This is a genomic window from Lacisediminimonas sp., assembly GCF_030645335.1.
In the GTDB taxonomy this organism is placed as follows: Bacteria; Pseudomonadota; Gammaproteobacteria; order Burkholderiales; family Burkholderiaceae_D; genus Lacisediminimonas.
The window spans coordinates 1-40,968 of record NZ_JAUSNH010000084.1 but is presented as its reverse complement, the minus strand read 5'-3'; the positions used below and the strand labels follow the sequence as shown (position 1 = coordinate 40,968).

The 40,968-nt window shown below is 61.8% G+C and carries 39 protein-coding genes and 1 pseudogene; 26 read left to right on the top strand and 14 right to left on the bottom strand.

Features of this window, described 5'->3' with window-relative positions; all coding sequences use genetic code 11:
* The 8 genes from Q7T64_RS06170 to Q7T64_RS06135 all read left to right on the top strand — a co-directional run.
* The coding region (locus Q7T64_RS06170; protein WP_304792881.1) for a BamA/TamA family outer membrane protein at positions 1 to 385 on the top strand (385 nt) is incomplete at its 5' end.
* 120 nt (positions 386 to 505) lie between these two features.
* The gene (locus Q7T64_RS06165; protein ID WP_304792893.1) at positions 506 to 967 is read left to right on the top strand and encodes an OmpH family outer membrane protein; all 462 of its coding nucleotides are present in this window, start codon (positions 506 to 508) and stop codon (positions 965 to 967) included.
* Between the two features lie 24 nt (positions 968 to 991).
* A complete protein-coding gene (gene lpxD / locus Q7T64_RS06160; protein ID WP_304792878.1) occupies positions 992 to 2,050 on the top strand; it encodes a UDP-3-O-(3-hydroxymyristoyl)glucosamine N-acyltransferase in 1,059 nt (352 codons plus the stop codon).
* Between the two features lie 16 nt (positions 2,051 to 2,066).
* Positions 2,067 to 2,534 carry a 3-hydroxyacyl-ACP dehydratase FabZ gene (gene fabZ, locus Q7T64_RS06155; RefSeq protein WP_304792891.1) on the top strand — a complete coding sequence of 156 codons (468 nt, stop codon included), beginning with the start codon at positions 2,067 to 2,069 and terminating at the stop codon, positions 2,532 to 2,534.
* 133 nt (positions 2,535 to 2,667) lie between these two features.
* The gene (lpxA, locus tag Q7T64_RS06150) at positions 2,668 to 3,456 is read left to right on the top strand and encodes an acyl-ACP--UDP-N-acetylglucosamine O-acyltransferase (RefSeq protein ID WP_304792875.1); all 789 of its coding nucleotides are present in this window, start codon (positions 2,668 to 2,670) and stop codon (positions 3,454 to 3,456) included.
* Positions 3,457 to 3,484: 28 nt separating this feature from the next.
* Positions 3,485 to 4,666 carry a lipid-A-disaccharide synthase gene (gene lpxB, locus Q7T64_RS06145; RefSeq protein WP_304792888.1) on the top strand — a complete coding sequence of 394 codons (1,182 nt, stop codon included), beginning with the start codon at positions 3,485 to 3,487 and terminating at the stop codon, positions 4,664 to 4,666.
* A 26-nt stretch (positions 4,667 to 4,692) separates the two neighbouring features.
* Entirely contained in the window at positions 4,693 to 5,349 is a 657-nt protein-coding gene (rnhB, locus tag Q7T64_RS06140) for a ribonuclease HII (protein ID WP_304792872.1), read from the top strand.
* Positions 5,346 to 6,179 carry an RNA methyltransferase gene (locus Q7T64_RS06135; protein WP_304792868.1) on the top strand — a complete coding sequence of 278 codons (834 nt, stop codon included), beginning with the start codon at positions 5,346 to 5,348 and terminating at the stop codon, positions 6,177 to 6,179. The genes rnhB and Q7T64_RS06135 overlap by 4 nt, the downstream gene beginning before the upstream one ends.
* A 147-nt stretch (positions 6,180 to 6,326) precedes the next feature.
* Here the strand turns inward: Q7T64_RS06135 and Q7T64_RS06130 are convergent, their stop codons facing one another.
* The 9 genes from Q7T64_RS06130 to Q7T64_RS06090 form a co-directional block, all read right to left on the bottom strand.
* Positions 6,327 to 7,367 (bottom strand): hypothetical protein, encoded by a 1,041-nt coding sequence (locus Q7T64_RS06130; RefSeq protein WP_304792866.1) that lies wholly within the window; start codon positions 7,365 to 7,367, stop codon positions 6,327 to 6,329.
* A gap of 89 nt (positions 7,368 to 7,456) precedes the next feature.
* A complete protein-coding gene (locus tag Q7T64_RS06125; RefSeq protein WP_304792863.1) occupies positions 7,457 to 8,161 on the bottom strand; it encodes an ABC transporter ATP-binding protein in 705 nt (234 codons plus the stop codon).
* Between the two features lie 8 nt (positions 8,162 to 8,169).
* Positions 8,170 to 8,913, bottom strand: a complete 744-nt coding sequence (locus Q7T64_RS06120) for an ABC transporter ATP-binding protein (protein WP_304792860.1) — start codon at positions 8,911 to 8,913, stop codon at positions 8,170 to 8,172.
* Entirely contained in the window at positions 8,910 to 9,941 is a 1,032-nt protein-coding gene (locus Q7T64_RS06115) for a branched-chain amino acid ABC transporter permease (RefSeq protein WP_304792857.1), read from the bottom strand. The genes Q7T64_RS06120 and Q7T64_RS06115 overlap by 4 nt, the downstream gene beginning before the upstream one ends.
* A 3-nt stretch (positions 9,942 to 9,944) precedes the next feature.
* Complete coding sequence (locus tag Q7T64_RS06110) at positions 9,945 to 10,829, bottom strand: branched-chain amino acid ABC transporter permease (protein ID WP_304792852.1); 885 nt, start codon at positions 10,827 to 10,829, stop codon at positions 9,945 to 9,947.
* Positions 10,830 to 10,855: 26 nt separating this feature from the next.
* Complete coding sequence (locus Q7T64_RS06105; RefSeq protein ID WP_304792849.1) at positions 10,856 to 12,097, bottom strand: ABC transporter substrate-binding protein; 1,242 nt, start codon at positions 12,095 to 12,097, stop codon at positions 10,856 to 10,858.
* Between the two features lie 222 nt (positions 12,098 to 12,319).
* A complete protein-coding gene (locus Q7T64_RS06100; RefSeq protein WP_304792846.1) occupies positions 12,320 to 13,522 on the bottom strand; it encodes an FAD-dependent monooxygenase in 1,203 nt (400 codons plus the stop codon).
* Between the two features lies 1 nt (position 13,523).
* The gene (locus tag Q7T64_RS06095) at positions 13,524 to 13,988 is read right to left on the bottom strand and encodes a VOC family protein (RefSeq protein ID WP_304792843.1); all 465 of its coding nucleotides are present in this window, start codon (positions 13,986 to 13,988) and stop codon (positions 13,524 to 13,526) included.
* Between the two features lies 1 nt (position 13,989).
* Entirely contained in the window at positions 13,990 to 14,727 is a 738-nt protein-coding gene (locus Q7T64_RS06090) for a TetR/AcrR family transcriptional regulator (RefSeq protein WP_304792840.1), read from the bottom strand.
* Between the two features lie 324 nt (positions 14,728 to 15,051).
* On the opposite strand from Q7T64_RS06090, the gene Q7T64_RS06085 reads away from it, so the two are divergent.
* Genes Q7T64_RS06085 through Q7T64_RS06075 form a run of 3 tightly spaced genes read left to right on the top strand, consistent with a single transcriptional unit; the run spans position 15,052 to position 18,830 of the window.
* Positions 15,052 to 15,918 (top strand): xanthine dehydrogenase family protein subunit M, encoded by an 867-nt coding sequence (locus tag Q7T64_RS06085; protein ID WP_304792837.1) that lies wholly within the window; start codon positions 15,052 to 15,054, stop codon positions 15,916 to 15,918.
* Positions 15,919 to 15,933: 15 nt separating this feature from the next.
* Complete coding sequence (locus Q7T64_RS06080) at positions 15,934 to 16,440, top strand: (2Fe-2S)-binding protein (protein WP_304792835.1); 507 nt, start codon at positions 15,934 to 15,936, stop codon at positions 16,438 to 16,440.
* Positions 16,437 to 18,830, top strand: a complete 2,394-nt coding sequence (locus Q7T64_RS06075; protein ID WP_304792832.1) for a xanthine dehydrogenase family protein molybdopterin-binding subunit — start codon at positions 16,437 to 16,439, stop codon at positions 18,828 to 18,830. The genes Q7T64_RS06080 and Q7T64_RS06075 overlap by 4 nt, the downstream gene beginning before the upstream one ends.
* 71 nt (positions 18,831 to 18,901) lie before the next feature.
* On the opposite strand, the gene Q7T64_RS06070 is transcribed toward Q7T64_RS06075, so the two are convergent.
* Positions 18,902 to 19,282, bottom strand: coding sequence for a hypothetical protein (locus tag Q7T64_RS06070; protein ID WP_304792828.1), 381 nt, complete (start codon positions 19,280 to 19,282; stop codon positions 18,902 to 18,904).
* Positions 19,283 to 19,425: 143 nt separating this feature from the next.
* On the opposite strand from Q7T64_RS06070, the gene Q7T64_RS06065 reads away from it, so the two are divergent.
* From Q7T64_RS06065 to Q7T64_RS06045, 5 genes are read left to right on the top strand one after another with little or no spacing between them, the layout of a single operon-like run.
* Positions 19,426 to 20,643 (top strand): TolC family protein, encoded by a 1,218-nt coding sequence (locus tag Q7T64_RS06065; RefSeq protein ID WP_304792824.1) that lies wholly within the window; start codon positions 19,426 to 19,428, stop codon positions 20,641 to 20,643.
* A complete protein-coding gene (locus tag Q7T64_RS06060; RefSeq protein WP_304792821.1) occupies positions 20,640 to 21,194 on the top strand; it encodes a hypothetical protein in 555 nt (184 codons plus the stop codon). The genes Q7T64_RS06065 and Q7T64_RS06060 overlap by 4 nt, the downstream gene beginning before the upstream one ends.
* Positions 21,194 to 22,315 (top strand): efflux RND transporter periplasmic adaptor subunit, encoded by a 1,122-nt coding sequence (locus Q7T64_RS06055; protein ID WP_370653263.1) that lies wholly within the window; start codon positions 21,194 to 21,196, stop codon positions 22,313 to 22,315. Before Q7T64_RS06060 ends, Q7T64_RS06055 begins: the two co-directional genes overlap by 1 nt.
* A gap of 10 nt (positions 22,316 to 22,325) precedes the next feature.
* Entirely contained in the window at positions 22,326 to 25,430 is a 3,105-nt protein-coding gene (locus Q7T64_RS06050; protein WP_304792818.1) for an efflux RND transporter permease subunit, read from the top strand.
* A gap of 55 nt (positions 25,431 to 25,485) precedes the next feature.
* Positions 25,486 to 25,860 carry a hypothetical protein gene (locus Q7T64_RS06045; protein WP_304792813.1) on the top strand — a complete coding sequence of 125 codons (375 nt, stop codon included), beginning with the start codon at positions 25,486 to 25,488 and terminating at the stop codon, positions 25,858 to 25,860.
* A 95-nt stretch (positions 25,861 to 25,955) separates the two neighbouring features.
* Here Q7T64_RS06045 and Q7T64_RS06040 read toward each other — a convergent pair whose 3' ends face one another.
* Positions 25,956 to 26,861: a DMT family transporter gene (locus Q7T64_RS06040; RefSeq protein ID WP_304792810.1), complete on the bottom strand. Its 906-nt coding sequence runs from the start codon at positions 26,859 to 26,861 to the stop codon at positions 25,956 to 25,958.
* A 537-nt stretch (positions 26,862 to 27,398) separates the two neighbouring features.
* Between Q7T64_RS06040 and Q7T64_RS06035 the strand changes: the two genes are divergently transcribed.
* From Q7T64_RS06035 to Q7T64_RS05995, 9 genes and pseudogenes are all read left to right on the top strand, one after another.
* Complete coding sequence (locus Q7T64_RS06035) at positions 27,399 to 27,875, top strand: (2Fe-2S)-binding protein (protein ID WP_304792807.1); 477 nt, start codon at positions 27,399 to 27,401, stop codon at positions 27,873 to 27,875.
* 1 nt (position 27,876) lies between these two features.
* A complete protein-coding gene (locus tag Q7T64_RS06030) occupies positions 27,877 to 30,285 on the top strand; it encodes a xanthine dehydrogenase family protein molybdopterin-binding subunit (RefSeq protein ID WP_304792804.1) in 2,409 nt (802 codons plus the stop codon).
* Between the two features lie 10 nt (positions 30,286 to 30,295).
* Positions 30,296 to 31,090: a xanthine dehydrogenase family protein subunit M gene (locus Q7T64_RS06025; protein WP_304792799.1), complete on the top strand. Its 795-nt coding sequence runs from the start codon at positions 30,296 to 30,298 to the stop codon at positions 31,088 to 31,090.
* Between the two features lie 82 nt (positions 31,091 to 31,172).
* Positions 31,173 to 32,102, top strand: a complete 930-nt coding sequence (locus Q7T64_RS06020) for a MoxR family ATPase (RefSeq protein WP_304792796.1) — start codon at positions 31,173 to 31,175, stop codon at positions 32,100 to 32,102.
* Positions 32,102 to 33,346, top strand: a complete 1,245-nt coding sequence (locus Q7T64_RS06015) for a VWA domain-containing protein (RefSeq protein ID WP_304792793.1) — start codon at positions 32,102 to 32,104, stop codon at positions 33,344 to 33,346. The genes Q7T64_RS06020 and Q7T64_RS06015 overlap by 1 nt, the downstream gene beginning before the upstream one ends.
* Before the next feature lie 330 nt (positions 33,347 to 33,676).
* Positions 33,677 to 34,751: pseudogene (locus Q7T64_RS06010) on the top strand (sigma-54 interaction domain-containing protein); the annotation flags it as partial.
* Between the two features lie 405 nt (positions 34,752 to 35,156).
* Positions 35,157 to 36,041 carry an MBL fold metallo-hydrolase gene (locus tag Q7T64_RS06005; protein ID WP_304792787.1) on the top strand — a complete coding sequence of 295 codons (885 nt, stop codon included), beginning with the start codon at positions 35,157 to 35,159 and terminating at the stop codon, positions 36,039 to 36,041.
* Positions 36,042 to 36,082: 41 nt separating this feature from the next.
* Positions 36,083 to 37,753, top strand: coding sequence for a bifunctional protein tyrosine phosphatase family protein/NAD(P)/FAD-dependent oxidoreductase (locus Q7T64_RS06000; RefSeq protein ID WP_304792784.1), 1,671 nt, complete (start codon positions 36,083 to 36,085; stop codon positions 37,751 to 37,753).
* Positions 37,750 to 39,507, top strand: coding sequence for a SulP family inorganic anion transporter (locus Q7T64_RS05995; protein WP_304792781.1), 1,758 nt, complete (start codon positions 37,750 to 37,752; stop codon positions 39,505 to 39,507). Before Q7T64_RS06000 ends, Q7T64_RS05995 begins: the two co-directional genes overlap by 4 nt.
* A gap of 69 nt (positions 39,508 to 39,576) precedes the next feature.
* Here the strand turns inward: Q7T64_RS05995 and Q7T64_RS05990 are convergent, their stop codons facing one another.
* On the bottom strand, positions 39,577 to 39,930 hold the full coding sequence (locus Q7T64_RS05990; RefSeq protein ID WP_304792777.1) for a carboxymuconolactone decarboxylase family protein: 354 nt from the start codon (positions 39,928 to 39,930) through the stop codon (positions 39,577 to 39,579).
* A gap of 28 nt (positions 39,931 to 39,958) precedes the next feature.
* Positions 39,959 to 40,150: a DUF2892 domain-containing protein gene (locus tag Q7T64_RS05985; RefSeq protein ID WP_304792774.1), complete on the bottom strand. Its 192-nt coding sequence runs from the start codon at positions 40,148 to 40,150 to the stop codon at positions 39,959 to 39,961.
* Between Q7T64_RS05985 and Q7T64_RS05980 the strand changes: the two genes are divergently transcribed.
* A complete protein-coding gene (locus tag Q7T64_RS05980; RefSeq protein ID WP_304792771.1) occupies positions 40,137 to 40,346 on the top strand; it encodes a hypothetical protein in 210 nt (69 codons plus the stop codon). The genes Q7T64_RS05985 and Q7T64_RS05980 overlap by 14 nt on opposite strands.
* 72 nt (positions 40,347 to 40,418) lie before the next feature.
* On the opposite strand, the gene Q7T64_RS05975 is transcribed toward Q7T64_RS05980, so the two are convergent.
* Positions 40,419 to 40,968 (bottom strand): Hsp70 family protein (locus Q7T64_RS05975; protein ID WP_304792769.1); only part of this gene is annotated, 550 nt, incomplete at its 5' end.

Genomic DNA, 40,968 nt, shown 5'->3' with positions numbered 1-40,968 from the left:
GATCTATCCGGTGTTCAAGACTTACTATGCCGGCGGCAGCGGCTCGGTGCGCGGATGCTCCGGCTCGACGCTGCAAGGGCGCCCGGTCGCCGGCGTCGACCCGACCGGTGGCCAGGCACGCCTGATCGCCAATGCGGAATTGCAGTTCCCGATGCCTGGCGCAGACCGGACCCTGCGCTGGTTTACGTTCTTCGACGCCGGCCAGGTATTCAACCTCGATGCAGGCGAAAAGATCAATGTCAGCAACCTGCGCTATTCTGTCGGATTGGGCATCAGCTGGATTTCGCCGGTCGGACCGCTGAAGCTGAGCTTCGGCAAGCCGCTGAACTCGAAAACCAACGATCGGACCCAGGCCTTCCAGTTCCAGCTAGGCACCGGTTTCTGACCTGGACCCCAAGCTGAAACCAACTCATCGAACACAGCAATTGAAATTGATACGGAGAAAATCTTGAAGTCATCGCATAGCATCCTGAAGTTGTTCGCGGTTTTCGCTGCAACTGCCTTTCTGTGGACTGAGGCAGTGGCTCAGGACGCGGGGCGGATCGGCTTCGTCAGCACAGAGCGGATTTTCCGCGATGCCACACCCGCCAAAATCGCCACCGCCAAGATCGAGCAAGAGTTTTCCAAGCGCGACAAGGAATTGCAGGACCTGGCTACGCGCATCAAGAGCCTGTCGGACAAGCTCGACAAGGATGCGCCGGTACTGTCGGAGTCCGATCGTGTTCGACGCCAACGCGAACTGTCCGACCTGGACAAGGATTTCCAGCGCAAGCAACGTGAATTCCGCGAAGACCTGAACCAGCGCCGCAACGAAGAGTTGTCCGCCGTGCTCGAGCGCGCCAATCGGGTGATCAAGCAGATTGCCGAAGCCGAAAAGTTCGATATCGTGTTCCAGGAAGCAGTCTACGCAAGTCCGCGTATCGACATCACTGACAAAGTGATCAAGGCGCTGAACAACGCCAAATAAGGGCTTGGCCCGTTACAGGCGACGATGAGCACAAGTATCGGAGAACTGGTTGGGCGCCTGGGCGGAGAGCTGGTCGGCAGCCCCGCGCTGCCGGTGGCCGGCATCGCGCCAATCGACATTGCTGACGCCTCGCAGGTCGCTTTCCTTTCCAATCGCAAGTTCCGCGAGCAGGCGCGTTCCTGCCGGGCGTCGGTGCTGGTCATGACCGCCGCCGACAGTGAAGCGGTCGGCGCCGCCTACACCGGCGCGCGCGTGTTGACGCCCAACCCCTACGCCTGGTTCGCCCGCGCCGCGCAATATTTTGCTGCATGCAATGCCGTGCCGATTGTCCCCGGCATCCATCCCACTGCCGCAGTCGATCCTGCCGCCCGCGTCGCCGCCACCGCTTGTATCGGGCCGCATGTGACGATCGAGGCAGGCGCCGAGGTCGCCGACGATTGCGTGCTGGACAGTGGCTGCTTTATCGGCCGTGATGCGCGCATTGGCCGCGGCACGCATTTTTTTGCCCGCGTCACCTTCCATGCCCGCTGCCAGATCGGTGAGCGCGGCATTGTCCATTCCGGCGCGGTGATCGGTGGCGATGGTTTCGGTTTCGCCAGCGATGCCGGCGCCTGGATCAAGATTCCGCAAACTGGCCGGGTGGTGCTGGGCGACGATGTACAGGTCGGGTCCAACACCACGATCGACCGCGGAGCGCTGGCCGATACCGTGATCGAAGACGGCGTCAAGCTCGACAACCAGATTCAGATCGCCCACAACTGCCATATTGGCGCGCATACTGCCATGGCCGGTTGCGTCGGCGTGGCCGGCAGCGCGACCATCGGCAAGCACTGTACGTTTGGCGGTGCCGCCATGGTGCTGGGCCACCTGACGATAGCCGACAACGTGCACGTCTCGTCCGGTAGCCTGGTGTCGCGTTCGCTGCACGAGGCAGGGCAGTACACCGGGTTCTATCCGCTGGCGAAAAACGCGGATTGGGAAAAGAGCGCAGCCATCGTACGCAATCTCGAATCGATGCGGGACAAGGTACGGGAGCTGGAAAAGGCGGTGAAGGAAATCAAAGCAAAGAAAGAAGAAACCTGACATGCAAGCGCAAGAAATGAAGACCCTGGACATCAACCAGATCAAGGAATACCTCCCGCACCGCTATCCGCTGCTGCTGGTTGACCGTGTGCTGGACTGGGAGTCGGGCAAGACCATCGTCGCCATCAAGAACGTGACGATCAACGAAGAATTCTTCAACGGCCATTTCCCGCACAAGCCGGTGATGCCGGGCGTGATGATGATCGAAGCCCTGGCGCAGACCGCCGCGCTCCTGTCATTCCTGTCCATGGGCCACAAGCCGGACGAGAATTCTGTCGTGTACTTTGCCGGCATCGACAATGCCCGCTTCAAGCGGCCGGTGCAGCCGGGCGACCAGTTGCGCATGGAAGTGGCGCTGGTGCGCGCATCGCGCGGCATCTACAAATATACGGCGCGCGGCACGGTCGACGGCCACACCGCAGTCGAAGCCGACCTGATGTGCACGATGCGCAGCGCGCGCGACGCCAGCCAACCTGCGGCATGATCGCGTAATCACGTAATAAATCACGTAATAATCACGCTATCACTTAATCGCGTGATCCCTGGTGTGCAAGGGCATATTCGCGGCATGCCGCTGACGCTTTGCGGCAACGAAGTATTCGAGTAATGGAACAGCAATGAGCGGCATTCACCCGACAGCAATTGTCGACCCCGATGCAAACCTGGACCCCACTGTGCAAGTCGGGCCCTACAGCATCATCGGTCCCCATGTCACGATCGGCGCCGGCACCCGCGTCGGCCCGCATGTGGTGATAGAAGGGCACACCACGATCGGCCGCGACAACGTGATCTATCAATTCTGTTCGCTGGGCGCAGCGCCGCAGGACAAGAAATACGCCGGCGAAGATACCCGGCTCGAAATCGGCGACCGCAACACCATCCGCGAATTCTGCTCGTTCAATACCGGCACCGTGCAGGACGCCAGTGTTACCCGGCTGGGCAACGACAACTGGATACTCGCCTATGTACACCTGGCGCATGATTGCCAGGTCGGCAGCCACACGATTTTCTCCAACAACGCCACACTCGCAGGCCATGTGCATGTGGGCGACCACGCTATCCTGTCCGGTTTCGCGGCGGTGCATCAGTTCTGCAAGATCGGTGCGCACGCTTTCGTGGGCATGAACGCCAGCCTGAGCCAGGACGTGCCGCCGTTCGTGCTTGCCGGCGGCAGTCCGGTCGCGCCGCGCGGCATCAATGTCGAGGGCCTGCGCCGGCGCGGCTTTTCGCCGGATGAAATACAAGGCATACGAACTGCTTATCGTCTGCTGTACAAATCGAGCCTGACGCTGGAAGAGGCCAAGACGGCACTCGATGCCGAGGCCGCCGCCAACCTCGCGGCAGCGCCGCATATTCTTGCGTTGCGCCAGTTCCTGGACAGTGCAAGCCGTGGCATTGTCCGCTGACCGGGCGGGGCGTCCCTTTTCCACGCGGATGACGCCGCATCCGCCCGTGTCGATTGCGATGGTTGCCGGTGAAACATCGGGCGACCTGCTGGCGGGACGGATGTTGTCAGGCCTGCGGCCGCTGCTGCCCGATGCCCGGCTGCATGGCATTGGCGGCCCCGAGATGGCGCGCTGGGGCTTCCACAGCGACGTGCCCATGGACAAGCTGGCAGTGCGCGGTCTGTTCGAAGTCCTGGCGCATTATCGCGAAATCAAAAGCATACAGGTCCGCTTGCGCGACAGCTTGCTGCAAGAACGGCCGGCCGTATTCGTTGGCGTGGACGCGCCGGATTTCAACCTCGGGCTGGAAACGCAACTGCGCGCGGCCGGCATACCGACCGTGCACTTCATCAGCCCGTCGATCTGGGCCTGGCGCGGCGGACGGATAAAGAAAATCGCCCGTGCCGTGTCGCACATGCTGGTGGTCTTTCCATTCGAAGAAGAGATTTACCGCAAGGCCGGCGTGCCGGTCACCTATGTCGGCCATCCGTTGGCGGAAGTCATCCCGATGGAGCCCGACTGCGCCGCCGCCCGTGCGCAACTGGGACTGGCTGCCGATGCCAGCGTGCTGGCGATCCTGCCCGGCAGCCGCATGTCCGAGCTGCGCTACAACGCCGTGACTTTCGTGCAGGCAGCAGCCTTGCTGTTGCAGCGCGACCAGAAGTTGCAAGTGATCGCACCGATGGCGGGCGCAGTACAGGCCAGCTATTTCCGCCAGTTGCTGCAACAGGCGGGACTGTCGGATGTGCCGCTCACCATCCTCGATGGCCAGTCCCATCGCGCAATTGCCGCCGCCGACGCCGTGCTGGTTGCTTCCGGCACGGCAACGCTGGAAGTGGCCTTGTTCAAGAAGCCGATGGTGATCGCCTACAAGATGATGGCGGCGTCGTGGCAGGTATTGCGTCACATGGGCTACCAGCCGTGGGTCGGCTTGCCCAACATATTGGCGCGTGAATTCGTTGTGCCGGAACTGCTGCAGCATGCCGCCACGCCGCTGGCGATTGCCAACGCGCTGTCACGCCAGCTTGACGACCAAAGCCTGCGCACCCGCCTGCAGGACCGCTTCACGATGATGCATCATGATTTGTTGCGCAATACGGCAAGCCTGAGTGCGCAAGCGGTGCTGGACGTGATGGCTGCGCATCCGGTCGCGCCAGCTGGCAAGCGATAAGCGATCAACCACCAGGTGCCAACACCATGAAGAGCCGCTCCGCTACGTTGGGATTATCCTTGTTCGACCGCGGCGACCGCCTGGTCTGCGGCGTCGATGAGGCCGGCCGCGGGCCATTGGCGGGGCCGGTCTATGCGGCTGCCGTCATCCTCGATCCCGAGCGCCCCATCGACGGGCTGCGTGACTCCAAGAAGCTCAGCGCCGAGCGCCGCGAAGAACTGGCCCTGCAGATACGGGCCTGCGCGATAGCCTGGTGCGTGGCTGAATGTTCCGAAGCCGAAATCGATCGTTTTAATATCCTGCAAGCCAGCATGCTGGCCATGCGCCGTGCGATCGAGGGCCTCTGCGTGACACCGTCACTGGCGCTGATCGATGGCAACCGCTGTCCTGTGCTCAGTGTGCCGAGCGAGGCGATCGTGGGTGGTGACGACCTGATTCCCGCCATTTCCGCCGCATCGATCCTGGCCAAGACCTCGCGCGATGCTGCGCTTCAAGCGTTGCATCTGGAATACCCGCTCTACGGTTTCGACCAGCACAAGGGCTATCCGACCGCGCTGCACCTGGCGCGCCTGGCGCAGCATGGCGCGTCTCCGGTGCACCGCAAGTCGTATGCGCCGGTCAGGGCGGTGCTGGAAGCCGCCATGCGCGCGCGGGCCGACATCAAGCAGGAGCCTGGACAATGAGCGCCAAAACAATCAGCTCGCGCGACAATGCGCAATACAAGGCCTTGCGGCTACTCGCGTCGAGCACGCAGGCGCGCAGGAAGGCCGGCCAATGCCTGCTCGACGGCATCCACCTGTGCCAGGCTTACCTGGAGCAGGTCGGCTTGCCTGAAGTGTGCGTGGTGGGGGCGGCGGCGCGCGCCAATCCGGAAGTCGACGCCATCGTCACGCGCTGCCTCGATGCGGGGGCGAGCTGCATGGTGCTGGCCGATGGACTGTTCGGGCAACTGAGCCAGGTCGAACACGGCATTGAGCTGCTATTCGTGATCGCCACGCCGATGCCAGGCCCGGCGCCGGTGCTGACCAGGTCAGCCGTGTTGCTTGACAATGTGCAGGACCCCGGCAACGTCGGGTCGATCCTGCGCAGTGCGGCGGCAGCGGGCATCGACATCGTCTGTTGCGGACCCGGTACGGCATTCGCCTGGTCGAGCAAGGTCTTGCGGGCGGGCATGGGCGCACACTTTGCGCTGACGATCCACGAGAACGTGGACCTGGCGGCAAGCCTGCGCTCTGCAAAGATTCCCGCGTTTGCCACCAGTTCGCACGCCAGCGCTGGCCTTTATGAACTTCAACTAGACGGTGAAGTCGCCTGGTTGTTCGGTCACGAGGGGCGCGGCGTGTCGGATGAATTGATGGGGCTGACAACAGCATCGATCGCGATTCCGCACTTGGGTCCGGTCGAGTCACTCAACGTTGCGGCCAGCGCCGCAGTCTGCTTTTTCGAGCAAGTGCGGCAAAAGTTGGCGCACCAGACCGATCAAAATATCGAATACAGGTTACCGCGCCTTTGAGTCCAGACGGGACCTGAGCCACTACGCCAATTCCTGCTCGCTGATGGTTCCGGCTAGACCCACCAACCCTCCATACCGCGCCAGCTGCATGTCATGCACCGCGTAGGCGCAAGCCACACGCCGTTCAATGGGCTGCAGCACACGCAGTCAATCTTCAGGGGGGCGACCGGACACGCGCGGATTTTCCCAGATCGGATCATTGCGATCGATGAGGTTGCCGTCGAGCACCAGCCGCATGCTGGTTCGGCGAGACAGGAACGCTTCCAGCAGCCGGGCATCGGCGGTGACCAGGTTGCAGCGCCCCAAGTTGAGCTTGTTTACGGAATCATTCTGTTCGAGGGCGGCGAGCAAGGGCGGGAGTTGTCCTGAAATTGGCATCTTGCGCAGGGAAAGCGAACGCAACTTGGTGCTCCTGGCCAGATACCGCAGCATCCCGTCCGAAAATACCAGCGGCGCATTGTCCAGCACCACGAGCCTGAGCCCATCCAGGGAAACCAGACGGAACCGGTCTGCAAGGTGCTGGTCATCGGCTAGCTGATCCAGGAGACCGAAAATTGGCCCTTCGATATCAGCGCGATGCCAGTGCAGAGCCATGACGGGTGCTGCGCTTGTGCCGCGAGCCGCTGTTTGACGCAGTTGCGCCAGGCAGGCGTTGACCACGCTGTCGCCGGCCTGGATGTCTGAAAAGTTGAGCACCAGGTTGCGCAGGTTCGTTTGGGAAAAAAACTTGCCGAGCGCATCAAAATGCGAGACCCCGGCGTGCCACCAGCGCGAGGCCTCGCCGATGTCCAGATGCAGGGAAGAATAGTCGGTCGCCAGCTGCTTCAACTGATGCTCGACCGTTAGTCGAGAATTCCAGGGCAGCGCCGTAAAGTCCACCGAGCGCGAAAGCGCCCTGTAGGTCGCGTGAATGCTCACGAGCATCTGGTCCGGCTCGTTCAGCAAGCCGATCACTTCAGCGCGATGCGCGCGGGTGATGCGGGCCCATCCGCGCAGCTTTATCGCGACTTCCTTGTCACCGCCGCAAGCCAGATACTTGAGCAGGAAGGCGCGCCGCAAATCGAGGTTAAGCGCCTGCAATACATGCGGTGGCTCCGGCGACGGATTAGCGCGGCCATGCGACGAAAAAACCAGGCTGTTGCGGCTCGAATCGGCGCTTGGGAAAGAAGGGGATGGGCGATTGAACAAGGCAGTCTCCAGATCGGGAAAGCGGCCTTGGTAACGGCTGGACCGGCCCGGTTCTGGTTCGCAACAGAGGTGACTGCCCTTTCAGGAGGTTAGACCGCGCAATACTTCTCCTGGATTTCCTGATTCGCCAACAGCTCGTGCGCATCGCCGGAATGCACAATCTGCCCCTGGTCGAGGATATACGCCCGATCCGATACCGATAGCGCACGTTCGACATTCTGCTCGACCAGCAGGATCGTCGTTCCTTGCTGCTTCATGCGTCGGAAAAGTCCGAACATTTCATCCACCAGGATCGGCATGATGCCTTCCGACGGTTCATCCAGCAGGATCATCTTTGGCCTGGCCATCATGGCGCGGGCAATCGCCAGCATTTGCTGTTCACCGCCCGACATCGATGTGCCGTCCTGGTCGAGCCGTTCTTTCAGGCGCGGAAATATCTCGGCAATTTCGTCGATCATTTCCGCCACCTGGTTGCGTCCGGCTTTGGCGATCAGGCCAAGCTGCAAGTTCTCGCGCACCGTCAACCCGGGCACGATCTTGCGGTCTTCCGGCACATAAGCCAGGCCGAGATGAAAGCGCGTGTGCGCCGGTTGCGCCAGGCATTCATGGCCGTCGAACACGACACTGCCGCTGCGTTTGGCAACCAGTCCCATGATCGTGCGCAGGGTGGTGGTCTTGCCGGCGCCATTGCGGCCCATCAGCGTGACGATCTCGCCGGGACGCACTTCAAACGAAATGTCCTGGACCACATGGCTGCGGTCGTACCAGGCGTTGAGTTGATTGACCTTGAGCATGGGTTTCCTTAGTTCTGTCCCAGGTACACGCGCTTGACTTCGCTATTGGCGCGGATTTCATCCGGCGTGCCCTCCGCCAGAAATTCGCCATGATGCAACACGATCAGGCGTTCGCAGATGCCCATCACCAGCTTCATCTTGTGCTCCACCAGGATCACGGTGCGCTCTTGCGCCAGCGACGTGATCAGCGACATCATCACCGTGGTTTCCTGCGGCGACATGCCAGCGGTAGGTTCGTCCATCAGCAATAGCGTCGGATCGCAAGCCAGCGCCATCGCGATTTCCAGCGCCCTTTGCTGGCCGTGCGCCAGGTCGGCGGCGGGCCGGTTGCGCACCGAGGCCAGGCCGACCCGTTCCAGCAGGCTGTCGGCCTTGTCGATCAAGTCCTGCAGCGAAGAGCGCGAGCGCCACAGCGAGAAGCGGGCGCTGCGCATCTGCGCGGCTACGCGGACATTTTCATGCGCGGACAATTGCTTGAAGACGTTCGTGATCTGGAAGCTCTTGGCAATGCCGATGCGCGCGAATTCATGTTGCGGCAGGCCGGTAATGTCGCGCCCCTGGTAACGGATGCGTCCTGCTGTCGGTGCAAACGCGCCGCTGACGACATTGAAGAAGGTACTCTTGCCAGCGCCATTGGGACCGATGATGGCGGTCAGTTTGCCGGGCTGGAAGCTGACGTTGATATCGTTTAGCGCGCAAAAGCCGCCGAAACGCTGCGTGATGCCTTCCACTTCAAGGATAGGCGCGCTCATTTCGCCGCTCCTGTTGCATCGGCTGCATGTCCGGTAGCGGCATGCTGGCCTGGCGTACCCTCCAGCTTCGCGTCAGGCCCGGCGTAGCGCAGCGCCCAGCCGACGATGCTGCCCCAGATCCCTTTCGGGAAGAACAGCACGAACAGCATGAAAATCAGGCCGACCACGGCCATCCAGTGTCGCGTCATGGTGGTCACCACATCTTCCAGGTACAGGAACACCGCTGCGCCAACGAAGGGGCCGAAGAAGGAGCCCATGCCGCCCAACAGGCTCATCATGATGCCCTGGCCGGACTGGATATAGTGCAGCGAATCGATTGGCACGATCGACAAGTGCAGGGCGCGCAGCGTGCCGGCCAGCCCGCAGATGCCGGCCGAAATCACGAACACCAGCAATTTGCTGCGGGCGACGTCAAAGCCGCAGGCGGCGGTGCGCTTTTCGTTTTCGCGGATCGCTTCAATGACGGCGCCAAACGGCGAATTCAATAGCCGCGACACGAACCACAGCGCCAGTGCGACAAAAACGAACAGCACGTAGTACTTGGTCAGCGGATGCAGGAAGTCGAGCTCTATCCCGCCCAGGTGTATTTTTTCCAGCGTGATGCCGCGCAGGCCATTTTCGCCGCCGGTCCAGCGCTCGGCCTTGTAGAACGCGTAATACACGATCTGTCCCAGCGCCAGCGTCACCATCGAAAAATAAATGCCGCGAGTGCGGATCGCCAGGAAGCCGACGATGGCGCCCACGATCAGCGAACCGAGCACGCCCACGCCGATGGCCAGTATCCAGTTCATCTGGAAGTGGACCATCGCAATGCCGGTCAGGTAGCTGCCCACGCCAAAGAACGCGGCGTGGCCGAAGGACAGCATGCCGGTATAGCCGAACAGCAGGTTCAGGCCGACCGCGAACAGGCCGAAGATCATGATGTTGATCGCCAGCGCCTCGTACGGCATGATCAAGGGGAATACCAGCAGGAACAGCAGCACGGCTGCCACACGGTGACGGGCGATCAGGTGAATGAAGGAGCGCATCGGTTAACTCATCAGTCCGGCTTTGCCGAAAAATCCTTGCGGGCGGATCAGCAGCACCACCGCCATCAGGACGAAGATCGAGAGCTCGGCCAAGTCCGGCGCAAACAGCGAGGTCATGCTGAACACCACGCCCACCAGCAAGCCGGCGATGACGGCGCCCGGCAGCGAACCCATGCCGCCGACCACGGTCACGACGAATGACTCGGCCAGGATCGGTATCCCCATCTCAGGATTGACCGCCCGTGTCGGCGCCGCCAGGATGCCCGACAGCCCGGCGATGGCGGTGCCGATGCCGAACACGATCAACCACACGCGCGCGACGTCGATGCCCAGCACCCGCACGATTTCCGGATCGCGCGAACCGGCCCGCACGATCAGCCCGAAGCGGGTTTTTTCGATGAACAGGTACAAGCCCAGGATCACCACGGCCGTGGCGCCGATCAGGAACAGGCGGTACAGCGGAAAATGGCCAAAGCCCAGGTTGACCGCGCCGCGCAGCGCCGCCGGCGTCGAAGTGGGCACACCTTCAATGCCGAACAGCACGCGCATCGCTTCGATCATCACCCACGACAGGCCGAAGGTCAGCAGCAAGGGGTAGTCGATGCCGCGCCCATACAGCGGGCGCACCAGGAAGCGCTCGGTCAGCAGGCCGATTGCGCCGACCGCCAATGGCGTGAGCACCAGGCTGAACCAGAAACTGCCGGTCAGCCCCAGGAAATAGACGCCGAGGAAGGCGCCCACCATGAAAAACGCGCCATGGGCAAAATTGACGACGGTCAGCATGCCGAATATCAATGACAGGCCGATCGCCAGCAAAGCATAGACCGCGCCCAGCGCGATGCCGGTCATCAGTTGCGCCGCCAGCAGCGAGAGCGTGATTTCACCCATTGTGGTTTCCTCCCCGGCTATGTGGATCAGGTGGTGACTTTGTGGCCGAGCTCTTCGCAGCTGCGCAGGTTCTTCTCGTCAGGCTTTTCGATCGACAGGACATTGAACACGTCGTACTTGTCCTTCATGTTCTTGGACTTGGACTCGACGATGATCACCGACTGCACCGACTGATGGTCGCACTTGCGGTAGAACTGCTCACCCTTGTACCAGTCATAGCGCAACTGGCGCAGCGCAATGCTGACCCGTTGCGAGTCGGTTGCCTTGGCGTTCTGCACGGCCTGCAGCACGCTGCGGATGCCGGCATAACCCAATGCGCCATAGTCGGATGGCACGGCGCCACCGTAGGCTTTGCGGAACTTGTCGTTGAAGGCCTTGGCGCTCGGGATCGTGCTTTCCATGCCCCAGTAGTAGGAAGTGCCGCCGAGAATGCCTTCAAATGCATCCGCGCCGCCGGCCTGGCGTGCCGTGTACAGCAGCACTGGCGTAATGACCTTCGCCTTGGCTTTGAGGCCGAAGTCGGTGATCTGCTTGGCCGAGTTGACCAGGTCGCGTCCGAAGTTGCACAGCACGATGATGTCCGGATTCAGTGCCTGGATGCGCGGCAGGAAGGCAGAGTAGTCCGCTGTGCCGATCGGATGGCGGATATCGGCCAGTGTCTTGGCGCCGAATGCCTGGCCGGCACGCTGGAAGCCGCGCACCATTTCATGGCCATAGGCATAGTCGGCAGTCAGGTAGACTACGTTCTTGCCGAATTTGGGGAATGCATAGCGGGCCACGGCGCCGGCCGTCATGTGCGGGTTGAGCGCCTCATGGAAGGTGTACAGGCTCCAGTCCTTGGCTTCATTGATGGCGTCGGACTGGCTGATCGAATTGAACAGCACCTTGCGCGCCCGCGTGACGGCATTGATCGACAACTGGGTCGCTGCCGACAGCGAGCCGACGATGAAGTCGGCTTTGTCTTTTTCAATCAGTTCCAGCGTACGGGTGGCGGCTTCGCCCGGGTTCAGCTTGTCGTCGCGCACCAGCAGTTCCGCCTTGCGGCCGTTATAGCCGCCAGCGGCATTCCATTCCTTGACCGCGAGTTCGGCGGCACGCACCTGGTCCTGTGCCTCAGCCGAAAAAGCGCCGGTCAGCGGTACCGGAAAACCGATACGGATCGGGGCCGCCTGCGCCCGTGCAATATTGAACCAGAGTGGCGAAGTGGCGGCGGCAAGGCCCGCGCCTACCACCATGCGGCGATTCTTGTTGGGTGTGGATTGCGTCATGTTTGTCTCCTCGATTGGTCGATGATGTTTTAGTGCGCTGGGTTGCTGTACTGGTGCTGGCTCATTGCTTGCACTGCGCTTTATTGCTGTTTGCTGTCTGCTGCTTCCATGCCATTGCTTGCTGATTTTGTTGCCCCGTCATTTACGTCTGCCTTGCATTGCCACTTTTCCTCATTGACTGGTCCTGTCGATGCACCCGGATTGGCTACGGATTTTCCGGGCTCATACCGTCGCCTCGCTGGGATCGACTGCGGTTTCACGCACCACTTTTTCGTCGCTGCGCGCGACGCTTCCCTTGCGGCTGCCGGTCTGCGACTGCATGTAGGCGCCCAAGCCGCGCGCCAGCCGGATCACATCCTGGCAAGGCTGCAGCCGCGCCGCCTGGTAAGCCTGGCCGGCCGCCGGTGTTGCGCCATGACGGGCGATGGCGTCGGCAATCGCGCCGCCGTCCTGCGCAGCTTTTGTCACGCCCATGCCGCAATGCGGCCGGGCAACAAATGCGGCGTCGCCCATCAACATCACGCGACCGAAGGCGATCTGTTCCGAGTACACATCGTAAATGGGCTGCAGGAAGGGCAGGGCGGTCTTTTCCAGAATTTCAGCGAACTGCGGCGCCAGCAGCCGGCGCCCGGCTTCCCGCATTGCCGCCACGTTGCGCCATGCCACCTTGTTGGGCGGTATACCCAGCGGATAGAGCTTGCCGTCGGCATCGGTCAGCAAGGCATTGAGCCCATCGGGCGCGACGGCCGGCCGATACCAGACGAAGTTATAGCGACGCTTGCCGCGCTGGGTGGAGTTGCCGGCGCCAGCGACCGGATAACCAATCAACTGTTCGCCCGGCGGCAGGCCGAAGCCGAAGCGCTCGAACACCGAATCGAGCGTGAACTTGGACAGCAGCGACTCGTCGCAGACGCCGCGCCAGGCGACATAGCCGGCATATTCCGGCTGCACCTGCGGCGCATACTGCGCGCGCACGGCAGAGCGAATGCCGTCCGACGCCACCAGTAGCTCGCCGCTGAAACTGCGGCCGTCTTCGCACTGCACCATCACACTGTGCTCGTCCTGGGTGACGGATTTCACGCTGGCGCCCTGCACATAGTTCGCCGGCGGCAGCACTTCATGCAACAGGTGATACAGGCGGCTCCAGGACGTCAGCACCTGCGGCAAGGCCAGGGTCACGTCCGGTGTGCCATCGGTTTGCAGCGACACCCGGCCCTGGATGCGCACGCCCAGCGTGTCGTCGACACGGGCGCCGGCGCGCAGCAAGCCGCGTTCCAGGGCCTTGTGGGTGACAATGCCCGCGCCACGGCCGTCCAGCGATTCGGTCGCCTTCTCCAGCACGAGGACATCATGCCCCTCCCGCAACAGGATATTGGCGGCGAACAGCCCGCCCAGCGATCCGCCGGCAACCAGGATGCGCGCCATGTCAGGCTACCTGCGAGCGCTGGGCGTCGAGGGCCGTTTTTTCGGCGGCAGGATAGTTCAGTTCGATCACGACGCCATTCGGGTCGTCCAGGAATACCTGGTGCAGGCCGATGCTGGGCACCGTGCGCTCGCGGGCGGCAATGCCGAGCTTGCGCAGATGCTCGAGCATGGCGGACAGCCCTTCGGCAAAAAACGCGATGTGATCGATGGTGCCGGTTCCGCTCAACTGCGAGGGATCACGGTCGCCCAGGTATTTCTTCAGACCCTCCGGGTCGTTGGGGTCGATGCCGATGATGTGGACCACGGCATTGTAGTAATCCGCATGGTCGCCGCGGTACAGCCAGATTCCGGGGAACGGAAAGGGCGGGCGCGGGCCGACGGTCAGTCCCAGCACGTCCACGTAGAACGCGCGGCAAGACTCCAGGTCCATGCTGCGGATCGAGAAATGGTTCAGTGTCAGTGCCATGTCATTTTCCTTTCAGGATTCGGTTGCCGGCGCTTGCCGCCGGTTTCTTCCTGGCCGCGCGGCCAGTTTCTTTCAGCACTTGCGCCGCCGACCACAGGTAGGCGTGGACCCGATCGGCAATATAAATTTCATCATGCTCGGTCGCTTCTGCGCCGTGCACCGGCTGGCCATAGATCCAGCGCCGCACGGCGGTATAAAAAATGCCGCCATGCAGGCCCATCAGCAGTTCCAGCTCCCTTGCGCTCGGCTTCGACCGGGACGTGCTGCCGCAGTAGCGGCGGGTCTCGCGCACCAGGCGCGGGAACAGACGCTCGCGCAGCAGCGCAAAAAAACGATCCGTGATGTAGTGGTCCGACAGCCCGGAAAAAATGAAGATGCGCACGAAATCGCGGTTGAGTATCGTTCCGGCGTAGTCCGAGTAGAAGCGGACCATTTTGTCCTGCGGATCGAGACGGCGGTCGTCGAGCAGTTTTTCCCACTCGGGCTTCCAGCGGCCTTCGAACAATTCGTAGTAGACGCGCTCCAGCAAGGCTTGCTTGGTCGGAAAGTAGTGGTACAGCAAGGCGTGGGTAATGCCGATTTCCTTGGCCAGTACCCGCATCTGGCCGTCCAGGCCGTGTACCGAGAAAAAAGCGATTGCCCCTTGCAGGATCTGCTTCTCGCGCTCTTCGACGGACAGCCGCCGACGGGCAGGCGCCGTCTGTGCAGCAGCCGATGCGAGTGCGCGACCTTGAGGCATGTCTCCTTGAACCTTTTTTAGTTATTTACCAAGCGTTCAACATTGTGGCATATTATTTATCAGCTGGTAAATAGCGAAAACAGTGCAGGCTGAAAACAGCACCCGGAGCGGGGCGGCGGCCAGACAGCCGGTGTCCAGCGGCTTGTGTCGCCCCGGAAATTCACGCTGACAAAAAGATTTCATCAATCAGGCATTCCAGCCCGCGGCAAGGGCAGTATCACCAGACAACAGCGCAAATAACGGCTTTCCAGCAAGGCCCGGAGGAGAAAAAATGACAATGAGCAGAAAATTGATCGCGGGCGAGCCGGCGATCGGGACGGCAGCATGAAAGCCCCCGCCTTCGATTACATCCGGCCATCGGGCCTGGCCGAGGTGTTCAAACTGCTGGCCACCCACGGCGACGATGCGCGCCTCCTGGCCGGCGGCCAGACCTTGCTGGCGACGCTCAACATGCGCTTGTCGGAACCGGCGGTCTTAATCGACATCAATGGCATCGCGGCGCTGTCGGGTATCAGCGTCCAGGGCGGCAAGCTGCGTATCGGCGCACTGAGCCGCCATACCGAGATCGAAGATTCGGCGCTGGTCGCGCAGCACGCCCCCTTGCTGGCGATGGCGGTACCGCATATCGCGCACCGCGCCATTCGCAACCTGGGCACCTTTGGCGGCTCGCTCGCCTATGCCGATCCGGCGGCAGAGTGGCCCGCCTGCGCGATGGCGCTGGAGGCAGACATCATCGTGCAGGGCGCCAGCGGCGAGCGGCGGATAGCCGCAGCCGATTTCTTTGTCGACATCCTGACCACCTCGCTACAGCCCGGCGAAGTGCTGGTCGCCTGTGAAATCCCGATGCACCAGGCCGGTTGGCAGTACGCCTTCGATGAGCTGGCCCGGCGCCACGGCGACTACGCCATCGTCGGCCTGGCGGTGGCTGCCCGGCTGGACGGCGCATTGCTGGCCGATACGCGCCTGTCTTTCCTTGGGGTGGGCAACACGCCGCTGCGGGCACGCCGCACCGAGGCGGTGCTCAACGGCCGTGCGCTTGATGCGACAAGCATCGATGACGCCGCCGCCATGCTGGCGACCGAGCTGACCGGCGAGCACGAACCGATGGCCGACCTGACCAATTCATCTGCGACCAAGCGCCACATGGCGACGGTATTGCTGCGCCGTCAGTTGGCAAAAATCAGCGCCTGATCGAGGACCGAGAAAATGACTATATCCACACCCACTTGCAGTATCGACGTCACCATCAACGGCCAGCGCGCCAGCTATGACGTGGAACCGCGCCAGCATCTGGTCGACTTCCTGCGCACGGAACTTGAACTGACCGGATCGCACCTGGGCTGCGAACATGGCGTTTGCGGCGCCTGCACGGTAAAACTGGACGGCGTAATCGTGCGCGGTTGCCTGGTGCTGGCGGTGCAGGCCGACGGCAAGACAGTGCAGACCATCGAAGGCCTGACCGAAGCCGGCACCATGCGCGACCTGCAGGATGCTTTCGTGCGGCACAACGCGCTGCAATGCGGGTTTTGCACCTCCGGCATGCTGATGGCGGCCTCTGAACTGATCGAAAAACAACCTGACGCGGAGCGTGAGGAAGTGCGCTCCTGGATCGCCGGCAATTTTTGCCGCTGCACCGGCTACCAGGCGATTGTCGATGCCATTTGCGACGTGATGCAGTCACGCCGCCTGGCAGCACAGGGAGAAGGCGCATGAACGCACCGGAAAAAATCAGCCTGCCGCTACCCAGCGTCACCGAGGATCCGCGCTATATCGGCGCCAGCGTACCGCGCAGCGGCGCGCGCCGCCTGACTGAAGGACGCGGCCAGTACCTGGACGACATGTCTTTGCCGCGCATGGGCCATGTGGTGTTCTGGCGCAGTCCGCTGGCGCATGCGCGGATCATTTCGATCGACCGTGCAGCCGCATCGCAAATGCCCGGCGTGCTGGCGATTGTCGATGGCCAGGAAATGGCGAAGGTGTGCAAGCCCTGGGTCGCCGTGCTCGGGCATTTGCCTGGCATGAAATCGGCGCCGCAATATCCGTTGGCGCCGGAGCGTGTCTGCTGGCAGGGCGAGCCGGTGGTGGCGGTGGTTGCAAAGACCCGCGCCCAGGCCGAGGATGCGCTGCAGTTGCTGCAAGTCGAACTGGAAGAGTTGACGCCGGTGGTCGACATGGAGAGCGCCTTGTCGCCCGCCACGCCGGTGATCCATCCGGAACTGGGCGACAACCTGTGCTTTACGCGCGACCTCGACACCGGCGGCGTTGATGACGCCTTTGCCAACGCCGATATTGTCGAAGAAGCGACCTTTCATTTCGGCCGCCATACCGGCGTCACGCTGGAGCCACGCGCCCAGATCGCCGACTGGGATGCGGGCCAGCAGCGGCTGACCGTCTACCATTCGCAGCAGGCGCCGCACATGATGCAGGATCTGTACTCGCGCCAGTTCGATTTGCCGGAGTCCGCGGTGCGGGTGATTTGCCGCGACGTCGGCGGCTCGTTCGGCATCAAGGTACATGCGTATCCGGACGACTTCGCCACGGTGGCGCTGTCGATCATGTTGAAGCGCCCGATCAAGTTCGTGGCCGACCGGCTGGAGTCGTTTGCCACTGATATCCATGCCCGTGAACATCGGGTCTGGGGGCGCATTGCCGCGACCGCCAGCGGTGAAATCCTGGCGTTCGAGATAGATGACCTGACCGCCATCGGGCCCTATTCAATGTTCCCGCGCACCAGCGCCATTGAAGGCAACCAGGTGGTCAACCTGGTCGGTGGTCCGTACAAACACAAGTTTTACCGCGCCCATCTCGATGTCGTATTCCAGAACAAGACGCCGACTTGCCAGTATCGCGGTGTCGGGCATCCGATCGCCTGCGCCGTGACTGAAGGCCTGGTCGACCTGGCTGCGCGCAAGCTCGGCATCGACGCGCTGGAGCTGCGCCGGCGCAATGTGATACCGGACGACGCCTATCCCTGCACAGCAGCGGCCGGCATCAAGCTGGAAGTGTTGTCGCACCAGGCTTGCCTGGCCAAGCTGGAAAGCATGATCGACTATGGCGCGCTACTCAAGGAGCAGGCCGAACTGCGCAGCAAGGGCGTCTATCGCGGAATCGGCTTTGCCACCGTGATCGAACTGACCAATCCGAGCGCGGCATTCTATGGCGTTGGCGGCGCGCGCATTTCAGCGCAGGACGGCGCGACGGCGCGGCTGGAGCCCAGTGGCGCAGTCACGGTGATGGTCGGTGTGGGCGAGCAGGGGCAGGGTACTGAAGGCATTTATGCGCAAATTAGCGCCGATGCGGTCGGTGTGGGTATAGAAAAAGTGCGCATCGTCACCGGCGACACCGATGTGACGCCCTACGGCGGCGGCACCTGGGCCTCGCGTGGCGCCGGTATTGGCGGCGAGGCAGTGCTGCTGGCCTGCCAGGCGCTGCGTGAAAATATCCTGAAAGTCGCGGCGGCGATCCTGCAGCGGGAGATGGCTTCCCTGACGTTGCGGCGCGATGCGATTGTCGACGCCGATTCGCACGAGCCGGTCCTGCCGCTGGCCGAATTGGGCCGGATTGCCTACTTCCGGCCCGACACCTTGCCGGCCGGCTTCCAGTCCGAATTGATGGTGACGCGGCATTATGCGCAGCGCGACTATCCATTCATTTTTACCAATGGCATACAGGCGTCCTACGTCGAGGTTGACGTCGACACCGGCTTCGTCAAGCTGCTCAAGCATTGGGTAGTGGAGGATTGCGGCCGCGTGTTGAATCCAATGCTGGTGGACGAACAGATGCGTGGCGCAATCGTGCAAGGCATCGGCGGCGCACTGTATGAAGAGTGCTTGTACGACGGCAATGGCATCATGCAAAACGGCAGCATGGCGGATTACCTGGTGCCGATGGCGGCTGAAATGCCGGACATCGAAGTGGCCCACGTGGAAACGCCGACGGCCAGTTCCAAGCTCGGCGCCAAAGGCGCTGGCGAGGCCGGCACTGCCGGCGCCCCGGCGGCGGTGGTGAATGCGATCAATGATGCGTTGGCCCCGTTCAAGGCGGCATGCTGGTCGCAGCCGGTGACGCCGGAGAAGATATTACGCGCCCTGGGGCGGGTGTAACGGGTAAGCCATTTCAGCAAAATTCAGACATCCGTCACCGACATGAATATGGGGGACCCCACGCGCGCTGCTCAACAACTGGGCCTATAATAGGCTTTGTTATCACTGCAAAAAAGTTCTTCGTGCGTCGATTGATTTGCATCTTCCTGCTGTTTTTGCTGCCCTTGCACGCGTTCGCTGCGCAAGGCGGGGGGCCGGCTGCCGGAAGCAACTGGAATGTTGCGCACGAAATCGAGCACACCCAGGGAACCGACCATCATCACGGGGACGACGGATCCATTCACTACGATGATTCGGAAGAGTCGTCGCAGCACGCGTTCGAACACTCCTCCTGTCAGCAAACGGCAGCCTTGCCTTCCGTCGTTCCCCCTCCACTGAATATAGTTCAGTGCTCCGTTTTGGTGGCCCATGTCGGGTCCGACCTTCCGGATGGGTTTCTTGAACAGCCCCAACGACCTCCGTCCTCCCTCGGCTAGTTCGCCGAGGGTATTCGCGCATTTTTCAATTCGATTGATGTAGTCCGCTGACCGGCTTGGAGCCGTCGCAGCATGCGTTTGCCTTCGGCCAGTCTTTCTGGATACCGAATGGAGATTGCATGCGCGCTATTAACCTGTTTCACCGTATTTGTACGTTCGCCGCCTTGGCGCTGGTGTGGCCATTGGCGTTTTCCCAGTCCGGATCTCCCGTTCTGAAGACGGCAGTCGATGCCGCTTGGCAGCGCTCGCCACAAGGTCGGATGCTGGAAGCGCGGCGCAACGAAGTCCTCGCAGGGCAAGACGCCGCGCGAACCTGGATTGCTGGTTCACCCGTTCTTGGGCTGTCACAGCGTAGTGATCGTTGGACTGACCAGGCCGGCGGGCTGGAAAACGAGGTTTCCCTCTCCACGCCGATCTGGCTGCCCGGCCAAAAGACGGCCAGACAGGCATTGGCGCAAAGTGGTGCGGACGACCTGGAGGCCCAGATCGCCCAAGCGCGACTTGCGCTTGCCGGGGAAGTGCGCGAACGAATGTGGGCAGCTGCTGCGGCCGGCGAGGCCTTGGCTGTGGCCCAGGACCATCAAACGCATTTGGCGGCCATTGCCGACGAGGTGATGCAACGAGTCAAGGCGGGCGACCTGGCCCGAACCGATGGCATCCTCGCGCGGCAAGAGGTCCTTGCAGCGCAAGGTGCGATAGCGCTGGCGCAGGGGCGTAGAAATGAAGCGCATGCGCGCTACAGCACGCTCACCGGTCAGCCGGCTGTCGTGAAGCCAGCGCCGGAACTCATCGCAGGATCGATGCGCGAACCGCATCCGCGCAGGCTTGCAGCAAGCACCACGCTCACCCATGCGCAGAGAGCGCTCAACGTGGTGAACCGCAATCGCAGCGCCCCACCGACGCTTGGAATGTCCGTGCGGCGTGACCGCGACAACGCCACTCGCGCTTACGGCAGCAGCGTCGGCATCGCCGTGCAAATTCCTTTTGGCACGAATGCCCGCCATCGCCCGCTGGAAACGGCCGCACTCACGCAGATTGAGGCCGCTACCGCGCAAGCAGCGCAGGTCGAGGTAGAACTGCATGCCGCAATCCGCCTGGCACGACAGCAACTATCAGCGGCGCAACACGCGCTGGAAACGGCATCTTCACGTGCGGTGCTGACACGGGAGCACACGGCACTTGTCTTGAAGGCATTTCGCCTCGGCGAACGTGGCTTGGCAGACCTGTTGCGCTCGCAAGCCTTGTCCCACGAAGCCGAAAATGCCGAGAGCCAGCAGAAAGTGGCCGTGGGCCTGGCCCACGCTCGATTGAATCAAGCCCTAGGAATAATTCCATGAACCTCTTCAATATCGTCCTCTTCTATATCGTGGCGATGTCTGCCGCATTCGCTGCGCCGGGAGCGCATGGCCCCAACGGCGAACACCTTGACGCCCCCGCTGAGCAGGCAAGCAGCACTGCCCGTCCCCGCCTAGAGACTTTCACGGAATCGTTCGAGTTGGTCGGACATTTGACGGGTGATGAGCTAACGGTCGTGATTGACCGCTATGAGACCAATGAGCCGGTCGTCAACGGCAGATTGGAAGTCGAGTTCAACGGATTGAAGGCGCCTGCCAAGTTTCACGCCGACCATGGCGACTATGCCTTCGACGATAAGCAACTGCTCGCCGCGCTTGCCAAACCAGGCAATCACGCATTGATCTTCACGCTGACTGCAGGAAACGACAGCGATCTTTTGGAAGCGACGCTCGTGGTGAAGGCAGGAAATGCCCCGCACGGCGCCCCCCACTTTCCATGGGCTTGGGCCGCTGCAGCGGCGATTGCTGCATTGTTGGTCGGACTGGCAACAGTCCAACTGCGCCGCCGCAAAACCTCAACCGGGAAACAATGATGTCCACGAAGAATTCCTCCTTATTTATTGCCGCAATCGCTACGGCAATTTTCTCTCATGCTGCCATGGCGGCTCCGGGCGCGCACGGTCCGAACGGTGAACACCTGGCTGGCGTTGGAACGGGCAACGCGACCGGCTTGGTCCGGTTGCCAGACGGTAGCGTCAACGTGCCAAAACAGGCACAGCGGCGAATGGCTTTGCGTACCACGATGGCGCGACAAGTCCAGCACCCGGTGACCGTTGAGCTCAATGGGAAGGTCGGTATTGACCCTAACGCCGGCGGCAGGATCCAGGCCCCGTTCGCTGCCCGCGTAGAACCCGGCCCGCGCGGGTTGCCCGTGGCCGGACAGCGCGTTCAAAAAGGCCAGGTGCTGCTGCATTTGAAACCCGTGTCCAGCGCCATCGAGCGTGGCAACCAGCAGGCACAGTTGGCGGATATACGGGCCAATCACAAGTTGGCCGAGCAGCGAGTGAAACGCCTGGAGTCGCTGGAGGGCGCCGTCCCGCAAAAGGAAATCGATGCCGCGCGGGCGGAATTGGCCAGCTTGTCAGGACGTCAACGGGCCGTGTCGGACAGCATTGGCGGAACTGAAGTCGTCAGCGCGCCGGCATCGGGGGTGATTGCGTCGGCGCACGTGATGACCGGACAGATAGTCGAGGCGCGCGAGCTGCTGCTCGAAATCGTTGACCCGAATCGGTTGGTGGTGGAGGCGACAACGACCGATGTGGCGCTCGCCGGTCGTATCGGCGGTGCGCGACTTGCAGGAGAGTCCAGTGTCGAGCTGCAGTTTTTGGGCGCTGCGCGCAGTTTGCGGGATGGCGCACTGCCGCTCACATTCAGGGCGCAGGCAAAAGATAGCCCCCTTGCGATTGGCCAGCCGGTAACGGTGATTGCGCAGTTGACCGATAAGGTGAATGGCCTTGCCTTGCCCGCAGAAGCAGTGGTCCGCAACCCGTCCAATGAATTTATTGTGTGGATCAAGTCCGGCGCTGAACGGTTTATCGCCCTACCGGTTGAGTTCGCGAATCTGGACGCCAAAACGATCGTGGTGACCAAGGGCCTGGCTGCCGATAACCGTGTGGTGGTGTCTGGCGCCGCACTGATCAACCAGATCAGGTAGGGGCGAACACATGTTCAATTGGATTGTTCGTTTCAGCCTGCTTAATCGGCTTTTTATTTTGGCGGCTGCGTTGCTACTGGTGGCGGTTGGCACGCTGTCGGCGCTACGCACGCCGGTCGACGTTTTTCCAGATCTGAACAAGCCACTGGTGACGGTGCTGACCGAGGCCGGCGGTATGGCGCCGGAAGAGGTTGAGCAGTTGGTGTCGTTCCCTATCGAGACGTCGTTGAACGGCATGCCAGGCGTCACTCGCGTGCGCTCGGTATCCGGTGTCGGCTTATCGATTGTGTATGCGGAATTTGACTGGGGTATGGACATTTACCGCAACCGGCAATTGGTGTCGGAACGCCTTACGCTGGTCAAGGAACAACTGCCGGGCGACATTACTCCCGTGATGGGCCCGGTCTCCTCCATCATGGGCGAGGTCATGTTGATCGCATTGCCGATCGATTCCTCCAAAGCCGACCCGATGCAGGCGCGGGAATATGCCGATTTCGTGCTACGTCCCAGGCTGCTATCCATATCGGGTGTCTCCCAAGTGATTCCAATTGGCGGGGAAGTTCGGCAATTGAGAATCGAGCCAGACACGGCCCGCATGGCGCAATTCAATGTCACGCTCGATCAGATCGAGGCTGCGGCACGTGGCTTTGCCGCCAATACCAGCGGCGGATTCATTGACTTGAACGGTCGCGAATACCTGATCCGTAATCTCGGGCGCACCAATCGACTGGGCGATATAAAGGGTCTGGCGGTGGCCTATCGCAACGGCACACCGGTATTGCTGGAGCAGGTCGCATCAGTGCGCTATGCGGCGGCGTTCAAGCGAGGTGACGCGGGACTTAACGGCAATCCTGCCGTGATAGTGAGCGTGCAAAAGCAACCGTCTGCTGACACAGTAAAACTGACGAGGGAAATCGAAAAAGCGCTGGGCGAGTTAAAGCAAGGCCTTCCGGCTGGTCTGTCCGCGCCCGAAGTACTGTTTCGCCAGGCCGACTTCATTGAAGCATCGATCAGTAATGTCGTCGAAGCGCTGCGAGATGGCGCCATTCTCGTCGCCATCATTTTGTTCGCGTTCCTGTTGAATGTACGAACTACCGCCATCTCACTGATAGCCATCCCGCTGTCCCTTGCGGTCACTGCGGTCGCATTTCATCTGTTGGGACAGTCAATCAACGTCATGACCCTGGGCGGCCTGGCGATTGCGATCGGTGAACTGGTCGATGACGCCGTCGTCGATGTGGAAAATATCCTGCGGCGATTAAAGCAGCGTAGTACGGAAGTCAATCCTCCCTCGGTCCTTGAGGTGATCTGGCGAGCATCGGTAGAAGTGCGCTCGGGCATTGTTTATGCGACCGTCATTGTGGTGCTGGTGTTTGTGCCGCTTTTCGCCTTGCCAGGTATTGAAGGTCGGCTATTCGCGCCAATGGGCATCGCTTACATCGTTTCGATCCTGGCATCGATGCTGGTGTCGATGACGGTTACTCCGGTACTTGCGTATTGCCTGCTGCCGAAGATGAAGCAGCTCAAGCATGGTGACAGTCCAGTGGTCCGCTATCTGAAGGCGCGGGATGCAAGAGTCCTTGAATGGTCATTTCCCCGTGCAAAGCCGATTTTAATGGCTGCGGCGATAGCGGTCATGCTTGCCGCGGCTACCGTGCCATTTTTTCCGCGCGCATTTCTTCCGCCGTTCAACGAAGGGTCCTTGGTGATGGGCATGACTTTCACACCCGGCACCTCGCTGGCTGAATCCAACCGCATGGGGGCGCTGGCGGAAACGCTGATCGGTCAGGTCCCGGAGGTCACGAAAGTTGGCCGTCGAACCGGGCGTGCCGAGCTGGACGAACATGCGGAAGGCGTCCATTCCTCGGAAATTGACGTGGACCTGAAGCGTTCGGAACGAACGCGCGAGGAGGTAATGGCCGACATTCGGGCGCGGCTTGCCGTTATCCCGGCCGCGGTTGCAATCGGGCAGCCCATCTCGCACCGGCTCGATCATCTGCTCTCGGGAGTACGGGCGCAAATCGCCTTGAAAATCTATGGGGATGACATCGACACGCTGCGTGGACTGGCGGAAAACCTGCGCGGGCGACTGGCGAGCATTCCTGGCTTAGTGGACCTGTCAGTAGAGCGTCAGGTGCTCATCCCGCAAATCAAGGTGCGCGTCGATTACCGCAAGGCTTCCCAATATGGCGTGACACCGGCGCAGGTACTCAAAGCATTGGAAACGCTGTCTGCGGGGGAACGGGTCACCCAGGTGGTAGATGGGTCACGACGGTTTGACCTGGTGGTTCGCTTGCCGGATGAAAACCGTTCGCCGCAGGATCTGGGTCGCGTCATGCTCGATAGCCCGGCCGGCCGCATACCATTGTCCTCAATTGCCACGGTAGAGGAGGGGGACGGGCCTAACCAGATCGGACGGGAGAGCGGCAGACGTCGAATTGTCGTGTACGCCAATACCGATGGCTCGGACATGTCCAAGGTGATTGCCGATGTGCGCAAGGCGATATCCGTCACACCGCTGCCCGGCAGCTACTTCGTCAGCATAGAAGGTCAGTTCCAGGCGCAGGAACAGGCGACGAAACTGATCGTCAGTTTGTCGATGGTCTCGCTGACGATGATCTTTCTGGTGCTGTATTCACGCTACAGGTCAGGTGTACTGGCCCTGGTAATCATGGGGAATATTCCTTTTGCCCTGATCGGCAGTGTCATTGCGATGTGGATCGCTGGCGTTTCCCTGTCAGTGGCTTCCTTGGTCGGCTTTATCACCCTTGCGGGCATTGCAACCCGCAATGGAATCTTGAAGGTCAGTCACTACATCAATCTCTGCAAATTTGAAGGCGAAACATTCGGAATACCCATGATTGTGCGGGGCTCACTGGAACGCCTGACACCGGTATTGATGACCGCACTCGTTGCGGCATTTGCGCTGGTCCCGCTGCTCCTGGCAGCGGACGCACCCGGGAAAGAAATCCTGCACCCGGTTGCGGTCGTCATTTTTGGCGGATTGGTCAGCTCGACGATATTGGATTCGCTGCTGACGCCTTTACTGTTCTGGATGGTCGGCCGCCAGCCGCTGGAAGCATTGGTCGCCAATCACGAGCGCGAAGCGTATTAGGAAGGGGCATTTGCAGCGGCGCCCATTCAAGCCGCTGCGCAGTTTGGAGAAAGTAATGAAAAAACTAATGGCCCTCGTGGCGGTGGCATTGACAGTATCGTTACCGGCCAGCGCGTTCGCACACGGCGACAAACCGAAACATGGTGGCGTCGTGCAATCTGCAAGCGACCTGAGCTTTGAACTGGTCAATCGGGACGGAAAGGCGATGATCTATGTTGAGGACCACGGAAACTCGATGCCGACTGCCGGTGCATCCGGCAAATTGACTGTGCTGACAGGTGGAGAGAAAAGCGAGCTGGCTCTTGAACCGTCCGCCCCCAATGCGATGTCGACCAAGGAGAATGCAAAGCTCGTAAAAGGAAGCAAGGCCATTGCTTCGATAAGCTTCGCGGACAAGAAGGTCGTCAACGTTCGATTTTCCATCAATTAAGCCTGCGGGGCGATACCGCCGCTGATGTGGTACCAGTAACATCTCAGCTGGGGCGGGCAGGCCGATCGGTCAGTATCGGCCCTGCCCGCCGTTCACTACCGGCGCGACGACAGCACGATGCCGACCATGACCAGCACGAACGCCAGTATGTGGAACCACTGAGGCGCTTCGCCAAGGAAGATCAACGAGAACAACGCCGTAAACACCGGCGTCAGGTTGGAGAAAAATCCGCCTATCGCCGGCCCGACCCGTTGCACGCCGGCGCCCCAGCAACGGAACGCCACGATCGCCGGCCCGGTGGACACAAAGGCAATCGCCGCAATCAGCGGCCAGCCCCAGACAATGCGCGGCGCCGTGAAAATCCATTCGCCCGCCGCAAACAGCCCGGTCCAGGCGACGCCAAAACTGACCTGCGCCACCAGGAACGCGGCCCAGTGATCGCGGATTTCGGGTGGGTCTTTTGGCTGCATCAACAGCCAGCTGTAAAACGCCCAGGCAATGGTGCTGATGATGACGAAGATATCGCCCGGCACCAGACGCAATGCCAGCAATTGGTCGATATCGCCGCGACACAGCACCAGCAGCACGCCGGCAATCGACACCACCGAACCGGCAATTTGCAGGCGAGTGACCCGGCTCTTGAAGAACAGTACCCCCACCAGCAGTATCCAGACCGGCATGCCGGCGCCCACCAGCGCGACATTGATCGGCGTGGAGGTTTGCAGCGCCAGGTACTGCAACCCGTTGTACATGCCCACGCCCAGCAAGCCGATCAGTGCATATCGGCGCCAGTGTTGCCACAGCACGCTGCTGCGGCGCAGCACATGGCCGCCAAACGGCAACAAGATCATCAGCGCGATGGTCCAGCGGAAAAAATTCAGGGTCATCGGCGGCACCAGGTCGTGCACCAGGCGACCAGTCACCGTATTGCCGGCCCACAGCAGCGGCGCCAGCGTGAGCAGGGCGATGGAGGAGGTCGTCAGCGTACGGTTTGATTGCATGGAATGCCGTGAGTTGATGGACAAGGGCAGGGGTGGCGGTGCGCGTGCCCGTGCGGGGCGTCGGCAACGAGCTTGCACCCGCAGAGGATAACCGGATCAGGCTTGGCTTGCTGTGAAGCAAGACGGCAGAGTAGGGATTACGCGGCGCAGCCGCCTTCGCGAGGTGGCCGCAGTTTGCGACGACCTCGGCTTACTTTTGTCGGCGGGAAGCGTTGAATCAAGGTGGCGCGACTGCGCGGGAACCCCCATGCGCAAACGCATCGCTTGCTGCTATGATTGATTTTCCGCAAACAAGGGATTGTCGCCGGCAGTACCCTGTGGCCTGGCAGCAAGAGGCCGTGGTAACTGTTGTGCTCCCTTTTCTGCTGAACGCGCTGAAGAAAATAAAAACGGTAACGAGGCGACCTGCCTGGTGATCGGATAACGAGGGGACGACAGCTTCGGCTCCGGCATTTGCTTGCCGGGGCTGCTTGCGAACCAGCGTTCATCTTCCTGCCATTGCATCGCCCTGACCAAATCCCACAAGGAGTCGAGGCAATGGCTATTCATGTATCCCTGAGCGTCAACGGCAATCCGGTCAGCGCGGACATCGATCCGCGCACGCTACTGGTCCAGTTGCTGCGCGAAAACCTGCATCTCACCGGAACCCACGTCGGTTGCGATACCAGCCAGTGTGGCGCCTGTACCGTCATGGTCAATGGCCGCGCGGTGAAATCCTGTTCGGCGCTGGCAGCCCAGTTCCAGGGGGCCGAGGTGACCACCATCGAGGGCGTGGCGGCAGCCAACGGCGACATGCATCCGATGCAGGCCGCATTCAAGGAGTGCCATGGTTTGCAATGCGGCTTTTGCACGCCCGGCATGATCATGTGCGCCATCGACATTGCGCAGCGCAATTTGGATGTCACGGAAGCGCTGGTGCGTGAGCAGATCCGCGGCAACATGTGTCGTTGCACCGGCTACCACAACATCGTCAAGGCGATCCAGCTTGGTGCCGCCAATATGGGAGGTGCCTGAGATGAATGCTCCAGCTGAACTCCACAGCGGCATCGGCGCGTCGGTCCGGCGCAAGGAAGATTACCGTTTCGTGACCGGCAGCGGCCGCTACACCGATGACATCGAGCTGCAAGGGCAGACCCACGCCTATTTCCTGCGCTCGCCCCATGCCCATGCTCATATCGTCGCCATCGACAAGAGCGCGGCGCTGGCCGCGCCCGGCGTGCTGGCCATCTTCACCGGCGAGGACCTGGCCACTGACAAGATCGGCGGCGTGCCATGCGGCTGGCTGATCACGGACGTTGCCGGCCAGCCGATGAAAGAGCCGGCCCATCCGGCGCTGGCGCAGGGCAAGGTGCGCTATGTCGGCGACCAGGTGGCCGTCATCATTGCCGCGACCTACATGCAGGCCAAAGAGGCGGCCGAACTGGTCGATGTGCGCTACGACGTGCTGCCGGCCATCGTCGATGCCAGCGACGCCATCAAGCCAGGCGCAGCCGTGGTGCATGACATTGCCCCCGACAATCGCTGCTACAAATGGTCCCTGGGCGACAAGGCCGCAGTCGATGCGGCGTTTGCCAGCGCTGCACACATTACCCGGCTGCCCCTGACCAACAACCGGCTGGTGCCAAACGCCATGGAACCGCGCGCCGCCATCGGCCATTACAGCCGCGCCGACGACAGTTACACCTTGTATGTCGCCAACCAGAATCCGCACGTCGAACGCTTGCTGCTGACCGCCTTCGTGATGGGCCTGCCGGAACACAAGATGCGCGTCATCGCACCGGATGTCGGTGGCGGCTTCGGCTCGAAAATTTTCCTGTACGCCGAGGATGTGGTGGTTACCTGGGCCTCGAAAAAAGTGAACCGTCCGGTGAAATGGACCGCCGAGCGTTCCGAGTCATTCCTGACCGATGCCCATGGCCGCGACCATGCCAGCCTGGCCGAAATGGCGGTTGACGCCGACGGCAAGTTCCTGGCAATGCGGGTGCATACGGTGGCCAACCTGGGCGCCTACCTGTCGACCTTTGCCACCTCGGTGCCGACCATTTTGTATGCGACCTTGCTGGCCGGGCAGTACACCACGCCGCAGATCTATTGCGAAGTGGACGGCGTGTTCACCAATACCGCGCCGGTAGATGCCTACCGCGGCGCCGGACGGCCGGAAGCCGCCTATGTGGTGGAACGGCTGGTGTCGGCCGTGGCGCGCGAGATGAAGATCGACGATGTTGCCTTGCGCCGCCGCAATTTCATCACCAGCTTTCCTTACCAGACCCCGGTTGCGCTGCAGTACGACACCGGCGACTTCAACGCTTGCCTCGACGGCGCCATCGCGTTGGCGGATGTGGCCGGTTTTGCGGCGCGCCGTGATGAAGCCAAAAAGCGCGGCAAGCTGCGTGGCCTAGGTTACTCGACCTATATCGAGGCGTGTGGCCTGGCGCCGTCGAACATTGCCGGCGCGCTCGGCGCCCGGGCCGGCCTGTATGAGGTCGGCGAGGTGCGCGTCAACCCGACTGGCAGCATCACCGTATTTACCGGCTCCCATAGCCACGGCCAGGGGCATGAAACGACGTTCGCGCAGATCGTCAGCGACCGGCTCGGTGTGCCCTTCGACCAGATCGATATTGTCCATGGCGACACCGGGCGGGTGCCGTTCGGCATGGGCACCTATGGGTCGCGTTCACTGTCCGTGGGCGGCACCGCCATCATGAAGGCGATCGACAAGATCGTCGACAAGGGCAAGAAAATTGCCGCCCACTTGCTGGAAGCATCGGCCGGCGACATCGAATTCAAGGACGGCAAGTTCAGCATTGCGGGCACGGACCGCAATGTGCCGTTCGGCCAGGTGGCGTTTTCCGCCTACGTGCCGCATAACTATCCGCTCACCGAGCTGGAGCCGGGGCTGGATGAAACCGCGTTCTACGACCCGACCAATTTCACCTATCCCGCCGGCGCCCACATTTGCGAGGTCGAGGTCGATCCGGAAACCGGCGTGGTGGAGATCGTGGCGATGACTGCCGTCGACGATTTCGGCAATATCGTCAATCCGATGATTGTGGAGGGCCAGGTGCATGGCGGCCTGGCGCAAGGCATCGGCCAGGCGCTGATGGAAAACTGCGTCTACGACAAACAGAGCGGACAGCTGCTGTCGGGCAGCTACCTCGACTACAGCATGCCGCGCGCAGAAGACCTGCCCAACTTCAAGGTCGGGAACCGGGTCACGCCGTGCACCCATAATCCGCTCGGCGTGAAGGGCTGCGGCGAGGCTGGCGCGATCGGTTCGCCGCCGGCGGTAATCAATGCCGTGATCGACGCACTGGCGCCGCTGGGGGTAACCGACATCGCGATGCCGGCCACACCGCACCGGGTCTGGATGGCGATCACATCGGCCCGTACAGCGGCCCCATCCCCTGCCACCACGGCCGCATAAGGAGACCAACATGCATCCATTCGAACTGCACCAGCCGACCAGCATCAACGCTGCGGTGGCCTTGCTCGGCCAGGCACAGGGGACTGCGCTGGCCGGCGGCCAGAGCTTGGTCGCCGCAATGAAGCTGCGGCTGGCTGCGCCCGGCGCGCTGGTCGATCTCGGCCAGATTAAAGACTTGTCCGGCATCCGGCGCGAAGGCAACACGATCGTGATCGGCGCGGGCACCTGCCACGCCGACGTGGCGGCATCGGCCGAGGTGCGACAGGCCATACCGGCGCTGGCTTACCTGGCCGGCGAAATCGGCGATGCCCAGGTGCGCAACATGGGCACCATCGGCGGATCGCTGGCCAACAACGATCCCTCTGCGTGCTATCCGGCGGCCATACTGGCGCTCAATGCCACGATACAGACCGATCGTCGCCGCATCGCGGCCGACGACTTCATCACCGGCCCGTTCGAGACCGCGCTGGCGAGTGACGAACTGATCACGGCAGTCCACTTTCCGATACCTGAAAGGGCCGCCTATATCAAGTTCGTCAACGCGGCATCGCGCTTTGCGCTGGTGGGCGTGTTCGTCGGCAAGAGCGCGGGCGGAGTGCGGGTGGCCGTTACCGGATCGGCCAGCCAGGCATTTCGCGCCACGCCGATTGAAAATGCACTGGACCGTGATTTCAGCGAAGCCGCGGCAAAGGCGGTGACGATGCCGGCGGCGGACCTGAATTCCGACTTGCACGCCAGTGCGGCATACCGGGCCCACCTGATACCGGTGCTGGCCGGGCGCGCCGTGAGCAAAGCGCTGGGTTGATGGAAAGTTGGTCCGGCCTGCGATGACAGGCCGGACCAATCCTTGCAGCCTTGCACCGTCGCGTTCACCAAACAAAGCCCTGATGCCATCCCAAGCACTCCCCGGAACTGTTGACCAAGTCCTGGCCTTACTCGCCAGCCAGGACTATGTGGCCGATCGCAAGCTGGCGACCACCATCTTGCTGGCGCTGAAAATGGGCCGGCCGCTATTCCTCGAAGGCGAAGCCGGCACCGGCAAGACCGAAGTCGCCAAGGTCTTGTCAGCCGCGCTCGGACGGCGGCTGCTGCGGCTCCAGTGTTATGAAGGGCTGGACACCGCCAGCGCGGTTTACGAATGGAACTACCCGCGCCAGATGATCGAAATCCGGCTGGCCGAAGCGGCGGGAACAGTCGGCCCGGACACGCGCGACAAGCTGGCGGCAGATATTTTCACTGAGCGTTTCCTGATCCGGCGGCCCTTGCTGCAAGCACTGCAAAGCGACGACAGCGGCCCGGCAGTGTTGCTGATCGACGAACTCGACCGCAGCGACGAACCGTTCGAAGCCTACCTGCTCGAAGTACTGGCCGAATACCAGGTCACCATTCCCGAACTGGGCACGATCAAGGCTGCGCAGCCGCCGCTGGTCATCATCACCTCCAACCGCACGCGCGAGATTCATGACGCCGTCAAGCGCCGCTGCTTTTATCACTGGGTCGATTATCCGGACCAGGCGCGCGAACTGGAGATCGTCCGGCGCAAGGTGCCGCAGGCGGCGGACATCCTGAGCCGCGAAGTGGTGGCCTTCATTGCCCGGCTGCGGCAGATGCCCTTGTACAAGCTGCCGGGCGTGGCCGAAACCATCGACTGGGCGGCCTGCCTGACCGCACTCGACAAGATCCGGCTCGATCCGGAAACGGTGGAAGACACCCTGGGTGTGGTGCTGAAATACCAGGACGACCTGGCCAGTGTCAGCAGCCAACAGATCAGTGGCATGGTGGAGTCGATCCGTCACGACGAAGAAGCGGGGCGCTGATGCCTGCCGCAGGCGACCAGGGGCCCGGGCCGGCACCGGCAGCGACCGCGCCCGGTACGCTGGCCGAGAATGTGGTGCGCTTTGTGCGCGTACTGCGCCACGCCGGCTTGCCGCTGGGGCCGGACAAGGTCATTGACGCCTTGCGCGCCGTGGAAGTGGTTGGCCTAGATCGGCGCGATGACTTTCGCGCCACGCTCAATACGGTGCTGGTCAACCGGCATGAGCACCAGTTCATCTTCGAGCAGGCGTTCCAGCTTTTCTGGCGCGATCCGGCGCGGGGCGCGCAGCAGTTGCAGGCGCTGCTGGCGCAACTCGGCGGCGGACTGCGCAAGCCGGATTCCACCCAGGTGCCGGTGTCGCCACGGCTGGCCCATGCGCTCTGGCCTGGCGCGCTGCGCCCACCGCAAGACAGCCCCGACTTGCCGCCGGAAATGGAGCTTGATGCATCGCTGACCTTGTCCGCGCAGGAGCTGCTGCAAACGCGCGATTTCGCTGCCATGACGCCGGCAGAGCTCGCGCAAGCCAAAAAACTGCTGGCCGGCATGCGCCTGCAATTCCCCGGCATCGTCACGCGACGTTACCGCGCGCGTTCGCATGGCGGGCGCATCGACCTGCGCAATACCCTGCGACAAATGATGAAGTCGGGCGCTGGCCTGCTTGATCTGCGCTATCGGGCCATCCGCAAGCGGCCGCCCGCAATCGTCATCCTGTGCGATATCTCCGGCTCGATGGAAAGCTACACACGCATGCTGCTGCACTTCATCCATGCGGTGAGCAATGACCGCAGCCGGGTCCAGAGTTTCCTGTTCGGCACCCGCTTGTCCAACATCACGCGCGCCTTGCGCGGGCGCGACGTGGACGTGGCGCTCGACAAGGTGGCGGGCGCGGTGCAGGATTGGGCAGGCGGTACCCGCATCGCCGCCTGCCTGCACGACTTCAACCAGCGCTGGGGCCGCCGCTTGCTGGGGCAGGGCGCGGTGGTGCTGCTGATTACCGACGGGCTAGACAGCGACAACGCCGTGCAACTCGGACTGGAAATGGCCCGGCTCAGGCGCTCCTGCAACAGTCTGGTCTGGCTCAATCCTTTATTGCGCTACCCGGGCTTTGAAGCCAGGCCGGCCGGGATCCGCGCCATGTTGCCGCACGTCGACCGGTTCGTGCCGGTTCACAATTTGCAAAGCCTGATGCAACTGGGTGCGGTGATGGATCAGTCGGGAAGCAGGAGTGATTTGCGCAGCCGCTAGCCCAGCCAAGCCGAATGATGACGCGAGGAAAAATGCACTCGCGGCTTATTTGAAATCGTCCTCGTAGGCGACGCACGACGGATCAGACTTTTTTTGGTGTCTGCTATTCTTACTGCCATAACCACTGCCATTGCTGGCAGCATGGCAGTAGTCGAAGCATGCCAGCCCTGTCCTGCGCCATCTTACCCATCGAGTTGCCCGTCCATGCCACCCTCGCAAACCGACTCTGACACAGCAAGCCCCGACGCAGGCGCACCGCGCCTGGCCGTGGCGACCACGCCCGCCCAGGTGCAAGCCCTGATTTCCTACCTGGAACAAGAGCCGCATCCGATGATCGTACTCGATACCGGCTACAACATCCTGGCCGCCAACCTGGCGTACCGCCGCCAGTTTGCGACGGACGACAAGCCTTATATCGGTCAAAAGTGCTATCGGATCTCGCACCATTACGATGTGCCCTGTGACCAGGCTGGCGAGCATTGTCCGATGAAGCGGGCGATCGAGACCCGTGGGCGGGACCGGGTGCTGCATATCCACCATACGCCGCGCGGGCCAGAGCATGTGGATGTCGAATTGCGGCCGATCCTCGATGGGCAGCAGGAAATCGTGGCCTACGTGGAGCGGCTGGCGGTCGTTCGCAGCGCATCGGCGCGACCCAGTACGGAGGGACTGGTCGGCAGTTCTGCCGCTTTCAATACTGCAATTGCGGCGCTGGAGCGGGTGTCGCCGTCGATGCTGCCGGTGCTGCTGCTGGGCGAATCCGGTACCGGCAAGGAATTGTTTGCGCGGGCGGTGCATGAGGCCAGCGAGCGCGCTGGCAAGCCTTTTGTTGTCGTTGATTGTTCCGGGCTGACGGAAACATTGTTCGAAAGCGAGCTGTTCGGTTATGAAAAGGGCGCTTTTACCGGCGCCATCAACCGCAAGCAGGGATTGGTGGAAACCGCCCGCGGCGGCACGCTGTTCCTGGACGAAATCGGCGATGTGCCGCTGGCCATGCAAGTCAAGCTGCTGCGCCTGATCGAATCCGGCACCTTTCGGCGGGTTGGCGGCACCGATACGCTGCATGCCGATTTCCGTCTGGTGGCGGCCACCCACAAGCCGCTGCGCGAGATGGTGGCGGATGGTCGTTTCCGGCAGGACCTGTACTACCGCATCAGCGCGTTTCCGATCCACTTGCCGGCACTGCGTGAGCGATTGTCGGATATTCCCTTGCTGGTCAATACGATGTTGCAGCGCCAAAGTGGCGGCCCGGGCCGGCTGGGCGTCGATCCGGGGGCAATGGCGCTGTTGCGCAGCTATTCGTGGCCGGGGAATATTCGCGAACTGCGCAATGCGCTGGAGCGGGCCCGGCTTTTTGCCGACCAGGGTGTCATCCTGGCGGAGCATCTGCCGCCGGAAATCGTGCATCCGGAGCAGGGGAGAGCATCTTCCTTGCACCAAGCCAACGATGGCGATGAAGAGCAGCGTCGGATGATTGCCGGTTTCACCGGTACCCGGCGCGAACTGGCCACTGCACTGGGCATCAGTGAGCGGTCCTTGTACCGGCGGCTGAAAACCCTGGGCCTGGATTGACGTGATGGATTGCTGATTCGGACTGCACGGAAGTGTCCGCGCAACGACTGCCATTAGCACTGCCAACTACTGCCATTGGCAGTGCCAGCGTGCTGGCAGCACCTCATGTAAAATCTAGCTTAATAATATAAATGTGTTTATATTCAATAGCTTGACGATACAGATTGTATGCGGGCAAGCATCTTGCAATAGCTAGGTCAATGCGCTGATTTTCAGCGCTGCAATGGAGACCAGTCACATGAATCCGCAAAGCAAGATGCAAGTTGAAGGCTTCTTCGACGCCGCCACCTCGACCGTCAGCTATATCGTGCTGGACACGGAAACCCGGCAGGCAGCGGTAATCGACAGCGTGCTCGATTACGATCCGAAATCCGGACGCACCCGTACCGCTTCGGCCGATCTCTTGATCGCCCGCGTGCAGGAACTCGGCGCTAGCCTGGCGTGGATCCTGGAAACCCATGTGCATGCGGACCATCTGTCGGCCGCGCCGTACATCAAGGAGAAACTCGGCGGAAAAGTCGGTATCGGCGAAAACATCAAGGTCGTGCAGCAGGTTTTTGGCGATCTGTTCAATACGGACAGCCGGTTTGCCCGAGATGGCAGCCAGTTCGACCGGCTGTTTGCCGACAATGAAGAGGTCAAGATCGGCTCCCTGACCTGCCGCGCCATGCATACGCCGGGCCATACGCCGGCCTGCATGACGTACGTGATCAGCGACGCCACGCAAACAGTCGCCTTTGTCGGCGACACGCTGTTCATGCCCGACTACGGTACGGCGCGCTGCGATTTCCCCGGCGGCGATGCCCGCACGCTGTTCAAGTCGATCAACAAGGTGCTGAGCCTGCCCGGTCATACCCGTCTGTACATGTGCCATGACTACCAGCCCGGCGGGCGCGACGTGCAGTTCGTGACCACGGTCGACGAAGAGCGTGAACGCAACATCCACGTCCGCAACGGCATTACCGAGGAAGAATTCGTCGCCATGCGGACCCGGCGCGACGCCACGCTGGAAATGCCGGTGCTGATCCTGCCGTCAGTGCAGGTCAATATGCGCGCCGGCCATTTGCCGGAACCGGAATCGAACGGCCAGCGTTACTTGAAAATACCGCTGAACGCGCTTTAACCGATACACTCTCGGCACCATAAATATCAGAGGAGACAGGGATGGACATTCGCAAACTCAATGACGAGCTGTCTGTTGCGCCGCAAATCAGCGCAGCAGACCTGGACGGCCTGAAGGCTGCCGGCTTTCGGGCGGTCATCTGCAACCGGCCGGACGGCGAGGGAGCGGACCAGCCTTTGTACAGCGAGATCGAGCGCGCCGCGCACGCCGCCGGCCTGGAGGTGCATTACATGCCGGCCGAACCCGGCAAGGTCTCCGATGAGCAGGGCGTGCAGTTCGGCGAATTGATGGCGTCGATGCCCAAACCGGTGCTGGCGTACTGCCGTACCGGCATGCGTTCCACCACGATGTGGGCGCTGTCGCAGTCGGGCAAGCTGAACCTGCCCCAAATCCTGGAAACCGCCAACCGGGCCGGCTATGACCTGAAGGCGTTGGTGCGCCGGATCGTCAATCAAGGCCGGACGCCTTCGGATGTCGCCGAAGCGCAGCATACGGTGGTGATCGTCGGCGGCGGTGCTGCCGGTATCGCGGTGGCTGCCAGCCTGCTGGCGCGCTCACCCAAGCTCGACATTGCAATCGTGGATCCGGCCGACGTGCATTACTACCAGCCGGGTTGGACCATGGTTGGCGCCGGCGTCTTCAAGCAGCAGGAAACTGCCCGCGCCATGGCCTCGCTGATTCCGCGCGGCGTGCATTGGATCAAGGCCGCCGTAGCGGCGTTCGAACCGGAGCGCAATTCCCTGGTCCTGGATGGCTGCCGGGTGGTGAAGTACGAGCAGTTGATCGTATGCCCCGGCCTGAAGCTGAACTGGGCCGGTGTACCCGGGCTGGCCGAGACGCTCGGCCAGAATGGCGTGACGTCCAATTACCTGTATCACCTGGCGCCCTATACTTGGGAGCTGGTCCAGAAACTGAAGGGGGGCAGGGCGCTGTTTACCCAGCCGCCGATGCCGATCAAGTGTGCCGGCGCACCGCAGAAAGCCATGTATCTGTCCGCCGATCACTGGCGGCGCAGCGGTGTGCTGGACAAGATTGACATCGAGTTCTACAACGCCGGCGCCGTGCTGTTCGGGGTGCCGGAGTACGTGCCGGCCCTGAACGAGTATGTAAAAAGCTATGGCATCGACCTCAAATTCAGCCACAACCTGACTGCGATCGACGGTCCGGCACGCATTGCCACCTTTACCCGCACCAATGCCGATGGCAGCAAGGAATCGGTCCAGCAGTCGTTCGACATGATCCATGTGGTGCCGCCCCAGGTGGCGCCCGATTTCATCCGTGTCAGCCCGCTGGCCGACGCTGCCGGCTGGGTCGATGTCGATCCGGCGACCCTGCGCCACAAGACTTTTGCCAATGTGCATGGCCTGGGTGACGCCACCAACACCCCCAACGCCAAGACCGCAGCCGCCGCCCGCAAGCAGGCGCCGGTGGTGGCGCACAACGTGCTGGCCGCATTGGGTGGCGCCGCCACCCTGGCGCGCTACGACGGCTATGGCTCATGCCCGCTGACCGTGGAACGCGGCAAAATCGTGCTGGCCGAGTTTTTGTATGGCGGCAAGCTCGCGCCGAGTTTCCCGACATGGCTGATCGACGGCACCCGTCCGTCACGCCTGGCCTGGCTGCTGAAGGAACGGATCTTGCCGCCGCTGTATTGGCAAGGGATGCTGAAAGGGCGGGAATGGCTGGCCCAGCCGGAAATGACGGATAAATGAACGGCAGGCAATCTTCGCAATCCGCATTCAGGCGCTGGTTGCCGTCATTGCCGATACTGGAATGGGGCGCCCGCTATGACCGGGGCGCGCTGACGGGTGACTTGCTGGCGGCGGTGATCGTCACCATCATGCTGATCCCGCAAAGCCTGGCCTACGCCATGCTGGCCGGGTTACCGCCGGAAGTCGGCATCTACGCCAGCATTGCGCCGTTGGTCGCCTACGCCGTGTTCGGCAGCAGCCGTGTGCTGGCGGTCGGACCGGTGGCGGTGGTGTCGCTGATGACGGCGTCGGCAATCGGGCAATTCGCCCAGGTCGGATCACCGCAATACTGGGAGGCGGCAATCCTGCTGGCCTTCCTGTCTGGCGTGATGCTGCTGGCGCTGGGTTTGTTGCGGCTGGGATTTTTCGCGAACTTCCTGAGCCATCCGGTGATTGCCAGCTTCATTACCGCGTCCGGGCTGATCATTGCCGCCAGCCAGCTCAAGTACATCATGGGCATCAAGGCGCAGGGGCACAGCCTGTTCGAGCTGCTGGGTGCGCTGGTCAGGGGTGTGACGCAAAGCAACCTGTTCACCTTGACCATTGGGCTATTGTCCCTGTTGTTCCTGTTCTGGGTGCGCAAGGGGCTCAAGCCCTTGCTGGTCCGGCTCGGGCTGGGATTGCGGCTGGCCGACGTACTGGCAAAGGCCGGGCCGATCGTTGCGATCGCGGCCAGTTCGATTGCTGTCTGGCTGGGCAAGCTCGATGCCCAGGGCGTGGCAATCGTCGGTGTGGTGCCGCAAGGATTGCCGCCATTTACCCTGCCAGGCTGGAATCCGGCGCTTTGGCAGCAACTGCTGCTGCCCGCCTTGTTGATCAGCATCGTCGGCTTTGTCGAGTCGGTATCGGTCGGACAAACGCTGGCCGCCAAGCGGCGGCAGCGGATTGAACCCGACCAGGAACTGGTTGCCCTGGGCGCCAGCAATATTGCGTCGTCGCTCACTGGCGGCTTCCCTGTCACCGGCGGATTCGCGCGCTCGGTGGTCAACTTCGATGCCGGCGCGCAGACTGCCGCTGCCGGCGTATTTACGGCGATCGGGCTGTTGCTGGCATCCTTGTTCCTGACGCCGGCGCTGTACTACTTGCCGCAGGCGACCCTGGCGGCCACCATCATCGTTGCGGTCTTGTCGCTGGTCGATTTCGGCGTATTGCGCTTTACCTGGTCGTATTCCCGGCCGGATTTCGTCGCTGCGGCGGGTACCCTGGCCGGCACGCTGGCGCTGGGGGTGGAGGCCGGGCTCATCATCGGTGTGGGGATTTCTCTGGCACTGTACCTGTACCGAACCAGCAAGCCGCATATCGCCGAAGTCGGGCTGGTACGCGGCACCGAGCACTTCCGCAATGTATTGCGGCACACGGTTGTCGTGGGCGAATCGGTGCTCAGCTTGCGCATTGATGGCAACATGTTTTTTGCCAATGCCCGGTACCTGGAAGATTGGGTCAACAACGCCGTTGCTTCCCGTCCCGGGCTGCAGCACGTCGTACTGCAATGCTCGGCGGTCAACGAGATCGATGCCAGCGCACTGGAAAGCCTGGAAGCAATCCAGCAGCGCTTGCAGGCGGCAGGCATCGCGCTGCACTTGTCGGAAGTGAAGGGACCCGTGATGGACCGGCTGGGCAAAACCGAGTTCTTGCACCACCTGAGCGGCAAGGTTTTCCTGAGCCACTACCAGGCGATATCGGCATTGTCGCCGGAGCTGTTCCAGCCGGGCTGATCGGGAAGTGAGCAAAGCGGCGGGCCTGAACGGGCGAGCACCGCCCGCCCGGCCAGGGCCGTTAGCCAGTCAAGCCTGTGAAAATTCGTCGAATGCCGCCAGCGCATTGGCCGAATACATCAAGGACGGTCCTCCACCCATGTAGACGGCCATGGCCAGCATCTCCTGCAACTCGGCCTTGCTTGCGCCAAGCTTGACCAGCGTCTTGACATGGAAGCCAATGCAGCCATCACAGCGTGCCGCCACGCCGAGCGCGAGTGCGATCAACTCCTTGGTCTTGGGGTCGAGCGCACCAGCCTTGGAGGCGGCGCGCCCAAGATCAGTGAAAGCCTGCATCACTTCAGGCAGGTCGGCGCGCATACTTTCCAGGGATTTGGAGATCGATCGGGTAAGGGACCGATAGCCGGGGCTCTCCTGGTTCATGCAGATCTCCATTGATCTTGACTTGTCTTCATTTTTTCATTGGGCAGGTATTCATGCCAACCAGGCTGTACAAGGGGCAATAACCAGACAGGCCTGTCAGCAGCGGCACCAGGCCAACCAGGCCCCACAGGCCGATTGCGCCCATTGCGGTTGCGATCAACAAGCCAGCGCCTGCGGCAACGCGCAAGCCGCGATCCAGACTGCCCATGTTCAATTTCATGATGTTTCCTTTAGAAGGTACAGCACAGTACTTCGGGGATGAGCGTGGTGGCCGTGTCGGCAACAACGCTTTCCGGGGGGAGTCAAGAACGGGCGCCGGTGATTGCGCCAGTGCAGCCATTCAAGCACTTAGTGCGGGCAGTAGCAAGATACAACCTGCTGTCATCTATGGCGCCTTGATGCTGGGCGGGGCTTGAGGCAGACAGACGAAAGACATAAATTACATTAGATAAATACGCTAACCAATTGATTTAACTATTGTAATAAATTCACTTGAAGATGCGTGACGCATCCAGCGCCAGTCCGGCGCCGACGCTGCCGAACAAGTCACCTTCCACCTTGCGCGCATCCGGCACCACCGCCGCAATCCGGGCGCGCAGCAGGGGAACACCGCTGGCGCCGCCGGTAAAGAACACGGTTTGCACCTGTTCCGGGCGCACCCCCGAAGCCCGCAACAGCTCGCGCACGGTATTTTCCACGCTGGCGGTCAGGCCGCCGATGGCGTCATTAAACTGGTCTCGTTGCAGGACCAGCATTTGGGCAGGCCTGAGTTTTGGCAAATCCAGCGTGGTTTGCTGCGCGTCCGAAAGGGCGATTTTCCCAGCTTCCATGCGCAACGCCAGCCAGTGACCGGCCCGATCCCGGATCAGGTTCAGCAGCATGTCGAACTTGTCGCGCTCGACCACATCGCGATAAAGATCCTTCAACTCGCGCTCCACCCGCGGGGTGTAAGCCAGGTTGATGGTGTGCCAGGTCGCCAGGTTGAAGTAATAACTGGACGGCACCTCGCTATTGTTCTTCAGGCGCGAACCCAATCCG

Coding starts and splice junctions, on each gene's coding strand:
- lpxD (WP_304792878.1), top strand. CDS start 992: ATGAGCACAAGTATCGGAGAACTGGTTGGGCGCCTGGGCGGAGAGCTG.
- fabZ (WP_304792891.1), top strand. CDS start 2,067: ATGAAGACCCTGGACATCAACCAGATCAAGGAATACCTCCCGCACCGC.
- lpxA (WP_304792875.1), top strand. CDS start 2,668: ATGAGCGGCATTCACCCGACAGCAATTGTCGACCCCGATGCAAACCTG.
- lpxB (WP_304792888.1), top strand. CDS start 3,485: ATGACGCCGCATCCGCCCGTGTCGATTGCGATGGTTGCCGGTGAAACA.
- rnhB (WP_304792872.1), top strand. CDS start 4,693: ATGAAGAGCCGCTCCGCTACGTTGGGATTATCCTTGTTCGACCGCGGC.
- Q7T64_RS06135 (WP_304792868.1), top strand. CDS start 5,346: ATGAGCGCCAAAACAATCAGCTCGCGCGACAATGCGCAATACAAGGCC.
- Q7T64_RS06125 (WP_304792863.1), bottom strand. CDS start 8,161: ATGCTCAAGGTCAATCAACTCAACGCCTGGTACGACCGCAGCCATGTG.
- Q7T64_RS06120 (WP_304792860.1), bottom strand. CDS start 8,913: ATGAGCGCGCCTATCCTTGAAGTGGAAGGCATCACGCAGCGTTTCGGC.
- Q7T64_RS06115 (WP_304792857.1), bottom strand. CDS start 9,941: ATGCGCTCCTTCATTCACCTGATCGCCCGTCACCGTGTGGCAGCCGTG.
- Q7T64_RS06110 (WP_304792852.1), bottom strand. CDS start 10,829: ATGGGTGAAATCACGCTCTCGCTGCTGGCGGCGCAACTGATGACCGGC.
- Q7T64_RS06105 (WP_304792849.1), bottom strand. CDS start 12,097: ATGACGCAATCCACACCCAACAAGAATCGCCGCATGGTGGTAGGCGCG.
- Q7T64_RS06100 (WP_304792846.1), bottom strand. CDS start 13,522: ATGGCGCGCATCCTGGTTGCCGGCGGATCGCTGGGCGGGCTGTTCGCC.
- Q7T64_RS06095 (WP_304792843.1), bottom strand. CDS start 13,988: ATGGCACTGACACTGAACCATTTCTCGATCCGCAGCATGGACCTGGAG.
- Q7T64_RS06090 (WP_304792840.1), bottom strand. CDS start 14,727: ATGCCTCAAGGTCGCGCACTCGCATCGGCTGCTGCACAGACGGCGCCT.
- Q7T64_RS06085 (WP_304792837.1), top strand. CDS start 15,052: ATGAAAGCCCCCGCCTTCGATTACATCCGGCCATCGGGCCTGGCCGAG.
- Q7T64_RS06080 (WP_304792835.1), top strand. CDS start 15,934: ATGACTATATCCACACCCACTTGCAGTATCGACGTCACCATCAACGGC.
- Q7T64_RS06075 (WP_304792832.1), top strand. CDS start 16,437: ATGAACGCACCGGAAAAAATCAGCCTGCCGCTACCCAGCGTCACCGAG.
- Q7T64_RS06065 (WP_304792824.1), top strand. CDS start 19,426: ATGCGCGCTATTAACCTGTTTCACCGTATTTGTACGTTCGCCGCCTTG.
- Q7T64_RS06060 (WP_304792821.1), top strand. CDS start 20,640: ATGAACCTCTTCAATATCGTCCTCTTCTATATCGTGGCGATGTCTGCC.
- Q7T64_RS06055 (WP_370653263.1), top strand. CDS start 21,194: ATGTCCACGAAGAATTCCTCCTTATTTATTGCCGCAATCGCTACGGCA.
- Q7T64_RS06050 (WP_304792818.1), top strand. CDS start 22,326: ATGTTCAATTGGATTGTTCGTTTCAGCCTGCTTAATCGGCTTTTTATT.
- Q7T64_RS06045 (WP_304792813.1), top strand. CDS start 25,486: ATGAAAAAACTAATGGCCCTCGTGGCGGTGGCATTGACAGTATCGTTA.
- Q7T64_RS06040 (WP_304792810.1), bottom strand. CDS start 26,861: ATGCAATCAAACCGTACGCTGACGACCTCCTCCATCGCCCTGCTCACG.
- Q7T64_RS06035 (WP_304792807.1), top strand. CDS start 27,399: ATGGCTATTCATGTATCCCTGAGCGTCAACGGCAATCCGGTCAGCGCG.
- Q7T64_RS06030 (WP_304792804.1), top strand. CDS start 27,877: ATGAATGCTCCAGCTGAACTCCACAGCGGCATCGGCGCGTCGGTCCGG.
- Q7T64_RS06025 (WP_304792799.1), top strand. CDS start 30,296: ATGCATCCATTCGAACTGCACCAGCCGACCAGCATCAACGCTGCGGTG.
- Q7T64_RS06020 (WP_304792796.1), top strand. CDS start 31,173: ATGCCATCCCAAGCACTCCCCGGAACTGTTGACCAAGTCCTGGCCTTA.
- Q7T64_RS06015 (WP_304792793.1), top strand. CDS start 32,102: ATGCCTGCCGCAGGCGACCAGGGGCCCGGGCCGGCACCGGCAGCGACC.
- Q7T64_RS06005 (WP_304792787.1), top strand. CDS start 35,157: ATGAATCCGCAAAGCAAGATGCAAGTTGAAGGCTTCTTCGACGCCGCC.
- Q7T64_RS06000 (WP_304792784.1), top strand. CDS start 36,083: ATGGACATTCGCAAACTCAATGACGAGCTGTCTGTTGCGCCGCAAATC.
- Q7T64_RS05995 (WP_304792781.1), top strand. CDS start 37,750: ATGAACGGCAGGCAATCTTCGCAATCCGCATTCAGGCGCTGGTTGCCG.
- Q7T64_RS05990 (WP_304792777.1), bottom strand. CDS start 39,930: ATGAACCAGGAGAGCCCCGGCTATCGGTCCCTTACCCGATCGATCTCC.
- Q7T64_RS05980 (WP_304792771.1), top strand. CDS start 40,137: ATGTTCAATTTCATGATGTTTCCTTTAGAAGGTACAGCACAGTACTTC.
- Q7T64_RS05985 (WP_304792774.1), bottom strand. CDS start 40,150: ATGAAATTGAACATGGGCAGTCTGGATCGCGGCTTGCGCGTTGCCGCA.